Annotated in this window: 48 protein-coding genes (1 of these 48 running past the window's edge); 39 read left to right on the top strand and 9 right to left on the bottom strand. The window is 40.5% G+C overall.

Annotated elements, in window-relative coordinates:
• The 16 genes from FSB73_RS00220 to FSB73_RS23545 form a co-directional block, all read left to right on the top strand.
• Positions 1–993, top strand: the 3' portion of a protein-coding gene (locus FSB73_RS00220) for a FecR family protein (protein WP_146779634.1). Its footprint begins 174 nt before the window's first position; the window shows 993 of its 1167 coding nt (coding positions 175–1167); the start codon falls outside the window, past its left edge; its stop codon occupies positions 991–993.
• Positions 994–1049: 56 nt separating this feature from the next.
• A complete protein-coding gene (locus FSB73_RS23165; protein ID WP_158639351.1) occupies positions 1050–1196 on the top strand; it encodes a hypothetical protein in 147 nt (48 codons plus the stop codon).
• 38 nt (positions 1197–1234) lie between these two features.
• Complete coding sequence (locus tag FSB73_RS00215; protein ID WP_158639350.1) at positions 1235–4579, top strand: TonB-dependent receptor; 3345 nt, start codon at positions 1235–1237, stop codon at positions 4577–4579.
• Between the two features lie 41 nt (positions 4580–4620).
• Positions 4621–6507, top strand: coding sequence for a RagB/SusD family nutrient uptake outer membrane protein (locus FSB73_RS00210; protein WP_146779632.1), 1887 nt, complete (start codon positions 4621–4623; stop codon positions 6505–6507).
• Between the two features lie 380 nt (positions 6508–6887).
• The gene (locus FSB73_RS00205; protein WP_146779631.1) at positions 6888–7607 is read left to right on the top strand and encodes a hypothetical protein; all 720 of its coding nucleotides are present in this window, start codon (positions 6888–6890) and stop codon (positions 7605–7607) included.
• A gap of 438 nt (positions 7608–8045) precedes the next feature.
• Positions 8046–9887 carry a sulfatase family protein gene (locus FSB73_RS00200; RefSeq protein WP_225974322.1) on the top strand — a complete coding sequence of 614 codons (1842 nt, stop codon included), beginning with the start codon at positions 8046–8048 and terminating at the stop codon, positions 9885–9887.
• A 138-nt stretch (positions 9888–10025) separates the two neighbouring features.
• Positions 10026–13136, top strand: a complete 3111-nt coding sequence (locus FSB73_RS00195) for a glycosyl hydrolase 115 family protein (protein ID WP_225974321.1) — start codon at positions 10026–10028, stop codon at positions 13134–13136.
• 203 nt (positions 13137–13339) lie between these two features.
• A complete protein-coding gene (locus FSB73_RS00190) occupies positions 13340–14851 on the top strand; it encodes a hypothetical protein (RefSeq protein WP_146779629.1) in 1512 nt (503 codons plus the stop codon).
• A gap of 11 nt (positions 14852–14862) precedes the next feature.
• Positions 14863–16236, top strand: coding sequence for an MGH1-like glycoside hydrolase domain-containing protein (locus FSB73_RS00185; RefSeq protein WP_146779628.1), 1374 nt, complete (start codon positions 14863–14865; stop codon positions 16234–16236).
• Between the two features lie 96 nt (positions 16237–16332).
• Positions 16333–17124, top strand: a complete 792-nt coding sequence (locus FSB73_RS00180) for an SGNH/GDSL hydrolase family protein (protein WP_225974320.1) — start codon at positions 16333–16335, stop codon at positions 17122–17124.
• A gap of 68 nt (positions 17125–17192) precedes the next feature.
• Positions 17193–17603 (top strand): FAD-dependent oxidoreductase, encoded by a 411-nt coding sequence (locus FSB73_RS26065; protein WP_158639349.1) that lies wholly within the window; start codon positions 17193–17195, stop codon positions 17601–17603.
• A complete protein-coding gene (locus FSB73_RS00170; RefSeq protein ID WP_146779626.1) occupies positions 17603–18757 on the top strand; it encodes an FAD-dependent oxidoreductase in 1155 nt (384 codons plus the stop codon). The genes FSB73_RS26065 and FSB73_RS00170 overlap by 1 nt, the downstream gene beginning before the upstream one ends.
• Entirely contained in the window at positions 18712–18903 is a 192-nt protein-coding gene (locus FSB73_RS26060; RefSeq protein ID WP_262712686.1) for an FAD-dependent oxidoreductase, read from the top strand. Before FSB73_RS00170 ends, FSB73_RS26060 begins: the two co-directional genes overlap by 46 nt.
• 133 nt (positions 18904–19036) lie before the next feature.
• Positions 19037–19561: a glycosyl hydrolase 2 galactose-binding domain-containing protein gene (locus FSB73_RS23550; RefSeq protein WP_225974319.1), complete on the top strand. Its 525-nt coding sequence runs from the start codon at positions 19037–19039 to the stop codon at positions 19559–19561.
• A complete protein-coding gene (locus tag FSB73_RS00160; protein ID WP_225974318.1) occupies positions 19537–21675 on the top strand; it encodes a glycoside hydrolase family 2 protein in 2139 nt (712 codons plus the stop codon). The genes FSB73_RS23550 and FSB73_RS00160 overlap by 25 nt, the downstream gene beginning before the upstream one ends.
• Positions 21672–21923, top strand: a complete 252-nt coding sequence (locus FSB73_RS23545; RefSeq protein WP_262712436.1) for a glycoside hydrolase family 2 protein — start codon at positions 21672–21674, stop codon at positions 21921–21923. Before FSB73_RS00160 ends, FSB73_RS23545 begins: the two co-directional genes overlap by 4 nt.
• A gap of 156 nt (positions 21924–22079) precedes the next feature.
• Here FSB73_RS23545 and FSB73_RS00155 read toward each other — a convergent pair whose 3' ends face one another.
• Complete coding sequence (locus tag FSB73_RS00155; protein WP_146779624.1) at positions 22080–22706, bottom strand: plasmid pRiA4b ORF-3 family protein; 627 nt, start codon at positions 22704–22706, stop codon at positions 22080–22082.
• 608 nt (positions 22707–23314) lie between these two features.
• Here FSB73_RS00155 and FSB73_RS00150 point away from each other — a divergent pair.
• A complete protein-coding gene (locus FSB73_RS00150; protein ID WP_146779623.1) occupies positions 23315–24094 on the top strand; it encodes a phosphosulfolactate synthase in 780 nt (259 codons plus the stop codon).
• 182 nt (positions 24095–24276) lie between these two features.
• On the opposite strand, the gene FSB73_RS00145 is transcribed toward FSB73_RS00150, so the two are convergent.
• Both FSB73_RS00145 and FSB73_RS00140 read right to left on the bottom strand, forming a co-directional pair.
• A complete protein-coding gene (locus FSB73_RS00145; protein ID WP_146779622.1) occupies positions 24277–25971 on the bottom strand; it encodes a hypothetical protein in 1695 nt (564 codons plus the stop codon).
• 17 nt (positions 25972–25988) lie between these two features.
• Positions 25989–26543: a hypothetical protein gene (locus FSB73_RS00140; RefSeq protein WP_146779621.1), complete on the bottom strand. Its 555-nt coding sequence runs from the start codon at positions 26541–26543 to the stop codon at positions 25989–25991.
• A 299-nt stretch (positions 26544–26842) separates the two neighbouring features.
• Here FSB73_RS00140 and FSB73_RS00135 point away from each other — a divergent pair, with 299 nt between their 5' ends.
• Positions 26843–27265 carry a hypothetical protein gene (locus FSB73_RS00135; RefSeq protein WP_146779620.1) on the top strand — a complete coding sequence of 141 codons (423 nt, stop codon included), beginning with the start codon at positions 26843–26845 and terminating at the stop codon, positions 27263–27265.
• Positions 27266–27354: 89 nt separating this feature from the next.
• Complete coding sequence (locus FSB73_RS00130; RefSeq protein ID WP_158639348.1) at positions 27355–29559, top strand: UvrD-helicase domain-containing protein; 2205 nt, start codon at positions 27355–27357, stop codon at positions 29557–29559.
• 266 nt (positions 29560–29825) lie between these two features.
• Here the strand turns inward: FSB73_RS00130 and FSB73_RS00125 are convergent, their stop codons facing one another.
• Positions 29826–30776 carry a hypothetical protein gene (locus tag FSB73_RS00125; RefSeq protein WP_146779618.1) on the bottom strand — a complete coding sequence of 317 codons (951 nt, stop codon included), beginning with the start codon at positions 30774–30776 and terminating at the stop codon, positions 29826–29828.
• A gap of 238 nt (positions 30777–31014) precedes the next feature.
• Positions 31015–31743: a hypothetical protein gene (locus FSB73_RS00120; RefSeq protein WP_146779617.1), complete on the bottom strand. Its 729-nt coding sequence runs from the start codon at positions 31741–31743 to the stop codon at positions 31015–31017.
• A 664-nt stretch (positions 31744–32407) separates the two neighbouring features.
• Between FSB73_RS00120 and FSB73_RS00115 the strand changes: the two genes are divergently transcribed.
• The 3 genes from FSB73_RS00115 to FSB73_RS00110 are packed head-to-tail and all read left to right on the top strand — an operon-like array spanning position 32408 to position 35120.
• On the top strand, positions 32408–34372 hold the full coding sequence (locus FSB73_RS00115; protein WP_146779616.1) for a glycoside hydrolase family 2 protein: 1965 nt from the start codon (positions 32408–32410) through the stop codon (positions 34370–34372).
• Positions 34342–34695: a hypothetical protein gene (locus FSB73_RS23155; protein WP_158639347.1), complete on the top strand. Its 354-nt coding sequence runs from the start codon at positions 34342–34344 to the stop codon at positions 34693–34695. The genes FSB73_RS00115 and FSB73_RS23155 overlap by 31 nt, the downstream gene beginning before the upstream one ends.
• Complete coding sequence (locus FSB73_RS00110; RefSeq protein ID WP_225974905.1) at positions 34581–35120, top strand: hypothetical protein; 540 nt, start codon at positions 34581–34583, stop codon at positions 35118–35120. Before FSB73_RS23155 ends, FSB73_RS00110 begins: the two co-directional genes overlap by 115 nt.
• 117 nt (positions 35121–35237) lie before the next feature.
• On the opposite strand, the gene FSB73_RS00105 is transcribed toward FSB73_RS00110, so the two are convergent.
• From FSB73_RS00105 to FSB73_RS00090, 4 genes are all read right to left on the bottom strand, one after another.
• Positions 35238–35705, bottom strand: coding sequence for a lipocalin family protein (locus FSB73_RS00105; protein ID WP_262712435.1), 468 nt, complete (start codon positions 35703–35705; stop codon positions 35238–35240).
• A 510-nt stretch (positions 35706–36215) separates the two neighbouring features.
• On the bottom strand, positions 36216–36572 hold the full coding sequence (locus FSB73_RS00100; protein ID WP_146779614.1) for a DUF2200 domain-containing protein: 357 nt from the start codon (positions 36570–36572) through the stop codon (positions 36216–36218).
• Positions 36573–36648: 76 nt separating this feature from the next.
• The gene (locus FSB73_RS00095) at positions 36649–37836 is read right to left on the bottom strand and encodes a hypothetical protein (RefSeq protein ID WP_146779613.1); all 1188 of its coding nucleotides are present in this window, start codon (positions 37834–37836) and stop codon (positions 36649–36651) included.
• Between the two features lie 11 nt (positions 37837–37847).
• Positions 37848–38162 (bottom strand): hypothetical protein, encoded by a 315-nt coding sequence (locus FSB73_RS00090; protein WP_146779612.1) that lies wholly within the window; start codon positions 38160–38162, stop codon positions 37848–37850.
• An 873-nt stretch (positions 38163–39035) separates the two neighbouring features.
• On the opposite strand from FSB73_RS00090, the gene FSB73_RS23450 reads away from it, so the two are divergent.
• The 17 genes from FSB73_RS23450 to FSB73_RS23145 all read left to right on the top strand — a co-directional run bounded on the left by FSB73_RS23450 (position 39036) and on the right by FSB73_RS23145 (position 57591).
• Entirely contained in the window at positions 39036–39206 is a 171-nt protein-coding gene (locus FSB73_RS23450; protein WP_192904083.1) for a hypothetical protein, read from the top strand.
• The gene (locus tag FSB73_RS23445) at positions 39203–44230 is read left to right on the top strand and encodes an autotransporter-associated beta strand repeat-containing protein (protein WP_192904082.1); all 5028 of its coding nucleotides are present in this window, start codon (positions 39203–39205) and stop codon (positions 44228–44230) included. Before FSB73_RS23450 ends, FSB73_RS23445 begins: the two co-directional genes overlap by 4 nt.
• Before the next feature lie 559 nt (positions 44231–44789).
• The gene (locus tag FSB73_RS00060) at positions 44790–47024 is read left to right on the top strand and encodes a fasciclin domain-containing protein (RefSeq protein ID WP_158639345.1); all 2235 of its coding nucleotides are present in this window, start codon (positions 44790–44792) and stop codon (positions 47022–47024) included.
• A 23-nt stretch (positions 47025–47047) separates the two neighbouring features.
• Positions 47048–49198, top strand: a complete 2151-nt coding sequence (locus FSB73_RS00055; RefSeq protein ID WP_225974316.1) for a SusC/RagA family TonB-linked outer membrane protein — start codon at positions 47048–47050, stop codon at positions 49196–49198.
• Entirely contained in the window at positions 49189–50304 is a 1116-nt protein-coding gene (locus FSB73_RS23540; protein ID WP_225974315.1) for a TonB-dependent receptor, read from the top strand. The genes FSB73_RS00055 and FSB73_RS23540 overlap by 10 nt, the downstream gene beginning before the upstream one ends.
• 18 nt (positions 50305–50322) lie before the next feature.
• Positions 50323–51822, top strand: coding sequence for a RagB/SusD family nutrient uptake outer membrane protein (locus FSB73_RS00050; RefSeq protein WP_146779610.1), 1500 nt, complete (start codon positions 50323–50325; stop codon positions 51820–51822).
• A gap of 124 nt (positions 51823–51946) precedes the next feature.
• On the top strand, positions 51947–52501 hold the full coding sequence (locus FSB73_RS00045) for a fasciclin domain-containing protein (RefSeq protein ID WP_158639344.1): 555 nt from the start codon (positions 51947–51949) through the stop codon (positions 52499–52501).
• Between the two features lie 92 nt (positions 52502–52593).
• Entirely contained in the window at positions 52594–53241 is a 648-nt protein-coding gene (locus FSB73_RS00040) for a fasciclin domain-containing protein (RefSeq protein ID WP_146779608.1), read from the top strand.
• Between the two features lie 38 nt (positions 53242–53279).
• The gene (locus FSB73_RS00035) at positions 53280–53582 is read left to right on the top strand and encodes a hypothetical protein (protein WP_146779607.1); all 303 of its coding nucleotides are present in this window, start codon (positions 53280–53282) and stop codon (positions 53580–53582) included.
• Positions 53579–53986 carry a fasciclin domain-containing protein gene (locus FSB73_RS00030; protein ID WP_146779606.1) on the top strand — a complete coding sequence of 136 codons (408 nt, stop codon included), beginning with the start codon at positions 53579–53581 and terminating at the stop codon, positions 53984–53986. The genes FSB73_RS00035 and FSB73_RS00030 overlap by 4 nt, the downstream gene beginning before the upstream one ends.
• A gap of 55 nt (positions 53987–54041) precedes the next feature.
• Complete coding sequence (locus tag FSB73_RS00025) at positions 54042–54359, top strand: hypothetical protein (protein WP_146779605.1); 318 nt, start codon at positions 54042–54044, stop codon at positions 54357–54359.
• Positions 54360–54838: 479 nt separating this feature from the next.
• Entirely contained in the window at positions 54839–54982 is a 144-nt protein-coding gene (locus FSB73_RS23150; RefSeq protein ID WP_158639343.1) for a hypothetical protein, read from the top strand.
• 183 nt (positions 54983–55165) lie between these two features.
• Entirely contained in the window at positions 55166–55894 is a 729-nt protein-coding gene (locus FSB73_RS00020; RefSeq protein WP_146779604.1) for a TonB-dependent receptor plug domain-containing protein, read from the top strand.
• Between the two features lie 235 nt (positions 55895–56129).
• Complete coding sequence (locus tag FSB73_RS00015) at positions 56130–56408, top strand: hypothetical protein (protein WP_146779603.1); 279 nt, start codon at positions 56130–56132, stop codon at positions 56406–56408.
• 47 nt (positions 56409–56455) lie between these two features.
• Positions 56456–57109, top strand: a complete 654-nt coding sequence (locus tag FSB73_RS00010; protein WP_146779602.1) for a TonB-dependent receptor — start codon at positions 56456–56458, stop codon at positions 57107–57109.
• On the top strand, positions 57096–57293 hold the full coding sequence (locus tag FSB73_RS00005; RefSeq protein WP_146779601.1) for a hypothetical protein: 198 nt from the start codon (positions 57096–57098) through the stop codon (positions 57291–57293). The genes FSB73_RS00010 and FSB73_RS00005 overlap by 14 nt, the downstream gene beginning before the upstream one ends.
• A gap of 130 nt (positions 57294–57423) precedes the next feature.
• On the top strand, positions 57424–57591 hold the full coding sequence (locus tag FSB73_RS23145; protein ID WP_158639342.1) for a hypothetical protein: 168 nt from the start codon (positions 57424–57426) through the stop codon (positions 57589–57591).
• The last annotated feature ends 80 nt before the right edge of the window (positions 57592–57671 follow it).

The following is a 57671-nucleotide window of genomic DNA, read 5'->3' as shown; positions in this document are numbered from 1 at the left end:
CTAAATATAGGTGAGCAATTAACAACACCTCCTTTATCTACTAAAGGTATGGCTTGGAAAAAGAGCGTGATTTTAAAATGGGGTTTGGTCGCAGCTGCAGTAAGCCTTGCTTTTGGACTATTTTATTTTTGGCAAGCCAGACAGGTGGAAAAACAAAAAGTAGCATTATCGACCAATATCGTTGTAAGACCTGGTTCTACCAGTGCCAGTATTGTATTACCTGATGGGAAAACGGTTGCTTTAGACAGTTCGTTATCCAGTTCTATAAAGAGCATTCAAGTGTCCAATTCAAGGTTATTTTTGATAAAGGACAACGGGCAAAAGGTAAATTTGGATAGGGTAGCTGGCCTGCAGGTTTATAGTACACTTGTTACTCAAAGAGGGCAACAGGCGCCAGAAATGCGTCTGGCTGATGGGACAAAAGTGTGGCTGAATGCCGCCTCTTCACTTAGGTTTCCCGTGACTTTTAATGGTTCCACAAGGGTAGTTCAGCTTACAGGAGAAGCATACTTTGAAGTAGCAAAAGATGCTGCACATCCTTTTATCGTAAAAGCAGAAGGAACTGAGATAAAAGTGCTGGGAACACATTTTAACGTAATGGCCTATAAAGATGAACCAGCCACTTATGCTACATTGTTGGAGGGAGCTATTCAGTTAAACAATGACAAGCGTTCAGCCAAGCTAAAGCCTGGCCAGCAAGGCGTTGTGAATAAGGCAGGTGAAATTGTAGTGAAAAAGGTAGATGCGCAGGTTGCAACCGCCTGGATGAACGGAAAGCTTCCCATGGAAAACATGGACGTTCATGCATTTTTAAGAGAAGTTTCCAGATGGTATGATGTTGATATTATATATAAAACTGAAATACCTAAACAGACCTTTAGTGGAAATTTAAACAGAAAGGTTCCATTGACTCAAATTCTTGCAGCGCTAAAGGCAAATGGCGTTGATTGTCAACTTAAAAACCGCACTTTAATAATCTCTAAAATATTCTAATCAAAATTAAAACAATGAGTTATGCCCTTTAAAACTTGAATTAAACATTTCATTGAATGACCATAAATAAAGAGGAAGCAACTGCAATTGCTCCCTCCAGAAGTAAGGTCAATGTTCAAACATCTACGCTGTATTGTATCCGTTATTTATTTAACCCTAATTCTACAAAAGTATGGAATATTATTCTTTACCCAAAAAACTAGGCGCTTGTGCATGCTTGTATTCTAAATTTTTTAAAGCAATGCGTTTAATTGTAATTATTTTGCTGGCAACAATGTTACAGGTAAGTGCCAGGACCACCGCTCAATCTGTAACACTCAAAAAGTCCCACATCACATTGAAAGAGGCGCTAAAATCATTGGAGCATCAAACTGGGTATGCTTTTCTTTGGTCCGATAAGCTAGTTGAAAAAGCGCATCCTGTTTCTGTAAATATTAATAGTAGCACCTTGGCTCATGCGCTGGACATGATTTTAAGCGATCAGCCATTTACCTACCGGATCGAAGATAAATTTGTTTATATTATTCCCAGTGCGAGAAGATCAAAAATCCCCGAAAGTATTATACAACAAAGGGTTATAACAGGGGTGGTGGAAGACACTACTGGTATACCAATAGCTGGGGCATCTATCCTAATTAAAGGCACCAATAAAGGTACTTTGACAGATGGTAATGGCAATTTTGTTATAGCGGTAAAAAAAGGGGATATCCTGGTCATTTCTCATTTAGGCTATAGCTCAAAAGAGCTAACTGTCAATGATGAGCAAGAATTGACAGTCATGCTCTTAAATACCAATAATAATCTGGATGATATTGTCATTGTCGGTTATGGAACGCAAAAGCGATCTGATGTTACGGGGGCTATTGCGTCAATTGGCCAGAAAGATCTGCGCCAAAGCCCAGTAGCAAACTTAAGCAATGCAGTAGCCGGCCGCTTACCAGGATTGATCGCCATTCAAAATAGTGGGGAACCTGGAGCGGATGGTTCAAATTTATATATAAGAGGCCTTGGCACCACAGGCAGTAATACTCCATTGGTTTTAGTAGATGGAATAGAGCGGGACTTCTCAAATCTGGATCCAAATGAAATTTCAGATATAACCATATTAAAAGACGCCGCCTCTACAGCCATATATGGGATTAAGGGCGCGAACGGCGTTATTTTAGTAACGACAAGAAGAGGGAAAAATGCAAAACCGTCCATTAGTGTTACCGGTCAAAACGGTTGGCAATCCCCCACAAGACTACCTAAATATGCTAACTCTTATGATGCGTTGCATCTTTTTAGAGAAGGCCTTGAAAATGATGGACTTAGTACGACTCAATATACAGACTCTATTATAAATCTCTATAAAGACAGATCCAGCCCTGCCTATAAGTATTTATACCCTGATGTTGATTGGATGGATGTGATGCTAAAGCCGTATTCACTGATGACCCAAGGTAACCTGAATGTGACAGGAGGAAATAATTTTGCCAAATACTTTGTATCCATGTCGTATTTACGGCAAAATGGCTTGTACAATTTTGAAAATCAGATTAACCAATATGATATACAGGCCGTAACCAATAAATATAACTTCAGATCCAATATTGATCTTCAAATCACAAAGGATCTTACGATGGAGCTTAATTTAGGCGCAATTGTAAGGGATCGAAACTACCCCGGTACCTCTGCACAATCCATTTTCAATGACATGAAGCAGATTCCTTCCTGGTATTTTCCCTTAGAGAATCCAGATGGGTCAGTGCCGGGTAGACCAAATGTTACCTCACCATATGAACTGTTGGTGAATTCTGGTTATCAGCGCCTATTTGAAACCCAATTACAATCAACCGCTGGCTTTAAATGGGATATGCATTACTTCCTTCCAGGGTTGAGCTCAAGGGTTCGGCTTTCCTTTGATAACCTAAATTACAGAAATGTAACCAGATCCCTAAATGGATCAACCTATGAGTATTTATTATTGCCTGGTGTGTCAGCAGATACAGTTACAGACCTTGCCGCCTCCGGGACGTACGAGACGATCAGACAAGGTGATGGCACCCTGGGCTATGATGTAGGCGCCAATGGTCGTAGGAGAACTACGCTTGAATTATATTTAAATTATGACAGGCAATTTGGCAAACACGGTGTTCATGGCGTTTTAGTTTATAATCAATCCAGCTATTTTGCAGATGTAAGCGGTGGACAAGGCAATGCAGTGGCCGGCCTCCCATATAAATACGACGGTTTGGTTGGAAGAGTGTCTTATAATTACGACGACCGGTATTTACTGGAACTCAATGCAGGCTATAACGGAAGTGAAAATTTTGCGGCCGGGCATAGACTTGGCTTCTTTCCTGCAGTTTCCGCTGGTTGGGAAATCAGCAAAGAGAAATTCATGGCAGATAATCCAGCCTGGCAGTTTGTTGATCATTTAAAGATAAGAGGATCTTATGGAATTGTAGGGAATGACCGGATTGGTGGAGACCGTTTTCTTTATATGTCTACCTGGACCATATCAGACGATGGATATGTTTTTGGCCAAAACAGAGATGGCAATAGTTACAGCGGTGCGCATGAAGTCCAGACCGGTAACCCAGATATTACCTGGGAGAAGTCCAAAAATGCCAATGTCGGGTTAGATATTGGCCTATGGAAAAATGAACTCTCCATTACTGCCGATTATTTTTGGAACCATCGAAATAATATATTGCTGACCTCTCTTTTGGTTCCAGCCACTTTGGGTTTAATCGATATACCACCAACCAATGGAGGGATTATCAATAATCATGGGTTTGAAGTTTCTTTGGAACATCGAAAAGACTTTGGTAACCAAGGTTATTTTGTTCGTTTTAATGCCTCATATGCCCAAAACAAAATTATCTATTATGCTGAACCGGATTTTACCGGAAGGGAATGGCAGGCCGTAACAGGTACACAGATAATGCAGCACAATGGATACACAGCTTTAGGCTTTTTTAAGAGTGCAGAAGATATTGCAAATAGTCCAGACCAGTCATTTTTTGGACAAGTTCAACCTGGCGATATCAAATATAAAGATTTAAACGGGGATAACATTATCAACAGCCTGGACAAGGGGTTTATTCCAGGTAGCCCTACGCCCACAACAACCTTGGGATTAAGCCTGGGTTATCACTATAAAAACTTGGATGCAAGTATATTCTTTCAATCAGGATTAGGGGGTTCAATAATGACAATAGGAAGTGGTATTTTCCCCTTTGATCGATTTGCCGGGGTGCTCGCCGACGTAAAAGACAATCATTGGGTTGCTTCCAACCCCGACGGGCATTATGATTATCCAAGAATGTCTTCACAGGTAAATACGAATAATCAGGAACCCTCCACCTTTTGGGTACGTTCTGGCAATTATCTCAGACTTAAAACCTTTGAGTTGGGCTATAGCTTCCCTAAAAGCTGGTTAAAAACAATTGGCATTGATAATGCCCGGATTTTTGTAAACGGTATAAATCTGTTCACCTGGGATAAACTAAAGATTTTTGACCCTGAGATTGCTGATGGCGGTACCGGAACCTACCCACAGCAAAAAGTAATTAATGCGGGTTTAAATTTTAGTTTTTAAGACATTATATTTTTTAGAAAAAAGCATAAACTTTTTCAATTATGAATCGATATAAATCACTATTTATTATTCTATTTCTTGTGGGCGGACTATTCATGAGTGGTTGTGAAAAGTATCTGGATGTTGTGCCTGCGGAAACAATTTCCAGCAAAGATGTACTGGATAATATTGTCAATGCTGAAAAAATATGGGCCAGATTGTACAATCAAACTATTCAGGATTTTGGTTTAGTTGAAACAGGAGGATATAATGGCGTTTTACTGGATGCCTGTACAGATGAGTGCATGAATCACTGGGAAAGTCCTGCAGAATTAGCGTTTAATTCAGGATCCTGGAATGGCGTGTCCAATCCGCTAGACAATTGGAGTTCATCTTATCAGGTTATTCGAATAGCCAATATTTTTTTGGAAAATATTGATAACTCCAAGATTCCTGCAGATAAACTGTCCTATTACAAACCTAGAATACCTGGTTACAAGGCAGATGCCCGCTTTTTGAGAGCCATGCGTTATTTTGAACTTTTCAGAAGATATGGCGCAGTTCCAATAATTACCAGATCTTATAATGTCAATGAAGCAGGCGAAGTCTCTTCATTATTAAGAAGCCCGGTTGATTCGGTGGTGGCATTTATTACCGCAGAATGCGATGCGGCCGCCGCAGATTTACCTTTGGATTTTAATAATAACCCAAGTGAAATTGGCCGAATAACAAAAGGAGCAGCTCTAGCTTTAAAAGCAAGAACCTTATTGTATGCAGCGAGTCCTCTATTTAATGGAAATACCATGTATGCGGATGTGAAAAACCCAGATGGTACACAATTATTCCCACAAACTTATGACAAACAGAAATGGAAAAAAGCAGCCGATGCAGCAAAAGCAGTAATGGACTTGGGTATATATGCATTATATAATCCAGACCCTTCAAATCCTGTGGATAATTATGCACAATTATTTTATACCAGAGAATATAAAGAAACTATTTTGCCTCTCATGTTTGGTGCGACAAGGAATTTGGAAGCGAATTATTTGCCCAACGGAAAGGATGCCACGGGACAAAGTGGTAATGGAAAGTTGAGCGTCTTTCAGACGATGGTGGATAGCTACGAAATGGATAATGGCCTGCCTATTTCGGATCCTAATTCTGGATATGATTCCACTGGGTTTTGGGATGGTCAAATCTGGGATGGAAAAGCATATAGAGAGGTAAAAGATGTCTCTAATATGTATAAAAATAGGGATCCAAGATTTTATGCAACGATCTTCTTTCAAAATGAGTATTGGGATTCTACCAACCATATCCGAAAACTTAAATTTGCCTATTACGGCGGCAATAATGGAGCAAGCGATGGTTGGCCAAAAAGTGGAACCAATTGCGTAACAGGATATAACTGGCGTAAATGGAGTGATCCAAGAGTAGATGTAAAACACAACACAGGTAACGCTAATAGAAACTATCCTGTTTTCAGGTATGCTGAGATTTTACTTGACTATGCAGAGGCCATGAATGAATATCTGGATGCACCTTCACAAGATGTTTATGATGCCATAAATAAAATTAGAGACAGGGTATCCATGCCTGAATTGCCTATAACGTCAGAGGATCATACCAAAGAAGGCTTGAGAGCCAGGATTCATAATGAATGGCGCGTCGAATTTGCTTTTGAAAACCACCGGTTTTGGGATGTAAGAAGGTGGCTGATTGGGACACAAGTCGATAACGGACCGATGTATGGCCTAAATGCAAGGCCGAGTCAACAGGAACTGGAAGCGACAGGATTAGATCCCAAAAGTGAACAGGCCGGTGTCGATGTTTTTTATAAAAAGGTAGTCGTTCAAACCAGAACCTTTACAAAAAAGCATTATTTATTTCCAATCCCCCAACTTGAAATTGATAAAAATCCAAATCTGATTCAAAATTTTGGATGGTAATAGCAAACCATAGAAAAGGAGATGAAAAAAAGTAGTCTCCTTTTCTTAACTTTTGCGTGGGAACTTTAAAGGGTAATTACCATATATAAGGTAAAAATGGATGATAATGAATGATGATGATGAGCGCAATTTGTTTTGCTTTTAAGGGATGACCTTACGCAGCATTATCCACCTATAATCATCTATAAAATGCGGCGGGTAATAATTAAACGTTTGACAGAAGAGGGCCTGATGTTAGATTGGGCAATTGAGCTAAAGGAGGTTATTGATAATAAAATGGTAAGTGACCTTGACAACGCAAATGTTCTTTTTTTTGAATAAGGTAGAATGAATTTACTAACCAATGTAAATGATAGTAATAAATATAATGTGAATTTTTAATGGATGCAAATATTGATGCATGTCAACTCGCGCAATTAAAGGCGCGTTTTGACCAGATTACCGGGCAAAAAAGTTGCTTTGAGGAGGAAAGGGGGATTTTGAAGGAACAGGAGTATTTACTTGATCTGGTGATCGATGCTTTTTTTGCATGCCATCCAAACATATCCACAACACTTTCAATTTGCTATGGGACAAGTAAATTTATTTATCGGCTTGTGGCGAGCAAACTCGATCTTCAAATTTCGTTAATAGATATCCGAGGCATCCTATTAGAAACACTAAATAACCAGGTTGAATTAATAAACACTGGCAATCCAGTAAATCATCCTTCGGACCTTATAAACGCCATTGCCAAACGAAGGCCCGTCGAAGCAATTATTTTGGAATCGACGATGAATTATTTACCTGATTCGAAAGAACGAAAATTAATTTTAAGAAAACTCTATACTTCAATAATTCCCGGGGGGAGCCTGTGGATTACCAATGTCCTTTCCATAAATGGGGCGCAATGTCAACCGCAAAATGCAAGAGCCCTGTATCTGAATCATATCAGTCATTTACGTGTGGAACGCCATAAAGCAGGCGTAAATGAATGGCCATATACTGAATTGAACACCAATTTGTTTCAGCTTTTCTCAGATATTAAAGAGGCAGGGTTTCAAAGAATTGAACTGCTCTATAAACGCTTAGAGGCTATTGCCATTGTAGCGTTCAAATGAGTTGACTATTTAGTTGCTTTACCCAAATTGCTATCAAAAATAAGAGGTTACAAGCTTATACTCCTGCTACCTAGCTCAATTGAGCAAAATTTTTCAGTTTGCCCAAAATCCTACTATGTAATTTGATATGCCTGTATGAAATTTTGAGAAGATAATACGCTACCCCTATTGCTAAAATTCAATAAGTTTGAAAATCCCTATAGTCGACAAAGGCTTTTAGATACTGCTGTGCTTAAATGGGAGCAAGTCAAGGGCTTATAAATTAAAATTATGCATTATCAGGATAGTAGTGAGCAGTCAAAATTTCAGGTGGTATCAAGGCCTAGTCAAAAGGATATTATATCTTCAAAATCAATAGCTTGGTTAAAGTTAAGGAATTTCATTTTAACCTTCAGTAGCAGGCTTGCATATAAACAAGCTCATTTTGCAAATTTTCTGTTGATTTTACTTATCACAGGAGCCACAAAAACACTAAATGCACAACAAAAAAGCGCTCTAAAAACACCCACAAAACCCAATATACTAATCTTTATAGCCGATGACCTGAATATGCAGGACGTTGGCGCCTATGGTAATACAGACGTCCATACGCCCAATATGGACAGGCTGGCCAAAGAGGGCATGATGTTCATGAATGCCTACGCAGCGTCTTCCATGTGTACGCCCAGCAGAAGTGCCCTTTTTACCGGCATGTACCCCCACCATAACGGTGCCCAGATGAACCACTTTACCGTAAAACCCGGCATAAACAACATAGCGCAGTTTATGAAAGCCCAAGGGTACCGCGTGGTTATCTCCGGCAAAACCGATGTCTTCCCCTTAGATAATTTCCCATTTGAAGTCATCGGAAAAGAGTTTGGCAAATATGAACCCATAACAAACAGAGTGGACCGCAAAAATGAGTCGGTTCATATGATAGAAAACCATTTTAAGCAGCGTCCAGAACAACCATTATGTCTGATTGTCGCCCCCTGGCTACCACATGTACCCTGGTTTCCCCACAAAGACTTTGATCCGAACAAAATAAAAATTCCCGCGTATTTAGCCGATACCAAAGAAACCAGAAGTGCCCTGGCTTCTTATTACCAGAGTATCCAGGCAGCCGACCAGATGCTGGGCCGGGTATTAAATGCCCTGGATCAGGCAGGCCAGACCAATAATACCGCTACTTTTTTTACATCCGATCAAGGTGCGCAGTTTCCATCGGCTAAATGGAGCGTTTTTGATAAGGGCCTCCATGTACCGCTGATTATCAGATGGCCCGGCCATATTGAAAAAGAAAGCCAAACAGATGCCTTGGTATCGCTGGTAGATATTACCCCCACACTTATCGACCTGGCAGGTGGCAAACAGATCGACACACTAGACGGACGCTCCTTTAAAGACGTTTTAATAAATCACAAAACGAAAATACACGACTATATTTTTGCAGAGTCCTCCATGGAACCCCATTATTGGTACAATTATACCCCAGGAAGAACTGTTATAACCCAAGACGGCTGGCAGTATATAAAAAACTACCATCCAGGTAAGCGCTTTATCACCCATATTGATAAGGTAGAACGCAATGAGTTTTACTTTGATAGCTGGGTAGCCGCTGCTGCATCTGACCCTCAAACCCGGTTTTTACTTAACCGGTATAGTTATCATCCACCAGAAGGACTTTATAACCTAAACAAGGACAAGGAGGAATTTACCAACCTGGCCATGGACGCCACTTATAAAAAAGAATTATTAAGAGGACGTACGCTACTAAAAAAAGAGTTAGACCGCCAAGGTGAAACGGACGCGATGATCCTCAAAGGAACCCTGCCAACATTTTTTGATCATCGTTATACCATTGCGCAGGGCTGTAGTGCCTCCGACCTCTCCTTTAATAAAAAACTATGGAACCCGCATACACTATATATTACGGCTTATATAAGTGATTTAAATGAGGGTGGGGTGGTAGCTGACTATTTTGGTCACTTCAAACTCTTTGCCTATGAGGGAAAAGTTGGCATACAACTGCCTGGAGGTAAAGTCTATCAGAGCGACAGTATTTCCAGCTTGTCAGGGCATCTGCTGTTAAAACTAACGGAAGCAGGCCAGTTGGAGATCCAGTTTGAACAAAAGCCAGTTGTAACCGCAGCACTTAAGCGCGATCTAACAAAGATCAAAGGCGGCTATGTCACCTGTGGCAAAATTCAAGGACGCAGTCTTAATGGAAGGCTTAGAACCTATCAAGGCAGGATCTATGATCTTTACTTTACCATGGATGCGCTATCTACAGCGCCTTAAGAAAGAAAAAACGAGTAAAAACGAGAAAAAAAACTTTAAAAATCAATTAAGTCACAACAGTCATATCAGTCACAATAATTACAGCATTAAAAGTACAATAGCATAAATATGAATAACAGGTGTATAGATAGAATGAAAATGGATGTAGCATTAGAAGTGAAAGCAGAAAGGGAAATGGAACTGGAGGATTATCTTAAATTGGGCCAAATGGCTACAGGGGCTAGAATAGCGTCAGAAGGCAAATCAGGTCCTGTTAATGTATCTAACGTATTAGGCAAAGGTGGCAGCATGCAACGAAAGGCAAAAGCGATGCTTTTGGCTGCTTTGCTTATTTGCGCAGGTACGCAAATAAGTCATGCACAGGTAAGCTTGTCAAATACTACGCCAGCCGGCCAGCAGCATAGCAGTCAACCAGCCGAAACTTTTGATCTGACCCGGGCCCAGTTGCTGGAAGATAGCCAGGACCAGGCTGCGGTCAGTACCTATACCCGTCTATTTGCCGAGGATATTGAACGTGTAACAGGCAAAATAGCAAAAATCAATCACGAGCTACCCCTTGCCCCAAATGTGGTCATTGCAGGTACGCTTGAGGGCAATCGTTGGATCAAAAGGCTGGAAAAAGCAGGGAAAATAAACACAGATTCCTTAGAAGGACAGTGGGAGCGTTATGGTATTTTTATCGTAAATAACCCCTTTGAGCATATCAAACAAGCACTGGTCGTTGTAGGTAGCGACCGCCGGGCGGTCGCCTATGGCCTGTTTTCTATTTCAAAGGCGATTGGCGTTTCTCCCTGGTATTTTTGGGCAGATGTTCCTGTAACAAAACGCGCTAATATTAGTTTGGCCGTTAAGGATTATATTTCCCCTAAGCCATCGGTAAAATATAGAGGCGTCTTTATCAATGATGAAGACTGGGGACTGCGTCCATGGGCTAAAAACACCTATGATCCAAAGCAAAACATTGGTCCAAAGACTTATAAGGCTGTTTTTGAGCTATTATTAAGACTTAATGCCAATTATCTGTGTCCAGCCATGCATCCGGGCTCCAGCGCATTTAATAAGTACCCTGAAAACAAAGTCATTGCTGACAGCTTTGGTATTGTGATGGGATCCACCCATCCTGAACCGCTACTTTTCAATAATGCCTCTGAGTGGGATACAAAGACCATGGGAAAGTGGGATTATAAGACCAATCGGGAAGGTATATTAAAAGTGCTGGACAAAAGGGTCAGCGAAAATGCCCCATATGAGAATGTCTGGACTCTCGCCTTAAGAGGGTTGCATGATAAGGAAATGCAGGGCGATTACCCGATGTCAGAAAGAGTTAAATTAGTAGACGAAGCCATGCAGGACCAGCGCAACCTACTAAAAAAACATATAGATACCCCCATGGCAGATATTCCACAGATCTTTGTACCCTATAAAGAAGTACTGTCTATCTATAATGCAGGGCTAAAAATACCAGACGAAGTAACCATTGTATGGCCAGACGATAATTTTGGCTATATGAAACAACTCTCTAATGAGACGGAGCGGAAACGCTCCGGTGGCTCCGGGGTATATTACCACGCCTCTTACCTTGGCATGCCCCATGATTATCTGTGGATCGCATCAACACCCCCTAATTTAATGTACGAAGAGCTCCATAAGGCTTATCTGACAGGAGCCGACAGATATTGGCTACTAAATGCCGGTGATATCAAATCCTGTGAAGCGCCAGTGACTCAATTTTTAAGTATGGCCTATCAGCTGGACAGCTTTAGCTTTAAAAATGCCCCATCTTTTCAGGCAAAATGGCTCTCAGAAATTTACGGCGAAAAATACTTTAAACAGTTGGATCATATTACCAAAGAATATATCAGGCTGGCATTTTCCAAAAAGCCAGAGGCCATGGCCTGGGGCTTTGAGTGGAATTCTAATAAACATACAAGAGAAATTCCGACAGAAACGGAGTATTCCTTTGCCAGTTATAATGAAGCAGAAAACAGGATCCAGGACTACCTGAAAATTCAGCGGCGAGCTACGGATATTTATAACCAGCTTCCTGCCGCTTATAAGCCTTCTTTTTATGAGCTGGTACTTTATCCTGTAACAGGCGCCAGCCTGATGAATAGAATGTGGCTCACAGCGCAAAGGCAAAAACATTATTATTATGAAGGGAACAGTGCGGCTAATGAGTTAAAAAAACAGGTAGATATTATCTATGACAGCTTAAAATTGGTGACAGCTGGCTATAACCAATTACTAAATGGTAAATGGAATCATGTAATTTCTCTGGTCAATGGCGTAACGGCCTCATATTTTGAAAAGCCCAAACTCAAAACGCTGTCCCTGCCAACCACTGGACAACTGAAAATAAAAGCCCAAGGGGCAGGAGCTACTGGTGTTGACGGATATAATAATATCCTGCCGACCTTTGATAAGCTCGCTAAAAAATCCCATTATTTTGTACTCTACAATACCGGAATGACCCCTTTAACCTGGTCTGCCAAGGCCAGTGCGCCGTGGATTAAGCTAAGTAGTCATGCAGGTAAAGTTACAAATCAACAAAAAATAGACGTTCAGGTAGACTGGGATCAGTTTAAAGCAAAAGGTAGACAGACTGCAATGATTGATCTAATCACAAAAAGCGGTCATCAACAAATTATGGTGGCCGCAAACGCGCCAGCCGTAAGTCTGGATAGCTTAAAGGGATTATATGTAGAACAAAATGGAGTTGTGTCCATTCCGGCAGCCGGTTTTACCCGTAAAGTAGAAACCCGCGGTGTAAAAATGCAGCTGATTAATGATTTAGGCTATGCAGACACATCTGTAATGATGGGAAGTCCTATTTTGCCAGTCATTAACCCAAAATATACCAATGCGCCCAATTTACAGTATGACTTTTATACCTTTCATAGAGGCATGGTAAAAGTCTATACCTATGTGCTACCTACCTTTCCATTAAGTTCAAACAGAGATTTTGGATTTCATGAGATTTCCACGGTCCAGACAGCCTATGGTGTTACAATAGATGATGGTGCAGTGGACTATCCTTCTTCCTCCGCCCCTGAATATTCACAAACTTGGGCCACTCATGTTCAGCGAAATGCAGCTGTCAATGTCTCTACCTTGTATATCGATAAGCCAGGGAAACATACCTTGAAGATTATTACAGGTGATCCCGGTATTGTTGTGCAAAAAATTGTAATTGACCTTGGCGGTTTAAAACCTTCTTATTTAGGACCACAAACAACCAAGGTTCAATGAAGAAGAAATCAATAATAATAATTGGCATTGAGCCACTTGTAAAATCATGAGATGATTGATTAGATATGGCTGATTTTTATTTAAAATCCATGCTTATAGGTATCCCAAAGAAGTCCTTCGTATGTTTTTTTTGCGGGCTTTTTCTTTGCGCGCTGCAGCCCCAAAAAACTTATGCACAGAACGGGTATACGCATGCACATAGGATGGGTGGCGATATCGATTATGACGGCGATACTGATCAATTAAAAACGCTAAATTATGCGGCGATCGGTGGTACCCATGATCTCCAGCTTTCCAGTTGGGGGCCTTATTCAAAAAAGTATGCCGGCATTTCTCATATTGCAGATATCAGATCAGGCCTCAGGTTTGACCTATCAGTTGTTATTAGCCAAAATGAACATAAATGCATTATCCCCAATGTACGTTTTGAGTCAGGTTATCACCCCTGGCAAGCCTCAAATGACCTGACTCGTTACAGTTACCGCTATGAATTGGAATGGAAAGATCAGCTATACGCAGATGTGCATTACCAAATCATTGACAGCTTAACAGCAGCTGTAGCGATTAAGTATGTAAATAACACGGATCAATTTCAGCAGTTAGATGCAGATCTGATGGCGTCCGTCAGTTATCCTGAAAACTATTCCAGTATAAAATTGCCTGTTTCTCCAAATATGACCTGGAAAAATGCAATTCATTATGAAAGTCTTCAATTTGCCCACCCCAACGCTAAGGACTATTTGCCAGACAATGGATGGTTACAGGCAGAGATTAGAGATAGTCGTTTTATAGATGGTAGGGCAGTGGGTAAAAATTTTGGGAAGGACAGCGGTGATAGGGCCAGCTACCAGCTTAGACTACCAGCTCAGTTCCAAAACGGTAGCCTTGCCATTGCCTATCAGCTAAAAGTTGGCAAAAAGGCCACTTTTAAGCTGTCTGGCTTAGTCAACAAAACAGTCGTGCTTACCGGAACGGGTAAATTAGCCTGGAAGACTGTCCGTATAGACCGCTATTCAAAATCAATGCATCCTAGCCATTTGGAACTGATCGCTTTGGGCGGAGACGGGAACGGAGACGGAAACCCAGTTGATTTGAATGGATTTCTAATTATAAGTGGGCCCAAACCGCAGGTGAAAGCAAATCTAAAAGCGACGCCTGCTACAACTGCGACACTGGCTACATCAGAAAATTCCTTCGCATCCATCCTAGACACCTTAGTGAAAACTCAGCCGCAGCACTTGATCCCCAAAAAAGTCCTGGACCGGCCTAATCAGCAGCTTTTCTTAAAATATCCAGATTTACCGATTGGGTATACAATCAGTTGGCCGAAAGACCAGGAAGATGCTGGTAAAGAGACTGGCAAGGGTAGTGACACTAAAATCAAAACGCGCGTGCGCGTTCGTGAATTTCAAAATGACCAGTTGGATGTGTTTTATAGAGAAAAAATTAACGACCATGTCAGTAGTGTATTTAGAGGGAATCAGAAAGGAGATTATACAGCACTTGGTTTGCCCTCACTGACGCTCGCACCGCATAGCCAAAAATGGGTCTATGCCAGCTTTAGCGTCACCCATAAAAAACAGCCAGCAAAGCCCATTCAATACCACCTGGATAGCCTGTTCACGGCTGCAGATCGCCAGGGGGATAGTAATGCAGCGCTTAGTAAAGACATTTTGCCTGTAGGTAAAAAATATGCTTTAGGGGACAATTATTAAAAGCCACCCTTATGACCAATGTGACTTATCCTATTTATACACAAGACACCTATATCCGGCATTTTACACCAGGTAAATGGTGGAATAGTATCTATACCTGGGATCTTGGCTTTATTGCAGAGGGACTCATTGAAATCAATCCCTCACTGGCAGCCCAGTGCCTGAACGCGTATACGACGGCGCCAGGCAGCTGGTCGCCATTTGTCTTCCACGGCTCACCTGTGCCAACACAGCAGTACGGCTTTTTTGATTTATGGAATAAAACCCAGTCCAAACCGCTTTTGCATTATTTTTATCCGCGCCTTAAACAATATTACCAATTTTTGGCAGGCCATGCCAAAGGATCGACCACGACTAAATTTAAATCAGGCATACTGTCAACCTGGGACTATTTTTACAACTCAGGTGGCTGGGACGATTACCCGGCTCAAGTGGCAGTGCATCGTGGGCACCTTGATAATAAGGTAGCTCCCGCCATTACCACAGCGCAAATGATAAGAGTTGCAAAAATGCTTCGGATGGCGGCTTTACAGCTGGGTAAAAATAAAGACGCTCAGCGCTATAAGTCGGATATAATCACCTGGGGTAATGCCCTGCAAAAATACAGCTGGAATAAAAAAAGCGGTTATTTTAGTTATGTTGAGCATTCGGCTGACGGGCAGTCTAATGAACAGCCTACTAAACCTTTTTTATATCAGGACAGTATTGATTATAATAAGGGACTGGATGGCGCCTATCCGCTACTTGCCGGCATTTGTACCCCAGATCAACAAAAGACGCTGCTTAATAAAATATTTTCCCCCAAACATATGTGGACAAAGGTGGGAATCAGTGTCGTTGATCAGTCTGCTCCTTATTACCAAACTGGCGGTTATTGGAACGGTAAGGTCTGGATGCCGCATCAATGGTTTATGTGGAAGACGATGCTAGACCTGGGCCGGGGAGATCTAGCCTATAAAATTGCTAAAACAGCACTTGATGTTTATCAGCAGGAAGTCCAGGCGTCCTATGATTGTCTGGAATATTTTTCCCCTACAACAGGTAGAGGCGGAGGGTGGCATCAGTTTTCGGGCCTGTCCAGCCCTGTTCTTAACTGGTTCAACGCTTATTACAAAATCGGTACGGTTACAAACGGCTTTGAAATCTGGATACGCCAGCAAAATTTTAATAGCGCATGTGATACTTATAATGCATTACTGAGTTTTGATGATGCCACTGCGCCCCACGGAAGAACCATGTTGATATGTATGACGCCCAATCACCGGTATAAAGCAAGCTTTAATGGACAAACCTTAAGCATTCATAGCCCTTATAGTGGTCTTTTGGCTATTACACTACCTGCCACCAATCAAAAGGGAAGGCTCATCGTTCAGCCAGTAGATTAGTCACGGCAATAAGCCTCAATGAGCAGTCTTTTATAAAATAAACGATTCATAAAAAATAAAATAAAATAATTAAAATAATAAAAAAAGTAAAATAAGATGGTAACATTTAATACAAAGAATGCTCTAAAGAAAAAAAACAATCGGAAGTTGATCTTGATGCTGGTCTTGGTCTTGTCGCAAGTAATCATAATCTGCACAAATACCCAGAGTTTGTATGCCCAGGTACCTACCCAAACAGTGGAAACGACAGATAGCGTATTTGTCAAAAATGCAGGTATTGGTGGTAATAACACGATTGACCTATTAAAAAGAGTTCAAAGGGATTGTATTGATTATAAACCCGATCTGACCATTCTTATGATTGGCACCAATGATATGAATAGCGTTAAATATGTACCTTTAGAAAAGTACAAACAAAACCTCATTCGATTATTGGATACTATTAAAGCCAGTGGTTCTAAAGTGTTATTAATGAATATTTTACCATTTTATACGCCCTATTTATTAACCAGGCACCCAAAAGCGTTTTATGGCGAAGCTGGTCCAGAGGGGCGCCAGGAAGCCGTAAATAAGGCAATATCCCAAATAGCCAAACAAGAAAAGGTACCTTTACTGGATATGCATCATTATTTTGCAAGTGTTGGTAAAATAGGCCTGGATAAATATAGTCTGATCAGTAATGAAAAAAATACCGGCAAAACAGATGGTATTCATCCAACTGTCGATGGTTACCGGTTAATGGCTGCCTTAGTTTATCAACGAATAATCATGGCTAACTTACCCCATAAACGCGTCGTTTGTTTTGGTGATAGCATCACCAAAGGGGATGGATCCATCACGCGCAATAGTTACCCTGCTTTTCTAAAGAAATTATTAGCAGGTAAATAGTAAGATGTTAATTAGTAAAAAGTATGAATCAACCTATATATCCATCTATTCAATTAAAAGCTAATCTTATGATTCGAGCATGGTTAAAATCTTTTTTTGTTTTAGGGTTATTTTTAATAACGGCCTATCCAGGATTTAGTCGAAAAAATGCGCAGCAAAATCAGCAGCACCAGCATCATTCTGACCGCTATGACGTTATCGTATATGGGGGGACGGCGGCTGGCGTGATGGCTGCCATTGCTGCCAGCCGAATGGGGGCAAAGGTTTTACTTTTGAGCCCGGATAAACACCTGGGTGGTGTCACTACCAGTGGGCTCGGATGGACAGATATTGGCAATCCAGTGACCATTGGCGGCCTTGCACGCTCTTTTTATCATCAGATTTGGCTACATTACCAAAAAGACAGTTCCTGGAAGGTTTCTAATCTAACAACCTACCAGAAAAATTGTATGGTTATTACAAAATCAAGGACTCCCTGATGTGGACCTTTGAACCGCATGTGGCAGAAAATATTTTAAATAAAATGCTCGAGCAGTCTGGAATCGATCTCATAACCTCCACTAGGCTGGATCGGTCCAGAAAATTGAACATTAAAAAAAGTAAAGACAAAACCGGCCATATAATTTATGCAATCAGAATGGTGGATGGCAATAGCTATCAAGGGTCAGTATATATTGATGCCAGCTATGAAGGGGATCTAATGGCCATGGCTGGTGTAAGTTTTACGGTCGGTAGAGAGGCCAATAGTAAGTATGGCGAGACGATAAATGGGGTAGAAAAAGCGTTGACGATTAAAAATAACCTGCCCAGAGGAATCGATCCTTATAAAATAAAAGGGGACTCCAATAGTGGCATTTTAGACGGAGTTCTACCATATCTGCATACAGAAGATGGAGAGGGTGACGACAAGCTACAGGCCTATTGCTACAGAATGTGTTTGACAAATGATTCTGCTAATAGGATTATGGTACAAAAGCCAGATGGCTATAAAAAAGCCGATTTTGAACTCGTTACCAGGGCTGCTGCCCTGGGTGAAAAGAGATTTTGGAAACTATCTGCCTTGCCCAATCAAAAAATAGATGCCAATAATGACAGTGGAATATCCATGGATGCCATTGGCTGGAATGCAGGTTATGTAACCGCTACTGACAATCAGCGAGCTGTTATTGCCGCCAGACATAAATATTGGACACTCGGACTGATCTGGACGGTTCAAAATGACCCAGCAATGCCACCTGTCATAAGAAAACGCTTTGGCACTTGGGGATTACCAAAGGATGAATTTACTGATAACGGGCATTTTCCATATGCATTATACGTAAGAGAGGCAAGAAGGATGATTGGGGATTATGTGATCAGTCAGCAAGACGTGTTGAAGGGGGATGCTGAAAATGCGATTGCCATGGGCTCCTACGTAATGGATAGTCATAATACCCAACGCTATATAACAGCGCAAGGAGATGTGCAAAATGAAGGCGATGTGCAAATAGCGGTTAAAAACCCCTATCAAATACCTTACGGCGCCATTATCCCCCAAAAAGCCAGTGCCAGAACTTACTTGTACCCGTATGCCTATCAGCCTCACATATCGCCTACGGTTCCATTAGAATGGAACCCGTCTTTATGTGTGTAGCTGAAGCAGCCGGTACTGCTGCTGCCATTGCCTCAAAAAAGCACCAATCCGTACAGCAGGTTGCTTACCCTGAACTCCGAAGTGCACTGGATAAAGCCGGACAGGTGATGGAGATTAAGCCGGACATAGAAGTGAAGCATCCTTAACGGTTAGTGCAATATTGAAAATAATGATAATAGAAGTGTTTAATTAAAGAATCTAAATAACACGCAGAAAATTAAATCAACACTAGGCTTTTAAATATTAAAAATACAATACAATACAATACAATACAATACAATGAAAAGATTTTGTCCCTACCTAAGCTTCGCCTTAGTCATCATCTTAACCAGCCTTAATGGGCCAAATCTACAGGCACAGCTAAATAGTGGCACCGGTCAAGCCCATCTAAGTAAACCTTCCAGTAATATCTCCATCTTTTTGCGTTCTGCCAGTAAAGCTGAAAAGGGGGCTAGGAAAACTTATAAGTGGTGGATACGTAAAGCAGATAGCGTGACGCCTGATCAGGCTGCCGGTCAAGGAGGCGCTCAAGGTTTAGGTGCAGAATATTCGCAGCCAGGGCGTTTAGCAAAGAAAGACAAAGGCTGGCAACCTGCCATCGTACCTGGAACGGTGCTTGCTTCTCTGGTAGCAAATAAAGTGTATCCAGACCCTTATTTTGGAGATAATAACCGAATCAGCAAAGGCTTGATACCAGATATCGCGAATACTGGACGGGAATTTTACCATTATTGGTACAAAACAACCTTTAAGGTGCCAGAGGTATTTGATGGTAAAAAGTGTGGCTCAAATTTCATGGGATAAATTACCGCGCACAAATCTGGCTGAATGGAAAGCGCCTGGGAAAGATAACCGGCATGTTTAACGCAAAAGCATTTGACGTAACAGATATTGTAGATTTACATGGGGAAAATGCCCTGGCTGTTGATATTGATCCGGTAGATTACCCTGGCTCCAATCTTCCCCCTAAAAAGCCAGTACCTGGTGCAAAAGGTGAAGGCCATAATGGTGGAGACGGAGAAATTGGTAAAAATACCACCATGCTCATGAGTGTAGGTTGGGATTTTACCTTTCCTGACGGCGTCCGCGATAGAAATACAGGCATTTGGCAAGACGTAGAATTATATGCAACTGGACCTGTACAAATCAAAAACCCTTATGTACAGTCCAAACTACCCCTGCCAGACACCACAACTGCCAAGGAGACCATCTCTGCCTTATTAGAAAATAGCACAAATAAAGAACAAAAAGGCGTGCTAGCGGCCGAGGTGAAAGATTTGGGTATTCATATTAAAAAAAGCGTGACTTTATTGCCGCACGAAAAAAGACAAATTATTTTGGACCCCTCGGATTATCCCACTCTAAATGTTCAGCACCCTAAGCTTTGGTGGCCCATCAATAAAGGAGCGCAGCATTTATATAGCCTAACTCTTAGTTTTGTAAGTGCCAATGCGGCTGAAAAAGCTACAACAAAGAAGAAAGTTATTAATAAGGTTATTAGTAAGTGTATCGATCTTAATAAAACAGCCCTAAGTCATCAGATAACCACCCAATTTGGTATCAGAAATATCTCAACAGACCGCAATACACCGGATTCTTCCAGAAGATTTTTAGTTAATGGTGTTCCTGTCTTTATCAGAGGAGCCAATTGGATACCAGAGGCTATGTGTAAGCAAACAGAAGATCGCACCTATCATGAGTTGCGCTATATACACCAGGCAGGCTTTAATCTACTCAGGCTTTGGGGTGGCGGTATTGCAGAATCTGATCAGTTTTATCATTTGTGTGACTCGTTAGGCATCATGGTTTGGAGTGAATTTTGGATCACCGGCAATACCCGGTTTCCTAAAGATACCAGTGTGTATATGCATAATCTTCGCAGTACAATCAAAAGAATTCGCTCTCATGCCTCAGTGGCTTATTATGTCTCAGCAAATGAATCAACCGAGCTGCCTGGTGCAGGTAGGGTGATTTACAGCCTGGACAGCGCGACAAATTATCAAAGACAGTCAGAGTGCTGCGGCGTGCATGACGGTAGCCCCTATACCTATGTCAATCCCATGCAATACTTTGATAATACCGCTTCCAAAAGAGGTAGCCGTGTAGATGGATTTAACCCGGAATATGGTGCTCCTTGTCTACCCATCCTCTCTTCCTTAAAAGAAATGATGCCCGCAAAAGACCTATGGCCGATCAATAAAAAAGTCTGGGATTATATGGATGGCGGTGGATTTCATAAAATGACCACCGATTATGACGCCGCCGTTAAAGCCTTTGGGCAATCTGACAACTTAGCAGATTATGTAAAAAAGGCACAGTTAGTAGGCGCCATGAATTACAGGTCTATTATGGAGGTCTGGGATTATAATAAATTCGGATTTGGGGACCGGTTTGCTTCTGGATTTTTGTTTTGGTATATCAACAGTCCAGAGCCGCAGGTGGCTAGCCGTTTATATGACTGGAGCCTGGAGCCAACCGCAGCACTCTATTATACCAAAAACGGCCTTGAACCGCTACATGTGCAGTTTGACTATTTGAAAAACACGGTTTCTGTTTCAAATGATTATAGAAAAGCTTTTAAAGGGTATGAGGTGATTTGTGATGTATACGATCTGAACACCAAAAAAATCAGCCATCAAAAGCGCAAAGTGGATATACCGGCAGATGGCGTCGTTAATAATCTTTTTAAAGTAGATTTTCCTAAGGATATCACACCCGTTCATTTTATAAAACTTAATTTACTGGACAATACAGGGAAAGTTGTTGCCTCCTCCTTTTATTGGCGTTCCACTGACGCGTATAAAGGTCCATGGACAATTACAGGCCCAGCCACCGGAGGCTTTGAAGCGTTAAATACCTTAAAAAGGTTCAATTGGAAAGCGCAGCACGCATTATCCCAAAAAATGGAAAATCTGTGATCCAGATTAAGCTGAACAACAAGGATAAAGTTAATGGCCTGGCTTTTTTTGTACAATTGCAACTCGAGTATAAAGATGGACATCCCATAAAAGGCGCTTTTTATAGCGATAATTTCGTCAATTTACTGCCAGGAGAAAGCAAAGAAATCGAAATTGAACCAGGCATTAATATGCCAGCCAATTGGAAAAAAGATATAGTTATTCACATTTCTGGTTATAATGTTGAGGATAACAATATAGTCCTGTAATTTCGATGTCAGAGGCTAGATTTTGGGTGAAATAAAAAGGCCGTTGAAAAGGACGGCCTTTTTTGTGGGTATCTCGAAGTAATTTTGGAAATCAAATCAAATCAAATCAAATTAAATTAAATTAAATGTTGCTTTGAATGTCGTTTTACCAATTAATTAAACGACAGGTATATACCAGCCTTTAGGCATAAACCGAACGGTTGCTTCATAAGACCAGTACCCAAGTAGGGATAACCTGTTATTGATTTCTCGGAGACTACAATAATTTGGGTTCCAATCTTCGCCTTTTTCAAGACCAATCCACCTATTATATTTTTTAATTTCCTGTTTGTCCTTATTCTCATATGCGATCAGCATTTCTTCATATCCTCCGTGACCACCTACATTTTCCGGAGGGCAGGCGTTGTTCGCCTCAATGCAAAATGGGGTATAAATAGGTTCCTTTATTATTTTTTCCAATATGATTTCATGCAGCCAACCATCACCAAAATCATAAATATAGCAATAGCTCGCTTTTGCCTTTTTAAATACAGTGTTGATTCGTATAGACCTGGCATCCTGCACCGGCGCTTCATCCTCGATTGTAGGGATGCCGATGAGCGCATCCTCCATCCAATTTTTCTCAAAAAACTGGAAAAGATGTTGGTCATTCCACCCAAATGCTCCTTGTATGGCCATATGGAATTGAAAGAAGTTATAATCCGAGGGTACTTGGATGGTTCGATTAACAACTGGGATTGAATCAACTAAGGTGATTTTGAATTGTAAAGTGTTTACTGCCATAATTAATGGGGTTTTATTTAATTAAGTCCAAATCAGAGTGAAAATAGATTTTATGAAATGTGAAATTAAATTTTAATTTAATATTGCAAAATAAAAATTTTAAAAGACCGAAACTTTTGTTTAGAATATCGACCATTTTTAGACGGGCCTTCGATAGGGTATAAGCGGAGATCAATTGACCATTTTAAATTTAATATTGTAATGTGATGGATTTTGTTAGATCGTAACTCTCTTATTTAAAATGATTTGCGACAAAAAATAGAAAATTTTCCTTTTTGTATACTTGCTGTAGATTAGTGATAAATATATCATCGTAGAACAAAGGTGCTAAAAAAGGATAAGCAATTTATTATTTTATTGTTCTTATTAAATTATGGGGGAAAATTTGAAAAAAACGGAGATGCTGTATTATTGTGGTACAAAAACGAGGTCACTAAGTGTTAATAGCAATCATCCAGATTCGACGAGCGCAACAAGATGCTCGCCCTTACACCAACAAGATCCCCGCTGCCTTTGCCAGACGAAGGGCATGTGTTTAGGATGTATTGCCCGTAATTACCTAAGTGATCGTGAAGGCTGTCTTTTCTTACCACTTAACATTCAAGCCCATGTATAATTTTGAACTGCCCCAGTTACCAGAAAGAACGGTAAAATCAAGAGAAACCGGGATCACAATGGTAATGGATAAAGGGCTAAGTTTACGCCAGGCTGAAGACCTTATCAATAGTAGTGACGATTATATTGACATTGTAAAGTTAGGATTCGGGACATCTTTGGTGACAAAAGATCTGGACAAAAAATTGTCATTATATCACTCAGCAGGCATCAAGACCTATTTTGGAGGCACTTTATTTGAAGCTTTTATTGTTAGAGACATGTTTGACCAGTTTCGTGGTCTGGCCCACAAATATAAAATGCAGTGCGTTGAAGTATCAGATGGATCCATACAGATGGATCACGATCAAAAGTGTCATTACATAGAAGTGCTCAGCAAAGACTTTACCGTACTCTCAGAGGTCGGCTCCAAAGAAGAAGGGATTATGATTCGACCCAACCTGTGGATAACGATGATGCAAAAGGAATTAGAAGCAGGGGCCTGGAAAGTAATTGCAGAGGCCAGAGAAAGTGGTACAGTAGGAATATACCGACCCAATGGGAATACGCATGTTACACTGGTAAATAAAATTCTCAAAAATGTCTCCCATGAGAATATCCTGTGGGAAGCCCCCAATAAATCCCAACAAGCCTGGTTTATCAGTATGCTCGGTGCCAATGTAAATCTGGGTAATATTGCTCCAGACGACGTTATTTCCCTGGAAACACTTAGGCTTGGTCTGAGAGGAGATACTTTCAAGCAATTTATGCCAGAAAATAATCAACAAGTATAAAACAATACTGCAACACCCTTGTATCTGGTCATTTAAATTAGGCGTAAGAAAGAAGGCCCGGCATAAGACCTTAATCGTTTAATAAATAGTGCGTACAAGTTTACGATTAGCAAGCTATTGGAAGTCGTCAATAAGGATAACGAAGACTATTTCTGGTATTGTGCGTAGTCATTTTCTTAGATTTAATCGTTAATGTTCGGGTTATTTTCTTTTTCTGATTGACAGAATATATTGTCAATTAACCTCTTTTTAGCTGCTGAATTATTACCCAAAAGTAACAAATATTCATTCATATAATCTGCAGCCTGTAAATATTGGGTATTCCACAAAATAGCCAGGAGATCCTCCTCATTATTAGCCGCAGTAATCTCTACAAAAGTTTCAACGATAAAAAGGTATTCGAGCCACTGATTTGTATTTGCAAAGTGACTAGCCAGTGCCTGATAATATTGATGATAATAATGTGTATTATAAACTTTTACAGTATCAGGAAGATGCCTTTCGAAAAGAATGGATTTGCTTAAAAACTGATCCACCAGACTAAATTTGTTTTGGTTGCAAATCTCAATAAAATACCTACTTACAGCCCCTTCGCGCTCTGTTGATGAATTGTATAATCTGCAAGCCAACCGAAAAGCCACCTGACTATCCTGGAAGGATTCATAAAAATGATATAGTTGCTCAACGAGGTATGGATTAGCCGGATATTTGTCAATGATCTTTTCCAGTTCTTTACATATTAGCCGCTGGCTGGACTGATTATCTGTTGCATAAAATTGATCCTTGATCCTTGCAAGCGCCATAACCTCATCAGGAGAAGGAAAATAGCATTCTTTAAAATTAGGCGTCACAGAGGTAAGCGCTGGATGTGTTTTCAGATGAGTCAGCTGGGCCATAAATTCAGGATCCGCTTTCAAATCGGGCGCAAGCCCATGTTTTAATAAATACAAAAGCGGTGTAAACAACTTTGTGTCATGCAACATTTTAATACCGATCATGGCAAAATCCTGGTTTAAAAAACGCGCCCAATCTTCCCTGCTCCAATCCTTACAATAAGCAGGCGTATATTCAGGGATTTTATATTCAAGTAATTTATTGATCTTATCCTGCACCCTTTGTTGGGCGCTAATTAAACCAAAAGGATCATCCACCGGCTGGCCACCAAGCCTGAGTGATGCGATATCAGGTTTAAAAGCCTCTTTGCTCATTGCATCTTCATTAATATTTTCTGCTTCCTGCTGTACGTTAGGGGCTGGTTCAGACATTTTAAGAAAGCTCGATGCACTTTCAGAATATCCCATGTCCTCTTTTGACGATGCTGCCTGTTGGTTTTCATCCGCTGCGTCTCCCATAGCAATCGTCGAAAGTTGATCTTCCATATTTTCACTACCGGTTCCCTTCGGCGACGTGCCAATTGTTTCCTCGAGCAGATCAGAAATAATAGCCTCTACCTCGTTTGTGCCATCTTTTTGACCCTTACCCGCTTGGGCTGGACCCATAAGACCGGTTTGTTCAGGTGTGTACACAGCTACCGGTTCTGAAACACCCTTTGAATCATCAATAGCATCATTCTTTGAAGCTTCTTGCGAGGCATTCGGCGCTGAAGCTCCCAGGTTGCAATCACTTTGCTTAATTGCTTGCTTGCCATCATGTTTGTTGTCAATTTCGCCATCTTGTTTGCCATCTTGTTTGTCAGCTTGTTGCTCACTATGCTTACTTTTTTTATTACCATGTTGCTCCTTTGAGGATTCTTTGGACATTTTCTGCACTTGGCCCTGCCCAATCTTACCTTCCATATACTTGTCAACAAACTCGTCGACGACCTCCTGGGGCATGGGGATGTTGGAGAAAACAAGTGCGTTGCCAGATGTATGCACAGAGACCTGGTTTGGATCTAACCCTCCAGGAAATCCTTAGCAGCGCTACCAGACTCAATACTTGCAGAAAGAGACCTGTGTTGGAATGCTGCAATTAAGGCAGCCTTTTTAACCTCATTTTTGCTAAAATGCATAATATGCATTCCAGCTAAAAATTCCTCCGGAAACTTACAGTCAATAGCCTTGTGTCTGGCATATGCATCATAAATCAACCTTTCCAAAGCCATTTTGTCCTCATAGGGTTTTAAGGAAAATTCCTTGAGCATACCATCAAACAAATACCTTTCAAGTGCGAACTCAATCATCGCCACTTCCACAATCCCCTTTTGGAGGTTAATACCACAAAGTAAAAAGCTTCTGCTGCCATCTGCCTCGGGTTCCCCCCTGGAAATACAAACCTGCAATAAATGAGGCAGGTCAGGAAAAATTCCTGTGTAATAAGTACATGGCGGCATGCATTTTACGATGCCGGACTCAAATAGGTCTTCCCTAGTGAGTTTTAGAACAGTGGAAGTCGGTTTGCCCGCTGATCCATAGTTCTGGGTCGATTTTTTGTGTTTATTATTTTTCATGCGACGAAAATAGGGGCAGCGGCTATTTGGGTCCAAATTTTCTGTCGTATTCTGCAAATTGGTTCAATATACATTTATATAGATATAATTGATTTTTACAAATAAACCGCGCCGCTAAGCTAATGAAGGATATATCTCTTCTATTTGCCATAAAACCACTTAATCATAAGGCATAGCATTAAAAAAAAGAAGGTCAGTGCGCAATTAATAACTGGTTTATATACAGAATAATTTGCTCAACAGCTTAAATTAGCAGGTTTTTTGCCTGTTTTTGCCTTGATTTGTTTTATTTTGCCACCATGAATATGCCTATTTTATTCCATAGCGATCTGGATATTAAATCAGTAGAGAAAACATATACAAAAACCCTGGATCAGCTCTCCAGAGGCGATTTTGACAGTGCAGACGTTAAAAAAATGCCCACCAGTGGGTTTTACAGGGCCAGATTAGATATCCGGGACAGATTGCTATTTAAAATAATCAACTTTGAAGGACAAAAGCATATTCTTTTATTAGAAGTCATCAAAGACCATAATTATAAAGCCAGTCGCTTTCTAAGAGGCGGCTTAATCCCAGATGAGGCCAGTCTCCAGTCATTGACAGACCCGGCAAAAGCCGAGCCTGATCAAGAAATCCAGCTAAAATATCTAAACCAAGGGACCAGAAAACTACATCTGCTGAATAAATACCTCTCCTTTGATAATTTCAGGAGTCCGTACTAAAACTACCCGCCCCCCTGATCATCATAGGTGCTGCTGGTAGCGGCAAAACCGCCTTAGTACTGGAAAAACTTAAAAACCTGCCCGGAAGCGTGGCCTACATATCGCAGTCCAAGTTTCTGGTTGAAAATGCCAGCACACTTTATTATGGCAATGGCTATAATAACGATAAACAAGAAGTAGAATTTCTATCCCTGGAAGACTATTTAGGTAGCTGGGAGAAACTAAGAGGCAAGGAAGTAACTTTCAGACAATTTGAACCCTGGTATAATCGCCATATACAGGCCATTAAAATAAATGAACCCTACAGGGTATTTGAAGAGTTTAAAGGTGTTATAACCGGCTCCGCTACAGACAGCCCCTATCTCTCCCAAACCGAATATCTGGCCCTAGGTGTCAAACAATCTGTATTTGGAATAGAGGACAGACGCAAGTTATATCCCTTATTTATAAAATATACCCAGTGGCTCAAAGAAAGTGGACTTTATGACAGCAATATGGTTTGCTTCCACCATCTGGCAAAGATTCAACCAACCTACAATTATATAATGGTAGATGAGGTTCAGGATTTGACCAATATGCAGTTAAACTGCATATTAAAATCGCTGGCCACCCCCGGTAATTTTATTCTGACCGGTGACAGCAATCAGATTGTTCATCCCAATTTATTTTCCTGGGCCAAAGTCAAATCCTATTTTCACCAGACGGTAGATGTCACAAAACAACTCCAGATACTGCAGACTAACTACCGCAACAGCGCTCAGGTGGTCACCCTAAGCAATTACCTGTTAAAAATCCGAAACGCACGTTTTGGCTCCATCGACAAAGAAAGCAATTACCTGGTAAATACGATAAGTCAGGAAAAAGGGGAAGTCCTGTTATATCCAGATGACGAAAAAACAAAAAAAGAACTAAATAGACGCACGCAAAGCAGCACCCGTTTTGCCGTTATTGTAACAGATAATAAGTATAAAGAGGCCGCCAGAGCTTATTTCAAGACACCCTTGGTGTTTAGTGTCCAGGAAGCCAAAGGCCTGGAATACGAGAACGTCATCTTAATGAATTTGGTTTCAAATAACGACAAGCAGTTCAAAGAGATCATACAAGGCGTTAGCCCTGAAGATCTGACCGGAAATGAGCTCCATTATAGCCGCGGCGCCAATAAAGCAGACAAAGAAGGAGAAATCTACAAGTTCTATATCAACTCATTTTATGTCGCTATCACCCGCGCCATTAAAAATATCTATTTATTTGAAGCCAGGCTGGATCATCCCATTTTGACCCTAATGCAGCTCAGAGAAACCAAAAGCGGCCTGCAGGTAAAAGAAGAAAAGTCCTCCATGGACGAATGGCTGGAAGAAGCCAGAAGACTCGAAGATCAAGGTAAACTAGAACAGGCGGAGCAAATCAGAGCCAAATATCTGGGCTATGAATATCTCGATCAACAGCAACTGGAAGAAATTTGCCAACTGGCCCTGGATCCAACCAAAACAGAGCAAGAAGTCAAAAAAGAGCGCAAACAGCTTTTCCAGTATGCGAGCAATCATCAGCGGTTCGATTGGATAGAAGCCCTGGCCAACTTACACTTCCCCAGAGCCATTGCCTTTATGAAAGAGCTTAGACTCGTCAGAAAGGAATTTGCCAAAAACGTCCGCACCGGCCGCACCCAGACCGCGTTTAGCGTCATCAATAAATACGGCACCAATTTTAAAACAGATGAAGGACAAACCGGCCTAATGCTCGCTTTATACCATGGACAAGTAGATTTTGCCAGAGCCATGCTTAAAAGAAAAGCCTCCTTGACAGCAATAGACGAGAATGGCTTATTGCCCCTGGATCACCTTTTGTCCGGCTATTTCCAGTACCTACAACAAAAAAATCCACAGCTGGCAACAACAGACACCTTGGAACAGCTATTTCAAGACGTAAAACCTGTAGGGATTACCGTAGATACAGGCGATCGAAAGTTGTATATTGCTGGCCAGTCTATGATCTTTTTTTTAATGTCCGTGATGCGGGCAGTACAAAAGAAACAACCCACTTACAGCGTAAAATGGGTGGATCATCAGGCAAAAGAACAAAATCAGCCATTGCCCGGTTTCTCAATGAATGATTTTATGGAAATAACCTCGGCATTTCCGGGTGAAATTCTGCCTAAATACCGGAAAAAACGAACCTATATCAATGCCATCCTTTCAAATAATGAATATCACCGCAGAGACAAACCCTATTGCAAGGCCGTATTTCTAAGAGTTGGCAAAGGCATATATGCCCTTAATCCAGATGTACATATTTAGAAAAATAGCCTAAAAATATAATTGGAAGACTAGCTTAAGCAAAGGAAACTTAAAGGTTACAGCAGAAAGTAATGTGCAATGCAACAAGAACAAAAATAATAATATTAGTCGTACCTGATAAAAGCGAGAACCGCAAGAAGAATCAGCTAATATAACGAAGTATCCATATAAAATCAGCCCCAGACGGGCTGAAGGGACGTCAGTAATGAAATTGTAAGCAATTTTCAAAAGGGTTTTGCATATCTGGAATAATTTAAAAGGGTAATTTAATTGTTTATTGAATCAGCGGCATTTAATATATTATTAATGATAATGTTTAAGTTCATAGGTATTTGTGCGCCCTCAATAACACCTACATCATCACCCGAATAATCCTCATCACCCGCATAATCCTCAATATCTGCATAATCCTCAATATCTGCATAATCCTCAAACTCATCCTCAACCTCATTATCATCGTCTTCTTCTTCCAGGGCATTCCTTACCTGAACGCACATAAACACCGCAGCCGCAGCATAAAGATCCTTCCATAATTTTGATAATGCGAAGTCATTTCTGGTGGAATCAAGGTTTATAAAAATATCCATCAGTCTTGTAAATTCGGACCAATGCCCAATGCGAACATAATAAGTTGCCAGCGTATGGTAGTAATGATGATAATTATACAAATTGTATGACTTTATGCCTTCAGGCAGATGCTTTTCCAATAAAACAGATTTTTTTAAAAACTGCTCCAGTAGCTGCTTTTTATTGTTTTTGCAGATTTCCATAAAATATTTAACAACGGACTGCTCTCTGTCTTTAGAAGAATTGTACATCCTGCAGGCCTGCCTGTATGCCATTTGACCATCTTCTAAATCCCAATAAAAATCATGCAAAAGCGTCATTATATAAGGGTTTTCTGGATATTGTTCATTCACTTCTTCCAATTTCTTACAAAGCTTACGTCGTTTTTTAATGTCCTTGGAACCTCTATAATCTTGTTGAATTTTCGACATAGATAACACCTCTTGTATGGAAGGCTTATATCCCAGATCAAAATTAGGCTCATGTCCCGTTTCTGCAGGGTGGGTGCCTAGAAAATCGAGCTCTTCTAAAACCAAAGAATCAGCGGCTAATTCAGGGAGGAGGCCATGGAAAAACATATAAAGCAAAGGTGTAAACAGTCGAGCGTTATGCAAATCTGGCAGCTTTTCCAGACAAACCAGCTCTTCCACAAAATTATCCCAATCGGTTCTACTCCAATCCTTACAATAACTAGGGTCGTAATCTGGATAATCCGTAGGAATCAGCTCTTTTATTTGATCATCAAACTCTTTTTTCTTGTAATTAAATAATCATCAATTGGGTCGGTATTAACCCCAGTAGAAGAACCGTGCGAGCCATCCTGCATTCGGGGCTGACCTTTAGGATCATCCAATTCGTTTGTGGTTATTAATATAGCGTCTGCACTACTCAAACCATCCATGGGCTGAGCTGATGCGTCATTGCCAGAAGATTGTTGACCCTGATCACCAATAAGCGCATCAATAACCCCCTGAGGCAAACTGTGATTGTCAAAAATAAGATCCTGACTGGTCGGATGATAAGGTTCGTTGTTTTTGTTATTTTTAAAATAGTCACACAGCATCTGTAATACTTCATCTTCCTTGAGTTTCTTATAGCTGTTTCTACAATCGCGATATTAGCCTGTACCTCCTGGAATGTCGCCAGCCTCTTTGCTTTTTGAATTTTATTTTGTTTATGACTAAGCATTCCTAAAGCCATCGGAAGCTGCTTGGGTAATGGAAGCATCCAGAATGCTTGGCAGGCTCTGGTATCATAAATCAGCCTTTCAAGCGCCATTACATCATTAAATGGGTGTAACTTAAAATACTGAAGTAGATCATCAAAACGCTGCCTGTCAATGCTAATTTCCGTTTTGAAATTTTCAATAATACCCATTCTATCCTGCATTCCTAAATACAAATAGGTCATCGTTCCATCTGGGTGCTCTCTGGCAATACAGACTTGTTTAAGTTCCGGGAATGGTTCAGCGCAATCATTGTAATAACAATGCAGTTCCAATTGCCTTAGCCTGGAGGCGACATACGGGTTTTCTTTGCCCCGATTTTTCATCTTTACCTGTGCGTTTTTTGACACATGGCGATGCTTTGCTGTGTTTTTGTGTTTATTATTTTTCATTGGACGAAAATAAGGGGAGGAGGTGTTAGGAGGCAAATTTTCCGTATAATCCCCAGCTACGCATAAATGGCAAGAAGGTAGCTGTTGCTAATTTAAAGAAAGATTACTTCAATTTGAATGGAAGATTTAGATCTGCTAAATATGTGTATTTTATTGAAAATGTGTTGGTTGTGAACTTAGTAAAGTAAGGTGTTTTTGTTTTACGCTTAGGGTTTACCCAATTTTGGTTTACCTGAAAGCAGCTGCTTAACATTCACTGCTTTAAAAAAATGCATCCGCCCTTAGAATGCAAGACCGATTCTTTGAAAGGGGCGGTTTGTTCGGGACCTTATGTGATTTTTGCCAATTTGATCGTGGGAGATAAAAATGATACCCAAATCGCGCGCGAGTCCAATAATGGGCCGAGGTTGAGTAAAGTGATAAAGTTGCCTTTAAATATAAATAAACAAGATAAAAGGGTCGGGTAAAGCGTTATATAACAAAATATAATTATATTGAGGCGTCAATCCTTAAAATGGAACCTATAGGCTGATTACGTAGCTTAAATATTTGCATCAATATCCAGCAATAACACAAAAAAGGGTCGTAAAATGAATAAGGATTGAAAACAAAGGAGTAGTAACCAGTAACCAGATTCTAAATTCTTGGGAATTAAATAGGATAAATGCAAAAATTAAAAAGTATCTATATTATGTCGCTTACCAATAAAATAAAAGCCGTAAAATACTATCCATTGAACAAAATGCAAAGATTGCAGATGCGAATGGGCATATTACACCATCATTGGCCCAAGATCTCCTCATCTTTATTTTTAAAAACAGCAAGTCTATCCCTTTTCCTTATTTTGTTGATACAGACTACCCGGGCGCAAATAAAGCCTATTGCCCTGCAATCCTTTAACAGCGGCTGGCAGTATACGACCATGCGTTTTCAGGACAAAAAAGACGCACAGGCAGCAAAACCGCGTGGACTCGGTAGTAAGTGGGATGATCAGTTCAATATACAATCAGTAGATATTAAATATAAGGATACATCAAAATCCGCCACCATTAAAAACAAAGAGCAGTTGTCAGTCATTAAAACGCAACTAGAGCATGCTGATTGGCACCCCGTCACCTTACCACACTCCGCTTTTATAGAACCCGTACCTATAGAAAAGCCAATAGAAGGCTACGCTTTTTATAAAAAGACCTTTAAAGTGCCCAGCAACCTCAAAGGCAAACTGATTCAGCTCCAATTTGATGGTGCCATGCAGATCGCAGAAATCTGGGTAAATGGACAGTTTGTAAAAAGACACTTAGGAGGTTACTTGCCCTTTAGCGTAAATCTGACTGATATACTCAACTTTGGCAAAGAAAATACCATTTTTGTCAAATTGGATAACCGGGCAAATCCCATTCTGCCACCAGGAAAACCAGTGGAGAAACTGGATTTTATCTACTATTCCGGTATTTACAGAGATACCTGGCTAAAAATCACCGATCCTTTGCATATCACAAGTGCGAACGAAATACAAAAACCTGGAGGTGGTGGCGTATTTGCACATTATTTAGGCCTGGCACCACGCGGACATGGCGGCATTTTAAAAATCACGACCCATATTAAAAATCAGGATAACAAAACAAGGACTTTTCGCCTGGAGCAAAGCTTGTCCCGACCAAGATTAAACGGGCAGACCTTTGCCAGATCCTATCTTAGGGCAAACCCCACTACGCCTCCATGTAGCCTGCTACCTGGTCAGGATACTACTATAATACAAACCTTGCTAGTAACCAACCCCAGGCAATGGAGCCCGGATAAGCCCTATTTGTATACATTGACCTCCACTGTAAAGGAAAATGGTAAGCTGATCAGTGGACAAAATACAAATATAGGACTTAGAACACTGCGCATTACAGCAGAGAAGGGCGTGCTTATTAATGGCAACCCCATACATATAAACGGCTCCAACAGGCATATGAACTACCCCTGGATCGGCAACGCACTATCAGATAATGCCAATATCAGAGACGCCATCTTAGTGAAAAAAGCCGGAATCAATGCGCTCAGACTGGCCCATTATCCACAGGATCCATCCTTTTATGACGCATGTGACAGCCTGGGCATATTACTGATAGATTGCATTCCAGGCTGGCAATTTTTTAATAAAGCTGAAACCTTCCAGGAGCTCGTCATGCGGGATATCCGGCAAATGATATACAGAGACCGCAATCACCCGGCTATATTTTTATGGGAAACCAGCTTAAATGAATCCTATCCGCCTGCCGCCTTCAGAATTAAACAAGCCCAGGTGGCCCACAAGGCCTGGCAGGACAGCACCGACTTTTATACCAGTGGGGATTCCTACTTTACAAAAGCAGCGTGGGATGTTCCCTATGACGACTGGAATGGAGATCCCGGCAACAGAAACAATACCACCTATCCAGCAAATCCATTTCTTATCCGCGAATACGGAGACTATGAGTTTGGGGGAGGCCAGAGCACTTCCCGCAAATCAAGAGGAGATGGACAGCAGGCGATGTTACAACAGGCCTGGAACTTGCAATGGGAACATAACCGCAATCAATTACGCTATCCAAGGTGTATTGGAGATATGACATGGGCTTTTTTGACGGACTGGCTGGTGTAACCAATAAAGTAGAATCATGGGGACTGGCAGATCTTTATAGAATCCCCAAGTTTTCCTATTATTTTTTCCAGAGCCAACAAAAAACAGACAGCACCATGGTGTATATTGCGGATTACTGGGCAAAAACAAAAAGCAGGGATCAGACAGATAACCCCAAAAAACTAGAAAAGTCATTATATATAGCAATGGCGACTCCGTTCAACTTTCCATCAACGGCAAAGCCATTGCAACAAGAAAACCGGACAGCGGAGCAGACAGGCCTTATGGAACAGATCTGGAAAAAGGAGGCCACCCATTCACTGGCGGAGATGCGGCTGATTTAAGCGCGCCGCCCTTTACTTTTGATGCAGTGCCTTTTACGCCAGGCAGCCTTAAGGCGGTTGCCTACGCAAAAGGAAAAATAGCGGCTACACAAACTATTTATACCCCAGGTACCCCCACAGGCTTAAAATTATCCTTGGATGATCAGGGAGTGCCACTAAAAGCAGATGGAGCTGACGCCGTCTTTGTCCGGGCAACACTCATAGATAGCGCCGGCCACCCCGTTTATACAAATACAGCAGATCTTGATAAAACGATTCATTTTAGCATCAGCGGCCCCGCCGTGATTGTCAGTCCAAATGAAAGGCAAACTGAGGCTGGTATAGCTTCCATACTTATTCAAGCAACAACCCAAAAAGGAAAGCTAGTGATTAAGGCCAGCGCTACTGGGCTCAAATCTGCTACCTTAACCTATAATTTGCAATAAAAGATTAAAAATAAATTAAAAGGGTTTTAAATAAGCGCGCGCCCTAATTTAAGATGCGTTAGGGCGCATTCATAAATCATCCAATAAAACAGTGCATTCAGGGAGTAACAATAACTATTAATCTTCTTCAGTCTGGGTATTTCTGTTTTCTAAAGGGTTCACCTTATCATGATTCACCCATACCAATTTAGATACGTTAAAGCCAATCAACTCAGAAAGCTTCAGGTATTTTTCCTTAATAGGTTGTGGCAAAGTCTTATCGCGAGAAAGAATCCATAAATAATTTAAATTCCTGCCAGCAACCAGCGCATAGTTATAATGGTTATCTATGGCGATTACGTTATAACCTTCATAAAAGGGTCCAAAGAACCTGACTTTTAAAGCCCCGATATGTTCATCGCCTCTGAATTTACCAATGCCTTCCACCTCTTCCCATTGACCCTCGACTGTATTAAAGCCACTATTGATGACCCGGACATTTCCCTCCTTATTAACACTGTAATTGGCCATAACGTTATCCAGATTATGTTCAAAGCGGTAGTCTAAGCGCGCAATTTCATACCAGTTACCCAAGTAGTCATACAAATCAAAGTCCCTTACAGGCTCCGCTTTTTTGGCCTGTATTTCATAGACCTAAGGATCATCACAGCTCCCATGGCGATTGTAGTGCCTAACAGCAATTTCTTTTTCATAACCACCTCCCGTTTTTCCTGTTAAATCGGGACGAAAATGTCGTTATCCAGTCCCGGTTTTTCCTTTGATTATTAAATAGAATCCAAAGATAAAAATATACCTAAATGTGGTATCCTGCATGCTAAATGCCAAAAACGCGTAAAAATTAATGAATCGATAACTAAAATTGTCAAAAACCTGAAAACGGAAGGCAGCTTTGGAGTCCTGAACGTTATATTTAAAGCGTTAAATTGCGCTTAGTATGACCTGGCCATCGAGTTGCCGCGGGTGAAGAAGTGAATTTAAAATTCTGGTATAAATAAAGTTGCAAAAGAGAGAATCGTGAAATAATACCCCGCTGTGAGCAGTAAATGCGCACGGCTGCCTAGTTGCCCTGCAATTATTGCCTTAATAGAAACCTATCTAAGGGCGTAATATTTTTGACAAAGCCTTCCCTTTAGCCAATTCGTCCACCAATTTGTCCAAATACCTGACCTTACGTATAACCGGATCGTCAATTTCTTCCACGCGTTGGCCACAGATAACGCCAGTTATTTTGAGGGCATTTGCATGGAAGGCAGGTGCTTTTGCAAAGAAGTCCTCAAAATTAACCTCCAGATCCAATTGATTTTGTAATCCTTGTTTATTGTACCCGGTCAGCCAAAAGATAACCTCATCGAGTTCTTGCTTAGTGCGGCCTTTTTTTTCAATTTTTTGAAGGTATAAAGGATAAACACTGGCCAGTGTCATTTTATATATTCTTTGCCTTAGGTCCTGCATGCGTTAAAATCTGGGATTTAATGAACTTTGTCAAATTTAAATGGCTTGAAGGCTTCAGCCAAAAGTTCAAGTAAAGTTAATCAATTTTATGTGGCCCCGCAAATAGTTTATCAAGGCGTAAACTGATCTCATGCTTGGAGGACTTGTCCAGTTTTTGAGCCAACCCAAAGGCAATCAAAAACTGAAATGGAAGCCATGCCCTGGTGTCTGTAAATTGTTTATATCCAGGGTACTTCGTTAAAAAATGATACAAATGCCAAAAGCTGGCAAAATCCAGTTGCAAGGCAAAAAAGCCAGCTACCAACTGATAATACCAAAAGAAATTTTTCCCTGTGATCATTTGCTCTTTGCCAAAATGATCTTCCCAAAGGTAACCCTTTTTAAAAAAGCGCTTGAGGCGAGCTGAGCTTCCGTGGGCTTCCAGCTCAGCAAGATAAATCAGCGTAAAATGGATACTATCCGGAAAGTCCTTATAATTTTCCACAGCTACCTTTTCTGCTGCATAAGCCTCATCCGCATATCTGTAAGCTGCATATAGGAGATTTTTAAAATAAGGATTTTCAGGGTATTTCTTCATGGCTATTCTGATCCTTTTTATGATTAGCAAATGGTCAGCCTTGGATTTTTCAATTTGCATATCTTCATCCAGGCTGATTTGTAGAAAATGCTCCTCCTCGTTAGGTTCATAGTCAAACAGATTCACCTCTTGTGGCTGCTGATTAGAATCTGATGGTGTCAATGAAAGACGATCCGATTGCTTGTTATCTTCTGGAATTTGAACCTTATTAAAGGCAGATAGGTAGCACGCTTGTTGACTTGATAATTGTTCAAAAATAACCGTCGTTTTTTCAGGCTCAGTCAGAAAGGGCAGTTCTGTTTTTTCAAAAAGATAAATGAGCGGCGTCAGATTGCCGCTATTTAATTTGGAAAAGTCAGGATCCAGTCCGCCTGCAGGCAGTTCACAAATGAACGCTTCCCATTGATCGCGGCTCCATTTTTCAACAAACTCTGGTTCATAGCTAGCGAACTTAGAACCAAGATGGTTGGCCAAATACCGCTCATTTAAGGCAACTTTTTGGCCGGCAACCGGCGATTGAAAAGTTGCCAGCAGCCGGTGACGTTCACCTAAGTTGATAACTTTGTCTGAAGCAAGGATTTTTTCCGCCAGCCAGAAATCCTTAGGTAAGTGGCCATTTTTTCTGGATTGAATCTCCGCATCAAAAATAAGATGCTCCAAGGCTTCATAATCCTCAAAATCGACCATATTGGTCGTTGCTATAAATGCATCAAAATCCCCACAGGGACATTAAAGTCATATTGCACCTTTTCAATCCAGCCAGTTTTGTCATGAATGCCGAAGATAACAAAAGAGATATTACCATTTACATGCTTTCTTGTAATCGTGATAAAGATTATCATCTCTTCTTTTTTCGAAAAGGTGTGGCCAATATAATATCTACCTGGAGCCAGACTCTTTATCCGTCCCGATTCAAAATAAGTCTCCTTGTTGGTCTGCCGTTTTGTTGATTTTAATAGCTTACCATGGGGATTTATTTTTTTTGCTCTTTTTTTACTTGATTTTGAACCCATAAACAAATTTAAGAAAGCTATTTGGTTTAAAAAATAGACAGAATATTCAAAGTTTACAACATAATTTGGTCAAGATTTATTGGTATGTTGTCTGTATGACGGGGACTTAAACGTTATGTCATTGTTAGACAATTCTTGAAATTTTGACTCAAGTCCATTCAAAACAATATTTGAGATGCACCAAGTGGTTGCCACCAAGATCCGAGTAATTGTAATAGGGGTAAGTCACCTGGAATGGAGGCATATCCAGATACTATAATAAAACTGCTGCTTACCAATATGCATACAGCTTTATTTACTGCGCACATAGATGATTGGCAAATAATATCAAATTTGTTTGAAGCGCGTAAATCTTAAATAGTTTATATTAAGGTGACTATACATACTTAAATAAAATATATTTATAGGTTATTTTCATAAGGCAGCTTTTTGGATCAAATGAAGCAGGACAGTACAGGATGGTTCAATCGATTGCGCATTATAGTTTTGTTTACAAATAAACGTTTGTAGTTGAAGGCGTATTTCCATGGATTGGTTCCTGATTATGCGCGGGGAATTGCACCAACAGTTCTCATAATCTGAAATTGACGTTGATTGTTTGGAATGCTAAAATGCTAAAATGTTATTATTTGAAGTTTTCTTAGTGTGAAGTATGGCCGTTAAAAATCATGCTGATTTGCGTGAAATCGACACAAGGATTTAAATTTTGAAAAGACTGATTAGCGTCCAGCAACGTCCTTCAATGGAAAGGAGAATGCCTTGATTAGAAAAGTGCCTGAATGATTAGCCTTGGAGGAGAATGAAATTAAAAATGAGCATGTTATGTGGGATATATTTAAATAACTCGTTTTGCTACACAATAAAAATAATTATATGCAGAAAACTTTACATGTATTTGAATTAAAGTCATTAATGACAATCGTATTATGTGGCTTGATAGGTGTCCTTAGTCATTTAAAGGCGCAGAAAGTGGCCTTTCCGGGGGCTGAGGGCTTTGGGAAATATGCCATCGGCGCTAGATCAGGGGATCTGTTTATCATGTGACAAATTTAAATGACGCTGGAGCGGGTTCGCTAAGGGACGCGGTGAGTCAGCCCAATCGGATAGTCGTGTTTGATGTGGCGGGCGTAATACGTATTAATAGCCGCATTGTTGTCTCAAACAATATTTATCTGGCTGGCCAGACAGCTCCAGGTGAAGGGATTACCGTTTATGGGAATGGATGGTCTTTTTCAGGGGCAAGTAATACGATTTGCAGATATATGAAAATCAGGATGGGAATTGTTGGCAGTGATGGTAAAGATGCCAACGGGATAGCCAACGGGCATGATATGATTTTTGACCATTGTTCCATTTCCTGGGGAAGAGACGAAAATTTTTCCATTAATTCTACAACAGCTTATAATATTACCATCCAAAATTGTATTATCTCTCAAGGCCTGATGAGTCATTCGGCCGGAGGGTTAATACAGGCAGATAGTATCACCTTATACAGAAATCTATATGCGGATAATACGACCCGAAACAATAAAGTAAAAGGCCGCAGTCAGTATGTGAATAACATAGTGTATAATTGGAATAACGGCGCTTATATAATGGGAGGAGAGTCTGAAGGCGATTCTTACGTTAATGTAACAAATAACTGTTTTATTAAAGGACCAGAAAATGGAGTGCCTCCCTTTAATTTAGGTAACAGTTCTTTTCATATTTATGCGGCTGACAATATTTTTGACAAAAATACAAATGCTATTTTTGATCCCTACTTAATTCCTGAAAGTGAATATGTAGGACCGCCTGATTTTCAAGTAAGTCCTTTTAACTATCCAACTTTGCCGGTATGGTCTGCAAACAGGTTATTTGACTCTCTATTGCCAGCTGTAGGCGCCAGCCTGCCTTATAGAGATTATGCCGATTATTATGTAATCGGTGAAGTTAAATCACTTGGATTAAAAGGGGAACTGATTGCCAATGAAGGCTCACTTCCTTTTGGTGCGCCAACTTCCTGGCATTTATGGGCAGGTAATCCTATTAAGGATACAGATGGTGATGGTATGCCAGATGATTGGGAGATTGCAAACGGTACTAATGATCAGTCAGACGATGCAATGAACCTTGCTGCCAATGGGTATACCAATATAGAAAACTATATAAACAGCCTTACGAAAGAAAATGTGCAACCCTATTTAAGAAACCCTCTGGGCTTGACTAAGGACTCCGCCACCCAGACTACCGTGTATTTATCCTGGCTTGATTATACCTCTGGGGAAGATGGATTTTACATAGAAAAAAGAGTAGGGGGGATTTGGCAAGCATTTGATACGACGGCCAGTAATGTAAATCATCTTTCAGTAACTGGGATGGCTCCCGAGCAGACCGATACTTTTAGGGTCGTCGCATTTAAAGATACGGCACGCTCCGGCTATTCAAATGAACTGATTGCTAAATCAAAAGCGGTTGTTGTACCTGTTTTAGATACGCTTACTTTTAAAGCTGATCTTACCTGGCTTGGCAACATAGATAGTATTTGGGATTTTAACAAAAAAAACTGGGTGGATCAAAATGGTCTGGCGGCCACTTTCAAAGACAGCAGCAAATTATTATTCCCAGATAAAGAAACTGCACAGGTGATCGTAATAAATGACCCTGTGACGCCAGGGGATATTTTAATCAAGGGTAATCAGGACTATACCTTTAAAGGTCAGGCTGCCATCACCGGCCAGTCATCTTTAAATAAAACCGGTACCGGAACCTTGTTTATGCAAAATATAAATGCTTATAAGGGGCCCACAGTTCTATATAAAGGGGCCATCGAGTTTGCCAAGCTAGCAAATGGTGATTCTGTCAGTTCCATTGGTGCTGCTGCTAATTACCCCTTTAATTGGCGATGGAAAGGCGGTAGCTGGGTGTATACCGGTAAGTCTGCTACAACAGATCGCAGTGCGATTATAGATGAGAATACAGTTTTTAGTGTTAAGGACAGCAGCGCTGTGGTTACTTTTACAGGTACGCTAAGTGGGGAGGGTGGTCTGATTAAATCTGGCCCAGGTACACTTTTGTTACAAAAGGAAAATACCTATGCAGGCCCCACCATCATAAATGGAGGTGTATTGGAAGTAAGGCCGGTCAGTAGCGCTAGCCAGCAAGAAGATATCATTGATGAGAATCGAGGTATTGGTACCTCAAATATTATGCGTTTGCATAATGGGATTTATAGAACTTCCGGTGGCAGCAATACCATTTATGAAAATTATCCCTTGGATCTTTATATAGATGATAGTACTGTCAATGGATTTGAGCCCAACAGAAACGCAAATCTTACCATGACTTTACATGGAAATGGAATACTGAACTATAAGATCCCCTATCTTAGGGAGCTTATTCAGGGCGACTGGAGTGATTTTTCTGGAACCTTGATTGCCAGCAGTGCAGATAATGGATTATTAATCATTGATAATAATGTGGGTTTTCCTAATAATAGGGTAGTTGTGACCGGTTCTGCCAAAATTGTGAACTGGAACAATAATCAAACAATATCCATTGGTGGATTATCAGGAGATGAGGGAACCATGTTATCCTGCGGAGGGGTAAAAACACAATCTTTTGGTTTTGGGTATACGACTTATTCAGTAGGGTCAGCTGGAACGGATGAGACCTTTAAGGGTGAGATCAATAACCAGCCATATGGCTCAACCAGCAATACAACTGGTGAAACTTCTATTATTAAGGAGGGAGCAGGTTATTGGCGGCTGACAGGCAATAACACTTATAGTGGAACAACCACCATTAGCCAGGGGCAATTAATTGTTAACGGAGAAAACAGTGGTAAAGGTAATGTGTGGGTTGAAGGAGGCACCCTCTCTGGCATTGGAAGCATTGCTGGAAACGTCACCGTACAGGCTGGTGGGAGTCTGTCAGCCGGGGATAGTCTTATGGGAACTTTAAGGCTGAAGGCCAATCTTACATTAGATTCCGGTGCAATTACCGCAGTCCGTGTGAATAAGGGTCTGGACAGTTCAGATAAAATACATGTCGCTGATACCCTGATTTACGGAGGCTTGCTTTCTATTGATACAACGCTCGGCGCACTTACCGCAGGCAGTAAATTTAAAATTTTTGAACCCGACGGCTTTGTTGCGGGTGATTTTAGGGCATATAGCCCTGCAACTCCTGGCAAAAACTTATTTTGGAAGTTTAATCCAACAGCAGGAATATTAATGGTTGGTGCACCTGGATATGTCTTTGCCCCATCAGATATTAAATTAAATACGACAACAGATATACCAACATCAACCAGTAGCATAGCCTTAAACTGGGTAGATAATTCGGATAGCGAATCTTATTTTGTCATTGAGAGAGCAACTGAAAATAGTCAATTTCATGAGGTGGCCCGTCTAGGCCAAGATATGACCAACTACACGGATTCATTATTAACCCCTAATACGACTTATTTTTACCGTCTAAAGGCAGTGGTGAGTAATGCCCAAATGTCAGCGTATAGTGATACCGTATCCATTAGGACGCCTTTAGATTATTATCCCGCTGCTGTTGTCACCTCGCCTAGTCCAACTAATGAGCAACAATTGTCTGGATTTCTTGGCTCAAAGCTCATCTTGCATTGGCAAGGAGGCGCCCATACGGACAGTTTTGCCGTTTATTTAGGAAAAGATTCCCTGCATTTAAGAAAGATGGGAGATGTTTTATTTTCCGACACAGCTAGCATAGCTGTTACTGATATTAAAAGCAATTCGACTTATTATTGGCGGGTAGATGCATTGGGTGGTGCTCATACGACCAAGGGGCCTCTTTGGCACTTTACAACAGGTAATCCGGCTCATATGATTGTGCATTACAGCTTAGATGAGCTATCGGGCGATAGCGCTTTTGATCAGAGTGGACATGATTTAACAGCTACGGTAAATTTTACACCTGTTTGGGCGCAAAACCAGGGGAAAATTAATGGCGCCCTTGCCTTTACCAATGCAACCGAGCAAAATGCAGCATTGATTTTGCCTGCCAACGAAGCTGTAGAATTGGATAGTACCTCTTTTTCGATTTCCTTGTGGGTTAAAATACCCGCTAATACCTATTCATTCGCAGATGGGAAGGATTGTTATCTGATCCAAAAAGGAACAATGGAGGCAAATACAGGGAAATGGTATGGTTTGCAGCTAAAAGACAATAATTTGACCTTTGCTATTGATGATGGTGTTCATAAAAGCAGCCTGAGTGTGAAAATGGAAGGGGCGCATAATATATATAATAATAGCTGGAATCATATTGTCGCCGTAAGGGATATGGCCTCAAAACAAATATATGTGTATATAAATGGTGTTTTATCCGGATCTGCATCCGGTAGTGCGACAACCGGTATCGGCAGTCTGGATAAAGATTTAACGATTGGTAATTCAGTTGAACAAAAACCTTACAGAGATCAGATAGATGATATTCGATTTTATGATAATGCCTTAACGGCGGATGCTATTGCTGATATTTACCATTTGACCGATCCCGCATCCAATCCTTTACGTGTCCAGTCATTTACAGGCAAGGAGATTGGCGGAAAAATTTATCTTAAGTGGCAGACGGAGCATGAGTTAGATACACACTTTTTTCAATTATACCGTTCAGCGGACAGTATACATTACCGGTTGCTCACTAAAGTTTGGGCAAAGGATTATGGGGATAGCCTAACAAGTTATTCTTATGTAGATGGCCATCCTATACACGGAAAAAACTACTATCGATTAATGCAAATGGATGAAATCGGTCAAAGAAGCCTGTTGGCAGAAACTTTGGTATTGTTTGGACATAAGGAAGTATTTGATGTCTTTCCTAATCCGTTTTATGGTAATCATTTGCATTTTTATCTAAAAAACTTTACTGAGAAAAATAAATTCCATGCCAGCTTTTATGGTTTAAATGGTATGCATATTGTATCTGCAGATTTTAAGGTTAATCCACAACATACTTATACACTGCAATTCCCACACAAGCTACGCCAAGGCATTTATCTTTTAAATGTCAGCGATGGCGTCAAACGCATCGAAAAGAAGGTAATCGTAAAATAAAACAAAGAACCACTTATTATCGTCAGGATGTTTTTCATAAAAAATATTTGTAAAACACCCTGACGACTTTATCCACTTTCAGGGCGATAAAAATGGCTGAAACAGCAAGTGAATTCCTGTTAATGGAGATGTTATGTAATATATAGTTTACTAAATGAGTTTAATTAAAATAATGAAATATTTTATATGTATTTTCTGTTTTCCTATAAAAAAGAAAATAAAGTCTTAAAAAAATCAAAATTAGAAGATATTTTATATAAAATTTTAGCAATTATTCAAAAAAGGAAAAATATCTATTGTTGTATAAAACCATTATGTTACATATATTTAATAAATAAATATTTATACTATATTTTCATAATTAAATTATAAAGAGATAGTTAGCAGGATAGTACAGGACAGTTCAATCGATTGCAATTTATAGTTTTGTTTACAAATAAACGTTTGTAAAAGGCTGAACTGTTAATTAATATTTGAATTGATTTGAGTAGAATCTATACCAGTACGCTAAAAAATGAACACATTGATTTTTAAAAATAAACTAAACCATAAATGTGCTATGCTTAAACCAAATGCTTTTGTTGTCCTACTTATGATGGTACTATCTTTTGGCTGCAAGAAAAAAGAGTGGGATGCATTTTATGGAAGACCGGATGATTTAGCGCCCCCTATTTATCAAGTATTAGAACAGCGGGGCAATTTTACCACACTACTACAACTGATTGATAAAAGCGGATATAAACAAACCCTGAATACAGGTGCAGGGTATTGGACATTTTTTGCGCCAAATGACGCCGCTTTTGACGCTTATTTTAAGTCGGGTAAATTTTCAGGTGTCGCTGCCATTGATTCTTCAACCGCCAGAGCTATGGTGCAGTATATGTTGATCTATAATAAATTTTCGTCAAGTCGCCTGGACGATTATCAGGCCTCAGAAAATAATACAGGCTGGACCGAAAATGAAGCGTTTAGAAGAAGGACCGCTTATTATACAGGCTTTTACCATGATGAATCAACGCAAGGTCCAATAGTAGCTATTGCTGATAATCGCAATAATATCTCCACCTCACTTACGGGCAATTATGTACCGTCGGATTATAACAATAAATATATCACCTATTTTAAAGATAATTATTTTTCAAATGCAACGCTGACAGCCGCTGATTATAATTATTTTTACCCAAAGTCTAATTATACGGGTTTTAATGTACTGGGCGCAAGTGTAGTAACACCAGATATTGACGCTGAAAATGGGATGATTCATGAAATCGATCAGGTCATTGATCCACTTCCCAGTATCGATGAATATTTAAAGACTAATCCAAATTATTCTAGCTTCTGGAAGATTTTAAACCGTCTGAACACCAATAATACAGTACAATATATCTATAACGAGGAGGCCACCCAGCGCTATCAGATCCTAAGTAAATCTTCCGACAAGGTTTATGTAAAGGCCTATTCCGCATTATTGTCCTATTCGCCTAATAACGAGAATTTCCTGAAAGAAGGGGATAACGACGGGCAGAAGGATTGCTGGACGATGTTTGCACCCACCAACAGCGCTGTAGACAATTATGTACAGCATACCCTACTCAGGTATTACCCTTCACTGGATAGTGTGCCTCTGGAGATAATTACGGATTTTTTAAATGCACATATGTTTCCAACAGTCGTATGGCCATCTAAGTTTTCTATGACCGTCAACTCTTTTTCCGAACCAGCACGCTTTGATCCGATTAGTGATGTCGTTGACCGCAAAGTATTAAGCAATGGCTTTTTTTATGGAACGAACAAAGTGGAACAAGCAGATATTTTTAGTACCGTCTTTAGTGAAGCCTACCTGAATCCAAAATATACTTTTATGACAAGGCTATTTGAATCTTCAGGGCTGAGTCTGTTAATTGGGAAATCCAATATTCCGGTCAATATCTTGTTAATTCCTGACGCCGTATTTGCCCAGGCAGGCTTTACTTATAATGCCTCCAGCGAAGAATTTAAATACAACGGCAGCACCAATGGGGTGCCCGACCGCCTGGAAAGGATTATTCGTACCTGTGTTTTCTTTGGCAATTATAAAAATGAGATGGATGATTTATCCGGATCAGGTATTGTCAAATCCGGAGATGCTGACAACGAAGGTGAGTATATTAAATTTAATAATAATGAGATTTGGACCTCTGGTTTAGAGGATGCAGGCATTGCGGCTCACGTGGATAGTTCAAAGACGGCCACAAATGGGAAAGTCTATTATGTTGACCAGGTATTGTCCTATTCAGATAACGGTGTAGGTTATCAGCTATCAAATTTAGCCCCAGACGAATCCTCTTCATTTTATTATTTCTGGCAACTACTTAAAAACGCAAGCTCCGTTTTTAATGTCAGCACCAACAGCATTATCGGTAACACCGGATTTAGTACCCTTTTTGTGCCGACAAATGAGGCCATCAGAAGCGCCGTAATGGATGGATATTTACCAGGCGATAAGCTTACCGGGGAACCCAAATTTAATTCCACGAATGTAAATGATATGGAACTGGTAAGAAAGTTCTTGCAATACCATATTCTGGCCAGTCATACAGCTGTTGTGGATGGCAATACCGATCCTGCCAAGTATGATACGGATCTCAAAGATGATTTAGGAACCACCTATCAAATCAAGGTGCAAAATGATAAAGATGCTATGACGCTAACGGACGATTATAACCGGACAGCGCATGTGATTGTTGCCCAGAGTAACCATTTAGCCAGCCGCTGTGTGATTCATCTGATCGATAATTACCTTAAATACAACTAAGAATAACGCCATTAATATTTATTATGAGAATGATATTTAGAAAATTATTGCTATTGTCTTTTATTGGGTGCCTTTTGTGTTGTTATCAAACAGCCAAAGCGCAAGACAAAATAATTGTTACAGGAAAAGTGACGGATGCAAATGGAGCGCCACTTAGTGGTGTTTCTGTTATCGAAATGGACAATGATCAACGTGTCGTACAGGGAACTGCTACTGATCTACAGGGTGATTTTGCCTTATCCGTGAAAAATGTAAAAGATCGGTTGACATTTTCCATCATCGGGTACAAGAGCGAATCAAGTCTAGCGATTAATACCCGAAGAATATTTAATATAAAACTCACGCAGTCCAGTACTGATTTGGAAGATGTGGTGATTTCTTCTGATAACCTGATTGATAACGGCATGTTGCCAGTAAGGCAAAGAGATTTGACAACAGCCATCTCCACAATCAATGCCAAAGAAATGGAAGAGATGCAGGCCACTTCTATTGATCAGGCATTACAAGGACGTCTGGCTGGGGTAGATATTGCTGCCAATTCCGGGGATCCGGGAGCTGGCCTTCAAATTAGAATCAGAGGAACGTCCTCCATTAATGCGTCAGATAATCCATTGATAGTAGTGGATGGTATGCCCTATGATACAGATGTACCGGCTGATTTTGATTTTGGTACCGCTGACGAACAAGGTTATGCAGCCTTGATTAATATTGCGCCATCAGATATAAAGGAAATTACTGTATTAAAAGATGCTGCTGCTACCGCCATCTGGGGCTCAAGGGGAGCGAGTGGGGTATTGCTTATTACGACCAAAAGAGGAAAAAGAGGAAAGCCATCCATTAACTATACTTTTAAGGGTACACGCTCGCCCAGAGCCAAACCAATACCCATGCTTACGGGATCCCAATACTCTAGTCTGATCCCAGAGGAGTATATGAATACCAATGGCATTCCGCTTAATACGCAGACTGTCAATGAATTTAAATATGATCCCAATGATCCATATTATTATTACAATTACAGCAATAACACCAACTGGATAGACGCCATATCCCGTTCAGGGAATACGCAGGATCATAATATTTCCATGTCAGGTGGGGGAGAGAAGGCCATGTATTATGCTTCAATGGAATATTTAACCCAAAAGGGGATTACCCTGGGTACAGATCTTACCAGGATCAGTAACAGAGTAAACTTGGATTATAGTATTTCTGACAGAATTCATATAAGAACGGACCTCTCTTTTACCCATTCAGAGACCAATAAAAACTACTCGGACGGGGTGCGCAATGTAGCTTATTTAAAAATGCCTAATATGAGTATATACCAGTTGGATGATTATGGCAGTCTTACACCTATATATTTTTCGCCAGAATCCAACATACAAGGTCAATATAGTTCCACTTATAATCCTGTAGCCTTGGCAAAGGCGGCGGTTAATAAAGTGGTGGCAGAAAGGATCACCCCAAAATTTAATATTCGCTATCAAATCGTTCCTTCCAGACTGATGGCGACCGTTGACGTGCAGTTTGATATCAATAGCACGAAAAATAAAAGCTTTCTGCCACAAATTGCCACCGGTCTAGGTTGGACCAATGCTGAGGTGAATAAGGCCTATGACGGAGATAATGACGCCTTTTCTGTACAAACTAAATCTTCGCTGGTCTGGACCCCTGCATTTAAAAATACCAAACACAACTTTATGGGACTGATTAACATGATGACCTATCAGTCAAAGAATATTTCTTATCAGGCCAGAACCTCCAATACAGCATCTTCAGATTTGCAGGATCCCTCGATTCCCTCAAGAGTGAATGGCGCTCAATCAGCGCTAAGTTCCAGTACAAAGCAAAGGACAAGTGGAAGCCTATTATTAAATGGCCAGTATAGTTATTTAGACCGTTATATAATTAATGTTGGTCTTAGAGGTGACGGTACTTCCAGACTGGCTCCTGATAATCGTTATGGGTTATTCCCTTCCGTTTCCGGAAGATGGAGAGCATCAGGAGAGCAGTTCTTATCTGATTTAAAATTCATAGATGATTTAAGCTTCCGGGCCAGTTATGGTCAAAGCGGGAATGCGCCTACTTCAGACTATTCCTATTATAGTATTTATGATAATATGGATTGGAGCTTTATGGGGAGTCCGGTATCGTTCCATCCAGCATGCAACTAAACAATTTAAGATGGGAAACAGTTGTCGGTACCAATTTTGGCGTCAGTCTCGCTATGTTTAGAAACCGGTTTTTTATTGATGCAGAAATCTATAGAAACAGAACGAAAGATTTGTTGTTTAACGGCCTTGAAATTCCATCTATCAATGGGTTCAATTCAGTTAATATGAATGTAGGGACTATGGATAACCAGGGCTTCGAGATTACCCTACAGACGCAGCCTTATAAAAGCGGTAAATGGAAAGTCGATTTTACTTTTAATGTAGCTAAAAATCAAAATATTATACGCAAAATTTCTGAGTTCTACCCTGTTGAAAAGGGCAATGTTACCACAAATGGCACCTTTAAAACTTACATGCAGATTAATAACCCCTTTGGCTCATTCTACGGTTACAATTTCTTAGGCGTGTATAAAGATAAAGAAGCCACTTTAGCCAAAGATGAAAAAGGTCAGTTAATTACCCGTCCTAACGGCGATCCGGTATATATGACCTTTAGTTATCCTTCCATCGGCTATACTTTTCAACCAGGAGATGCTATGTATGAAGATGTAAATCATGATGGTACCATTGATTACCGCGATATCGTCTACCTGGGCAACAGCAATCCTCAACTAACAGGTGGCTTTGGAATTAATGTTTCTTTCGCAGATGCTTGGCGCCTGTCAACCTTTTTTAATTTCAGAACAGGTTACCAGGTGGTTAATGGAACAGAAATGAATACAACAAATATGTATGACTATGATAATCAGAGTACGGCAGTCATGCGCCGATGGAGAAATGAAGGGGACGTGACCAATATTCCCAGGGCATTATATAAGGCAGGCTATAACTGGCTGGGCTCTTCCAGATATGTAGAAAACGGCTCTTTTTTGAGATTTAGAACAGCTACGCTGCGTTATGTCTTTCAAAAACCATTGCTACAAAGGATAAAGGCAAAGGCGTTGAGTGCTTATCTGACCGTGGAAAATATTTTGACTTTAACCAAATATAAGGGACAAGATCCAGAGGTGAGTGTAAGAGGATCGGATCCTTTTAGAGTGGCCACAGACAATTCCATGACACCGCCTGTTAAAATGTTTACGCTGGGATTAACCGCTTCCTTTTAAAATTCAAAATTTAGAATTATGAGATGTAGAAATATATATTTAATATCAACCTTGCTACTGATGATTTTAGGCAGCTGCTCAAAGATGCTAGATCAGCAACCAGAAGATGGTATTATAAGAAACAATTATTGGAAAACAAAAGAACAAGTTCATGCAGCCGTTATCGGCGTCTATGCCTCATTAATGGGTGATCCCTCTAATGGTGCAAAGAACCTGGATATTACTTTATTTAAGTGGGGAGAATTGCGTGGTGATATGCTGGCCGCTTCTCTTGGTGCCAGCAGTAATGATATTGAAGTCATGAATATGACTACCCAGACTGCAAACCCGATTGTGGATTGGAGTCCGGTGTATAAAATTATCAATCTATGTAATACGGTTATTGCATACGCGCCTAGCGTATTGGAAAATGACCAGACCTTCACAAAGGACATGTTAAATGGATATATAGGCGAAATGAAGACACTTAGGGCATTAATGTATTTTTATTTAGTGCGCAGTTTTGGAGAGGTGCCGCTTAAATTAGACCCCACTTCAAATGATGACCAGATTGTCCAAATGGCGAAAAGTTCGCAAGCAGATGTGTTACAACAGATCGTAAAAGATCTTAAAGATGCAGAGCCGCTGACCCTGACCACTTATGGGAATCAGGCTTCCGATAAAGGGCGAATCACCCGCTATACAGTAGACGCCATTGAGGCAGACGTATACCTCTGGATGGAAAACTATCCTGATGCGGTGACTGCCTGTGACAAGATTATTAACGCAAAAAAATTTGGCCTTATTGCCAGCAGCACTGCCTGGTTTACCACCCTATTTAGAAACGGAAATTCTACAGAAAGCATTTTTGAAATTCAGTTTGACCAGCAAAAACTCAACGATTTTTATAATATGTTTGGGGCATCATCCAAGGAGTTTATTGCTTCCAACAAGGTAATGGATGAGATTTATACTACAGAAATCAGTGATTCTACCAATGCTCAGGATATCCGAAGTGCCGGCGCCTCGGTTCGGGCGGAGGATAATGTAATCTGGAAATACGTAGGCAGCAATGCCACCAGTATGATCGGAAACAGTGATTCTTATACCCATTGGTTTTTCTACCGTTATGCGGACGTACTATTAATGAAGGCGGAAGCGCTGGCGCAAATACCGGGTAGAGGACAACAGGCACTTGATCTAGTAAATGTCATCCGCAAAAGAGCAGGTGCACCGGCATCTACCCAGGAAAGCCCTGATGTGAATAACTCAGATGAACTCTCCAGATATATATTAAGCGAAAGAGCCAGAGAATTTGCCTTTGAAGGCAAAAGATGGTATGATGTATTACGCTATGCCAAAAAGAACAATTATGAACATATCAGTTATTTACAAGATTTTGTCGCGGCACTTGTCCCAGCAAATATGGTTCGACTGGTAAAAGAGAAAATATTGGATCATAACAGCCATTATTTTCCGATTTATACCTATGAACTAGAAACCAATAAGTTACTTATTCAAAACCCATTCTACCAATAAACCTATCTGTCATGAAAAGTGTTAGACTATTATCAGTGGTTACCTGCGCATTACTGCTTTGTACAGTGATCGTATGTTGCACCAAACCAGGTTGACAAGAACTACCTCAACTAGCCCAAATATAATGGATTATTTAAGAAGCGATTCCTTAAACAGGTTTACCCAGCTTGTGAAGATTATTGATCGGGCAGCCTACGCAACTGAATTAAATACCTATGGTACTTATACACTATTTGCGCCAACGGATTCAGCGGTAAATCGTTATTTAATGGCACATAATATAGCCTCCATAGAAGGTCTTACAAAAGAGCAGTGGCAGGAGGTTTTGAAATTCCATTTACTGGAAGAAAGCCTGCCCAGCAGCACTTTTACTGATGGTAAATTACCGGCCATTACCGATTATGGTCAATATTTGATAACAGGCATAAAAAATGTCAATGGCGTTTCTTCCTATTTTATCAATAGGCAAGCCTTGGTGACTCAGGCCAATATTACGGTTGGCAACGGAATTATCCATGCCGTGGATCACGTACTGGAACCCTCCGTGTCAACTATTGCCGAGTTACTGTCTAAAGATACGACCTATTCTATTTTTACCCAGGCCGTTAAAGAAACCGGTTTTTATGATACCCTAAATGCCATGAAAGATCAAGGGGTAGTCAGATCTGGCTTACGGTAATTGCCGAAAGAAATCAGAGCTACCGAGATTCTGGCATAGCAAACTATAGTGCACTTAAACAACGCTTCAGTAATACCGGTAATCCTAAAAATGTGTTAGACAGCCTGCATTTATATGTGGCTTATCATATTATACCCGATGTCAAGTATTTAGCAGATATCGTCAACACCAATTCACAGTCCACTTTAGCGCCTTTAGAAGTTTTGACCGATAAGCTGGTGGGTGATACCGTTTTAATCAATGACGATTCTTATTCTACCCTGGAAGGGACTGTCTATGAGCCAGGCGTTAAAATAGATTTATCCTCCAGCGATCAATCGGCGACCAATGGTGTATTACATACTGCCCAGGGCGGCATTAAGATTAAAGTCAGGAAGCCTTTTCCCGTTTATTGGGATTTATGCGCAACACAACCTGAGTTAACACGACTTTCGTCCATCTACAGGAAACAAACCTTTTTATTCGATTATGGAGACGGAAATACTTTTGCTGGTATTAAGTGGGAAAAAAGTTGTTTAAAATATAGAGCAGGTGTCAATGGATATTTAGGGGATTATTGGCAGGTCGGCATGGGACGTTCCTCCAGTAATACAGATAATCTGGGGACCTGTTCAGGCAATAGCTGGATTGAATTTACCACGCCCTTACTGGTTAAAGGAAATATAAAGTCTGGTTCTGTTATTATAGACAAAATTCAACTACAATCTCAGTGCAGGCATTGTTTGATTCTGTTCCTCTGACAAGTGCTTTAATTCAGTTTGACAAAAAAATCTCCTCAGTGGATTTTGCTAAAGAATCAGAACTGGCTGCTATTGGCTGGAAATGGTGGGCAGGTGTAAATAAAAAATCCGGTTCCACTGCAGCGCGTATGCTGGGTGTGGTGGATGTAAAAGAAACAGGTCAACATAAGATCAGGTTTGAGCTGGTATCCGGTGCCAATGCGGATTGCAATTTTGATATGGTTCAGTTTATTCCGGTAGATTGGCCAGTCAGACTAGCCCTAGGTTCAACCCTGATGGATCCGTCGAATATTAAATTCAGCTGCTTCCAGTTCTTTAAACTATTAATAACAATTGAATGAAGAAATATATTATAATGATGATGGCCACAATATTAATTGTTGCCTCCTGTAAAAAGTGGGATGATCATATAGCCTTGAACACTCCAGGCTTAAATGAAACCTTATTTGCCCAGATCAAAGGCAATAGTGACCTGTCTTTATTTGCATCATACATAGAAGAAGCAAATCTAGATACCTTACTGAATTCCTCCATGAATCTGACGGTGTTTGCCCCATCCAATGAGGCTTTAAAGCAATTACCCGATTCTATTGGGCAAAACCCCGCAAGTCTACGTAGGTTTCTTTTGAATTTAATTGCCGGTAAGGCCTATTATACAAGAGATGCCAGTAGTGATTTACGCATCAGGATGCTCAGTGGAAAAGAATTCAGTTTGACCAGGGTAAATTCCAAGAGGCCAATTTGACAAAAAGTGATATGGTGGCTAAAACGGGGTTTTACATATTATCGACCAGCCCGTATTGCCACTGCCCAATATCTGGGAATATCTCAATGCCACGAAAGGGGAATATAAGCAAAATGCCTATATCGCCTCTTTAAACTATAGAGGTCAGGATTTAAGTCAGGCAGAAATTGACAGTATTGATTTAACAACCGGTGTCCCTGTTTATAAAACAGGGACCGGCATTGTAGAAATCAATACATTTAAAACGAAAGTATATGATGTTGCAGATGAGGATTCCTTATATACCTATTTTGTGCTGACAGATGCTGCTTTTGAAAGCCAACAAGCTAGTATGAAACCTTATTTAAGGCGCTTAGTGAAGATACCTCTATAAGCAATGCAAATTGGAGTGTTGTGAAAGATTTAGTTGTAAGTGGGTTACATGAGAACTTATCCGCTACGACACAATTCGTTACCAAATCTATGTTCATTTTTCAATAATCCGCTTCGATTGTTGCACCCAAAAGTAAGTAATGGTATAGTGTATGTGATGATTCCCTATCCATGCCCATAGCAGAGAAAATTCCTGTTGTGTATATTCAGGGAGAAAACCCGATCGGCTTTTCTTCTGAACCGAGAGTGCACTAGAAGATATTTTTTACCGTAAACGATTTAACCCTATCACGCGTGATACTTTTACGGATATTTATTGTAAACCGTGGTTCATCCGGTGCCAATTTTTACGCAGATTATGCGACCAATATTTATTATGCTACTTAAGGTGTATTGGGTGGCTCTTAATGATTATGTCAGTTCAGGTCAGGGGACGATGCCTATGGAACTACTGGAAATCTCAATCAAATTGTAAAGGTGATGGCCAATGACTCACTCTCTACAGTGTTGTTTAATGAGACAGGAGTGGTAGAGCCCAATACCTATACAGAAACCTATATTGGAGAATTTACAAATGATGGGTACAACTGGTGCTTTCATACCCAGGGTTATGCCAGATGGTAGCACCTACGAGGTGAATCCTGCAACCAAATTTATCCGATTGCAGGCGCCCTCCAGTAATAGCAGCCTTATAATCTGACACTTGATTATTTGAAATTCGTCCCAGTTTTTTAATTTAATTATACTTCCTATGATTATTATGAGAAAATTATTTATATATTAATTGGAGGATTAATCGGGTTGCCATTGCAGCATGGATTTGCTCAAAGTGTTAAATCCGTCCATCCGTCCATTACAAAACCAAAGGACACCCTACAGGTATCAGGTGTTATATTAGACGTTGTCAGCAAAAGGCCGCTTTATGGAGTGTACGTTTCCTATAAGGATTATGGTGCTGCTATTACGGATTCTTTAGGTCATTTCAGTATTGCTGTTCCCAATATGCAGATTACTTTAATGGTTAAGGCGGAGGACTATAACAATCAGCAGGTAGCCTTAAAAGGACGCAGCTCTATTGAGATATTATTGCAGAAGTCCGGTGCTGCCAGCTTCTATAATGAGATCGTAACACCTTCCAGACAAGTCAGTAGATCAAAAATAACAGGCGCTATGGACGCCATTGAAACAAAGGGCAACTGGAATGCCGATCCCGGCTCCGTTGATAACTTTTTGCAAGGAAAAGTAAGCGGTTTAAATGTAATTAGGCGCTCAGGTACACCCGCTGCGGGAGCTAATTTATATTTGCGCGGCTATAATTCCTTGTACGCTTCAAATCAACCTATCATCATTGTAGATGGGGTTTATTATGATAATGCTACCTACGGTGCCAGCTTGAATAAAGGCTATTATAACAACCCGCTATCCTTTATTGATTTAAAAGACATTGATAAGATTACCGTTATAAAAGACGCTACCTCAACTTATGGCTCAAAGGGCGCTAATGGTGCGATTATTATCACCACTGCCAGGGCATGAAGAGGACCTCTATTGATGTTTTACTCTCCGGGGGCGTTAATTTTAGCCCCAAGAGCCTGCCAGTGATGGACGCAAGCGATTTTCGCTCCTACCTGTCTGAGATGTTACAATCCAAGGGTATGACAGATGCAGATATCTCAGCATTATCCTATATGAACGACAGTACTCTTCAATGGATTATTATAATGTACATCAAAACAATAACTGGCAAAACAAAATATTTAGAAATTCATATATGCAAAATGCTTATTTGAAGATAGCGGGAGGAGATAATATTGCCAAATACGCTTTGAGTATCGGTTATGGTAATAATAAATCTCCCTTACAAAATACCGGGCTGACCCGGTATAATATGCGCTTTAATGCGGATCTTAATCTGACAAAAAGACTTATTGCTTCTGCCAATGTTAGTTATTATAGAAATGAGCAAAATATTAGAAATACTGGGATTGCACCCACGACCAATCCCATTTTTACCAGTCTTGTGAAAGCGCCTTTTTTGCAGATCATCTGATCTCCGCCTCAGGAGTCGTTTCACCACAATATGCAGACCACGACACGTTGGGTATCAGCAATCCTATTGCCATTATCAACAGCGAAAAAGGGCAGAATAATAGTTTTAGGTATAACGGAGGTATTTCATTTAAATACTTATTAAGTAAAAATCTTTCACTGGCCACAACGGTGTCCATTACGAGTCAAAAAATCCGGGAAACCTTTTTTGTTCCCCAAAGAGGAATTGTAAGTGATACCTTAATGAATGACTTACTGGCCAACAACCGGTCAGGCGCTCAGGTAATTAAATTGTTTAATGTCTATAATGATTCCAGGATCAACTATAATCAGCATTTTGGCTTTATCAATGATCTGGATGTGACCTTTGGGTTCCGATATAATAAACTTAAATCTGAACAGGATTACGGATTAGGCTTCAATGCAGCGACAGATCAATTGACCAGTGTCGGATATGGACTAAATACTTTAAGGCAAATAGGAGGTTCGATTGGCTCCACCTGGATGGAGACCTATTTAAATGCAGCTTATGGCTTGCAGGATAAGTATTTTTTGAATGTAAATGCCTCAATGGATGCTTCCTCAAAGTTCGGCAGAAATGTAAATAGTGGGGCATTAAGGATCGCGGATCGACCATTTGGTGTGTTTCCTTCCGCGGGTTTTCATGGCTTGCCTCCTCAGAAAATTCATGGCAAACGCTAATTGGCTGGATCTGTTAAAATTCAGGGTATCTTATGGTATGATGGGCAACGATGATATTGGTAATTATACTGCGCGTAGTTATTATACTGCACAAAATCTATTGGGTATTTCAGGGCTTGTTAAAGGAAACCTGGGTAATGAATCGCTTATGTGGGAGCGTGTCTCAAAAGCTAATATCGTTTAGATGTCGATTTGTTGAATAACCGGCTTAGTTTAACGCTGGATGCTTATCATAATAAGACCAGCCATATGGTTATTTATGAACCCGGACCAACGGTTTCCGGACAGGACTATATTATTACCAATAATGGGGCATGAAAACGAGTGGTGGTGAAATTTCCCTAAATGCGGTACTCGTGAATAAGCGACGATTCAATTGGCAGCTAGGATTTAATATCGCCAAATATACATCCATTATTACAAAATTACCCACCGGGCCTATTTATACAGATTTTGCAGACGGCGTTTCTGACCAGTATTGACAACGCCCCAAATCTGTTTTTTGGCTATAAAACAAACGGAGTTTATAGCTCTGATCAAGAAGCTACAGCCGCTGGTCTAA

Source organism: Arachidicoccus ginsenosidivorans (genome assembly GCF_007971385.1).
GTDB lineage: Bacteria > Bacteroidota > Bacteroidia > Chitinophagales > Chitinophagaceae > Arachidicoccus > Arachidicoccus ginsenosidivorans.
Note: the sequence above shows the minus strand (reverse complement) of the source record. Positions and strands in the feature narration are given on the sequence as shown.

Coding starts and splice junctions, on each gene's coding strand:
- FSB73_RS23165 (WP_158639351.1), top strand. CDS start 1,050: ATGACCATAAATAAAGAGGAAGCAACTGCAATTGCTCCCTCCAGAAGT.
- FSB73_RS00215 (WP_158639350.1), top strand. CDS start 1,235: ATGCGTTTAATTGTAATTATTTTGCTGGCAACAATGTTACAGGTAAGT.
- FSB73_RS00210 (WP_146779632.1), top strand. CDS start 4,621: ATGAATCGATATAAATCACTATTTATTATTCTATTTCTTGTGGGCGGA.
- FSB73_RS00205 (WP_146779631.1), top strand. CDS start 6,888: ATGGATGCAAATATTGATGCATGTCAACTCGCGCAATTAAAGGCGCGT.
- FSB73_RS00195 (WP_225974321.1), top strand. CDS start 10,026: ATGGATGTAGCATTAGAAGTGAAAGCAGAAAGGGAAATGGAACTGGAG.
- FSB73_RS00190 (WP_146779629.1), top strand. CDS start 13,340: ATGGGTGGCGATATCGATTATGACGGCGATACTGATCAATTAAAAACG.
- FSB73_RS00185 (WP_146779628.1), top strand. CDS start 14,863: ATGACCAATGTGACTTATCCTATTTATACACAAGACACCTATATCCGG.
- FSB73_RS00180 (WP_225974320.1), top strand. CDS start 16,333: ATGGTAACATTTAATACAAAGAATGCTCTAAAGAAAAAAAACAATCGG.
- FSB73_RS26065 (WP_158639349.1), top strand. CDS start 17,193: ATGATTCGAGCATGGTTAAAATCTTTTTTTGTTTTAGGGTTATTTTTA.
- FSB73_RS00170 (WP_146779626.1), top strand. CDS start 17,603: ATGTGGACCTTTGAACCGCATGTGGCAGAAAATATTTTAAATAAAATG.
- FSB73_RS23550 (WP_225974319.1), top strand. CDS start 19,037: ATGAAAAGATTTTGTCCCTACCTAAGCTTCGCCTTAGTCATCATCTTA.
- FSB73_RS00155 (WP_146779624.1), bottom strand. CDS start 22,706: ATGGCAGTAAACACTTTACAATTCAAAATCACCTTAGTTGATTCAATC.
- FSB73_RS00150 (WP_146779623.1), top strand. CDS start 23,315: ATGTATAATTTTGAACTGCCCCAGTTACCAGAAAGAACGGTAAAATCA.
- FSB73_RS00140 (WP_146779621.1), bottom strand. CDS start 26,543: ATGAAAAATAATAAACACAAAAAATCGACCCAGAACTATGGATCAGCG.
- FSB73_RS00135 (WP_146779620.1), top strand. CDS start 26,843: ATGAATATGCCTATTTTATTCCATAGCGATCTGGATATTAAATCAGTA.
- FSB73_RS00120 (WP_146779617.1), bottom strand. CDS start 31,743: ATGAAAAATAATAAACACAAAAACACAGCAAAGCATCGCCATGTGTCA.
- FSB73_RS00115 (WP_146779616.1), top strand. CDS start 32,408: ATGCAAAAATTAAAAAGTATCTATATTATGTCGCTTACCAATAAAATA.
- FSB73_RS23155 (WP_158639347.1), top strand. CDS start 34,342: ATGGGCTTTTTTGACGGACTGGCTGGTGTAACCAATAAAGTAGAATCA.
- FSB73_RS00100 (WP_146779614.1), bottom strand. CDS start 36,572: ATGCAGGACCTAAGGCAAAGAATATATAAAATGACACTGGCCAGTGTT.
- FSB73_RS00095 (WP_146779613.1), bottom strand. CDS start 37,836: ATGGTCGATTTTGAGGATTATGAAGCCTTGGAGCATCTTATTTTTGAT.
- FSB73_RS00090 (WP_146779612.1), bottom strand. CDS start 38,162: ATGGGTTCAAAATCAAGTAAAAAAAGAGCAAAAAAAATAAATCCCCAT.
- FSB73_RS23450 (WP_192904083.1), top strand. CDS start 39,036: ATGCAGAAAACTTTACATGTATTTGAATTAAAGTCATTAATGACAATC.
- FSB73_RS00060 (WP_158639345.1), top strand. CDS start 44,790: ATGCTTAAACCAAATGCTTTTGTTGTCCTACTTATGATGGTACTATCT.
- FSB73_RS00055 (WP_225974316.1), top strand. CDS start 47,048: ATGAGAATGATATTTAGAAAATTATTGCTATTGTCTTTTATTGGGTGC.
- FSB73_RS23540 (WP_225974315.1), top strand. CDS start 49,189: ATGCAACTAAACAATTTAAGATGGGAAACAGTTGTCGGTACCAATTTT.
- FSB73_RS00050 (WP_146779610.1), top strand. CDS start 50,323: ATGAGATGTAGAAATATATATTTAATATCAACCTTGCTACTGATGATT.
- FSB73_RS00045 (WP_158639344.1), top strand. CDS start 51,947: ATGGATTATTTAAGAAGCGATTCCTTAAACAGGTTTACCCAGCTTGTG.
- FSB73_RS00030 (WP_146779606.1), top strand. CDS start 53,579: ATGAAGAAATATATTATAATGATGATGGCCACAATATTAATTGTTGCC.
- FSB73_RS23150 (WP_158639343.1), top strand. CDS start 54,839: ATGGCCAATGACTCACTCTCTACAGTGTTGTTTAATGAGACAGGAGTG.
- FSB73_RS00015 (WP_146779603.1), top strand. CDS start 56,130: ATGCAAAATGCTTATTTGAAGATAGCGGGAGGAGATAATATTGCCAAA.
- FSB73_RS00005 (WP_146779601.1), top strand. CDS start 57,096: ATGGCAAACGCTAATTGGCTGGATCTGTTAAAATTCAGGGTATCTTAT.
- FSB73_RS23145 (WP_158639342.1), top strand. CDS start 57,424: ATGAAAACGAGTGGTGGTGAAATTTCCCTAAATGCGGTACTCGTGAAT.